A 56,703-nucleotide genomic window follows, 5' to 3' on the forward strand; every position below is an offset into this window, starting at 1 on the left:
CCGGCGTCGGCCTCCTTGAGAATCGAGACGATCTGCGTCTCAGTGAAGCGTGACTTCTTCATGTAAAACCTCCTGGCGTTAAATAATGCCAGAAAGCTCTACTTTTCAAGTGTCTATCTTCTGGGGGAGCTTACGGCAGCATCTTGTGCTCTGCCTCCTAACTTCATCTGGTTACCTCTGTTGGCCCAGTTCCTTCTTAAGACCACTCAGTGACTCTGCAGAATTAGCGTACAGCATGAAAGAGAGGATCGCCGGTGGCTTGCAGTCTATCTCTTTCCGGAATCGTAGCCTGCGGTGTGGTAACGCATTCAGCACTAGGTCTTGGAGAGCAAAGTAGGCCTACGGTCAAAGAATGGCAGTATCGTTGACGATCTATCATGGTTCCTTTTGAGGAGGCTAGCATACGAAAGCTTCACTCACAAGATGAGGCATTTTGCGTATTTCCATAAATTCAGCCCTATGGTGTCACATATGAGGTGAGGTATGAACTTCACAGAAGTTCCCTACGTCAAATACGACGGTGTCAAGGTTAACAATATTTGCTACCGGGGCGTTCTCGATATGGTTATTGACCTCATTAAACAACAAAAATGCGGATATATCTGTCTCACAGATGTTTCAAACCTCATAGTTGCTACTAAAAATCCAGATCTCCGCCTCGCGATCAATGACTCAATGCTTTCGTTGGCCGACGGGATGCCTCTAGTGTGGTATGCAAAGATGGTGGGATGTAAAGAAATTGAGCGAATTTCGGGTGCTGCCCTGATGAAGCGTCTGATCATCGATATGGGGAATTACAGGCATTTTCTGTTGGGCGACACCGAGGATACAATAGAAAAAGTTATTGCCGAAGCAAGAAAACTCACCCCCAATATTTTTATAACAGGCCACAGCCCTCCTTTCAAAGATTTTGATGATGAGGACAATCGCGACATGCTGGAGAAGGTGAGAACCGCCAAACCGGACATTATCTGGGTATGTTTCGGAGGAGTAAAGCAAGAACGATGGATGAACAGGCATATTGCAACCCTAGATAGGGGTGTGATGATCGGTGTCGGAGCGGCATTTCGTTTTTTTATCGGCGAGATTGTGACACCGCCAGAGATATTTCAGAAAATGGGATTGCAATGGCTATTCAGACTGGGTGAAGCGTTTATTAAAAATCCCATTCACTGCATAAAACTTGTGCACCAGCGACACATTATGACAAGTAAAGTTGAGTATCTGGTACGCTTACCTCTCGAGGTGGCTTATGGTAGGCAACGGGTCAGGCAAACAACAGGCAGTAACGAGAAGACAGACCAGCAAAGTTCTGACGTTAGAAGGCAATGAACATGGACAAGTTCTTCTCCCGTAATGCTCCGTGGCGAGTGTCAACTACAAAGCTTAAAGGTGCTGAGTACCTAAAGCGTTTTTCGTTTCACCTTACTCTGATCTGCATCGGGGGGGGCATCGGTACAGTCATTCTTGGAGTATCGCCGGCTACAGCCGTGGTAGCTGCGGTCGCGACGCTGCTCATCTCTTTGCTGGTAAAAAATCTTTTAGTTCCTTTCTATTTCGCTGCATTATGCGTCCTTGCACTGCAGGAAGTTGAAATCACGCCCGGATCGTATCTGTGCATTTTTGAGAATGTTAAGAATCCTGGGATTCCCTCTCTTCTCGAAGCTTCAGTGGTTCTTTTGGCTGCTTGCTTTCTCGTCAAATACATCCTGGATAGAGATGTCGAATGGTTTCCCGTATTCACGGCACCAGTAATCTTATTTGGCCTCTTCTATTGCATATCTCTCTGCGTCGGGGTGAATTCTGGAAATAACGACATACTTATTAAGGAAGACTCTAAGAAGTTTGTTTTCCCACTTATGTTTTTCTTATGCAGCATCAACATTTTGAGTACGAAGAAAAGGATTCGCTGTTTTATTAACTTTGTTCTAGTTGTGGCTTCTGTCAAGACCTATCTCGGTATTATTAGCTACCTGAGGGGGGTTGGGTTCGATTACGGCGATGCTCGGGTCATATTCATCGAGACCGCAGACCTAATCCTCGTAGTCACGGTTTTGGTGAGCATCGCAGCTAGGGTGATCTTTGGCAAGTTTACGGGGAAGGCTCTGCTGGTCGTCTGCGTAGTCGGGGCACCATTGCTGTTCTCTCTGGTTTACTCTAACCGAAGGAATGCGTGGCTCGGAATCTTGTTGGCGTTCTGCCTGCTGTTTTGCCTGGCTCCTACGAGAACGAAACCACGCATGGCTGCGATCTTGCTGGGCGCCGCACTGGTCGGGGGGGGCATGATCAACTCGGCTGTGGTATTGCTGGGACTTCCAACTGGACACGACTTGAAAAGCCGGTTCGCTTCTATATCAGACAAAGAGGACAAGTCAAACGAGGCACATATTAACGAGTGGATTGTCACTATCGAGGCGCTAAAAGAACACCCCGTTCTCGGACTTGGATTCGGTTCAGAACATGCTTCGGTACCGGGGGATGATACCATCAACCGTCATACGGTCCACAACGCCTTTCTGATGTTGTACATGAAGATGGGGATCCACGCTTTATTGCTGTTTCTCTGGTCTTTGTTTCAATATTGTTTTTTTTGTGCACGTCGCAGGGGTATCTCTTCTGAGGAGAACCTCGGTTGGTTGAAGTTGGGTCTTTTCTCGACCTTTGCCTATTGGCTTGTAACCCTTAACGTTGCCCCATCTTGGTGGTACTACAGGGAAATGTGTATGATGGCCCTAGTCATGGCAATTGCGGTCAGGCTGTCGCTTTTGTCTGATTCGGCGGACCAATCGCAGGCGAACCAGCAGGTTGTGGTCGATTATCCCCACCGGCGATGATGGAAAACCTGCTGCTATCAATGCGTTGTTTAAGGCGTTGGTGGCTCATCTATTTTGCTTTGTCGTAAGGTGATGTTGCATATCCTGCTTTTCCAATGATTATGGCCATCCAAGGTGATATCACCCTGTACTTGGGACAAAAGTTTGTGCACCAAAGCACACTCTATGGCCCCACTTGGCAGGTAGAACCACACTCCACAAGTCCTGCTGAACGAGGTGCGAGATGCCCCTTATCGTCCCGGACCTGTCAGTAATCATTGTCAGCTACAACACCGTGGAAATTACACGTCGATGTTTGAATTGTATAGCCGACGCAGCTGCAGGTCTGGACTATGAGGTCTTTGTTGTTGATAACAATTCAATTGACGGAAGCGCGTCGATGGTTCGCATGGAGTTCCCTTCTTTTCACCTAATTGAGAACGGGTCCAACCTCGGGGTTGCTGCTGCCACCAATCTCGGACTTTATTACAGCAGGGGGCGTTACCTTGTTAGTATGAACAGCGATGTGTTAGTGCCTCAAGGAGCATTTAGCAAGTTAGTATGGTTTATGGAACAGCATCCGGATGCCGGAGGCGCAACACCACGCCTGGTATTGCATGCACTGGGAGAACATCCCCCTTTTATCGGCAATTTGCCATCGTTCCTCACTGACGTCCTGTTCGCCCTTTGCCTGATTCATGGCAAGTTTGCCCAATGGAGCAATCAGAAGCTCTTTTCAGGTTGGGAGAATTGCGACGTCAGTTGTGAGGTGCCGTGCGTGCACTGGGGAACCTGCTTTTTGGTAAGACGCGAGGTACTTGATACCGTGGGGATGCTGGATCCCAGATTTTTCGTGTACTGCGAGGACCTCGACTGGTCCATACGGATCAGGAAGGGCGGCTGGAACCTCTATTATCTGGCTGAGGTACGAGTGGTCCACCTGCTGAACCAGAGCACAAAGAAAGGGGGCCACAGGATGTACGCGCAAATGTGGAAAAGCCGTTGCCAGCTAGTCGAAAAGAATAGTGGTGTGGTGGCAGGGGCATTATTTAGATGTCTTGTTGCAGCAGCATGTAGCATAAAGGGTATCCTGTTGGTACTGATCAGCAGTTTCGCTGCAAACCGGCGTTCGGAGCTAAGGCAACGTCTGGGGCTACTATATTTAGTCATTAAATCAGTACTCTCATACTGAACTTGGGGCCAAGTGATGATGCCCTTGAGAATACTTTTTTTGCTGTCCGATATGAAAGACTCAGCCACGTACGTTCGAGCCTTCAATCTCTCCAAGCAGTTGGCCAACCTAGGGCACGACCTCACATTGATGGTCGTCTCTCCGGCGCAGACCTTTGTTAAGGCGTCATACATCAAACAGGGGGTCAGAATCGTGGAAACCCCCAACTTCATGCACAACGGACTAGGGCACTTTACGCGCCGCCTCTTTCTGGATCCTGGGATGGGGATACTGGATATACTTTCCCGACTACTGGAGATGAGAAAAGACGGTTACGATATTGTCCAGCTGTTCGACCACTCACTTAATGTCTTTCTTCCTTGGTATATCTTCAAAGGTCATCTTAAGAGCAAGTTCGTCTCCGACTGGTGCGATATTTTCAATTACGAAGGGGGGCTGCGTTACGCCTACTGCTTCCGGCTCGATGCCATCTATCGGGTGGTTGGGTTTCCTTTCAGGACGCTTTCCCGGTATTTGGAGTTCAACCTGCGCCGCAAGGTTGACGGGGTGACGGTAATCTCGGACGGTTTGCGGGAATTCGCAATCCGGCAAGGCGTTGCCCAAAATAACATATTTGTCGTTGAGGGGGGGGCGGATGTTGATGCAATCAAACCGATTCCTAAAGAAGACGCCAGAAGAAGGCTGGGCCTGCCCCTGGACAGCAGCATTGTGGGATTCTTAGGAACCTTTCAAGGAGATCTGGATATCGTCATCCAGAGTTTCACGAGAGTGAAGCGCGAGGTTCCCGATGCGTTGCTGCTTGTTATCGGCAAACCTTCTTCTTGGATTAGATCCGCCGTGGCTGATGCCGGGATAACGTCAAGCTTCATCCAGGCGGGCCGGTGTTCAGACGAGATGCTGCCCCATTTTCTGGCCTGCGTCGATGTCCTAACCTTGCCTCTCAAAGAAAACCTAGCCAGCCGCACGCGCTGGCCCAATCGGATCGGAGAATATATGGCATGTGGTAGGCCTGTCGTTGTGAGCGACATCGGCGACACTGCCAGAGTGGTCAGAAATCACGACATTGGCCTGGTTGCGGGTACCGATATCGACAGCTTTGCCGATACAATCGTGAGGCTGCTGAAAGACAGCCCGCTGGCGGACAAGATGGGGTGCAAGGCCCGCGAACTCGCCTGCACCAGGTACTCATGGGCGCTACAAGCGGCGAAGCTCGAGGGGATATATTTCCACCTGTTAGCGTCACCGCTTTCGAACTGCAATGACACGTGACACGGGGTGAATCATGGTCGTTTCAGGAACAGGTACCAGGATGTCGGTCGTCATACCGACATGGCAGCGACAGACGCAGCTAAACGCTCTCCTGCGCTCACTTGGGCAACAGCTCAGACTACCTGATGAGGTTGTGGTCGTGTGCCGGGAGAACGACACTGGCTCAATCGAGGCCGTAACAGCATGGGCACAATCAGCGGAGCCCCCCTTGCCCTGCAAGCTACTGACGGTTCAGCGGGAAGGGCACCTCCCGCCTCTGGTCGCGGCGCTGGAACACTGTGACGGTGACATCTTCTGTCTAATCGACGATGACGCCATCCCCAGGAAGGATTGGTTGCTGCGGTTGGAGGAAGACTTCCGTGATCCGAGGGTAGGGGGAATCGGCGGTACGGTGGTGAATCATCTGGAGGATACAACTCCCGCAACCGCATGCGGCCGTCCAGAGTTCGAGGCACCGGGAAGACTCTCCTGGTTCGGACGTTCAGGGGATTGTGGTTCTGTGGTGGGGAACAGAAATCTTGTCGAGGCGGATTGTTTCATCGGGTGCAACATGGCCTTCCGCAGAATCGCACTCTTGGACAGTTTTGATCTGGTGCTCAACTGTGGATCAGCGATCTCCTATGAAACCGATGTGGCGCTCAACGTGAAAAAAAAGGGGTTCAGGTTATTCTATGACCCAAATTCTATTGTGGACCACTATCTTACACCAAGGAAGATCGATTCGAAGCGAGGCTGGAACCAAGGGGAGTGCTTCGTCTACGCGCACAACCTGACCTATATCTGTCTGAAGCACTTGAGCTGGTACGGCAAGCTCGGCTTCGCGTTCTACTTCTTTCTGGGGGGGGCCTGGGGGTGTCCGGGGCCCGGCACTTTTGTGCTGAGCTTCCTTACGGGCCGTCCTGCATCCCTGCGAGAACATTTCATCCCTGCGATGAAAGGGCGTATCTCCGGGGTCATTTCCTATTACCGGAACAAGCGTCGAATCCGCGGGTGACAAGGTCCGGCACGATTGATGGCCACTACGGCTTTATCAGGATAGGCCACCGATAGGTCACAGGCAACAGCTCCTTGGAGGCTCTATGCCGAAGATCAGCATCGTCACGCCCTCTTACAATCAGGCACCGTACCTGAGAAGAACCATCGAGAGTGTCTTAAGCCAAGACGTCGAGGTCGAGTATATCATCGTCGACGGTTGCTCAACGGATGGATCTGCCGAAATAGCGAAAGAGTACGAGGGACGCGCGCGGGTGATCGTCGAGAAGGACAACGGGCAGACCGACGCCATTGTCAAAGGGTTTGCCCTGGCTACCGGCGACATATTGGCTTGGCTCAACTCAGACGACATGTATCTTCCCGGCGCACTGCGCCGGGTAGTGCAGGCTTATGAACAGGGGCACGAGTTTTTCTATGGCCATGTTTTCATCGTGGATGCAGAGGATGCTCTCCTGAGGAAGAGGGTTGCAATTTCCGCCACCCTCGACGATCTCTACTATGGACGCTACATAATTCCGCAAGAGGCGACCTTCTTTTCGCAAAGGCTGTACCGGGCATCCGGAGGGCTCGACCCAGCGTTCCACTATGCCATGGACTACGATCTTTGGCTTAGGCTCGCGTGCTTGCAGCAGCCCAAGTGTCTCGACACCTTCCTCTCCTGTTTCCGTTACCATCGCAACCAAAAAAGCAGCCGCCGGCCCGATCTCTACACCCAAGAGGTGCAAATGGCCCGAGCGAAGTCAGGTGGCGCGCGTCCCGAATCGCTTTTGAAGAGTGCCTCGCACCGGTCCAGATTGCTGCTTCGGAAAATCTACTCAAACATTGCCGTATCCGGAATCACAACCACAATAGCCGACTCGATCAACAAAAAGCGCGGCCTTTTGCCGTAACGATAGCTTCAGGTGCGCCCCCGCGCAATTGCACAAAAAAACAGGCCGCTTCCCAGAAGAAGCGGCCTGTTGTCGTGGTACTGGAGGATCAGTTGAGGCTCAGAACCGGGGGAGACAGCCGCTTGCCCTCGAAAGCACCGATGTCAGGTGCCGAGCCTGAGTAGGCAAGACCAACGTTCACCCCGGCATCTATCAGGTTCGATCCGGTGCTGCTGCGATAGTAGGGATCCGGGCGCGCGCCCGAGCCGGTGAGCTGCGGTGCAACCCCTTTGGTATTGTTGCTCTGGGTGGTGCTGCTGCTCGAGTTGGCAACGTTGTTGCCGTTGCCGGTATTGTAGAACCAGTTGTGGTCCACCAGCGAGCTCGTCAGGGAGGAACCGATGCTGATCGGCGCGGCCGGAGTGTTCATGATCAGGTTGTTTTGGATCTTGGCACCCGAGAGCGAGCCGGAAAAGCTGGAGCCGTCAATGCCGCTGCCGCCCCACGGGTTCGCCGTCATGGTATCGAAGATGTTGTTGTAAATCTCGACGTAGCTGTTGGCTCCCCGCACGAGTTGCAGACCGTCCGCACAGTTGTACACGATGTTGTTGCGGAATCTCCAGTGTGAAACACCCAACCCCGTGGTGTAGTTGGTACTCCAAAGACCGGCGGCGATACCTTTGTTGCCGGTGATGTAGTTGTTGTAGAAGTCGAGCCAGTGGTGGGAGAGTTCTTGGCCCACCGACTGGACCTGCATCGACGATAGGTCGATGGTGTTGTCGTGGATTTTCAGGTTCCAGCTGCTCCCGGAGTCGAGGCTTTTCGGCCCGCCGTTAAGAGAGATCGACTGGTAGAAGGTGGAATTGTAGATCTCGGAGTCTCCGGTGAAGTTGTAGGTCTCGAATACGAATGAGTCGGAGTAATAAACGTTGGTCTTGATGTTGAGGTTGTACCCTTTAAAGCCCTGCAGCCACCCCGGCACCGCTTTCACGCCGGTGCCGCGCGCGGAATAGTTCTCGTTTATGTTCACCTTGTACATCTTGAAGTTGGACAGGGCCTGCAGGTCGATGGCGCCGTAACGGTCATCGGTGGCCTGGGTAGTCTGCGAGGTGCAATCGTCGATGTCAACGTTGTAGACCGCGTCGTTATAGCCCCAGGCTGCAGGGGGGGTATTGGCTGTCGTGTTGTAGTCGGTCCAGTAGGTCCAACCGGCAAGCTTGATGGCGTGGGACTTGATCTTCAGGAACTTCATGTCGTGGATAGTGTTGTAGTCGGTTCCCCTAAGCCAGATGCCGCAGCTCAGGGTCTTGTTGCTGCCGCTTAGGGTGAAACCGCTGATATCGTTGTTTCCGTGCGGGACGGGACTGGTCTGACCGGTCTCACGGAAGATGTAGCCGGTGCCGTAACCGCCGCTGTAGGCACTGGTGATGGTGACGAGGGTCTTCCCCGCCCCCTGGATGTTGACGCCAGGGGCGAGGTTGCAGCGGTTGTTGTCGGTGTAGGTGCCGGCATTGAGGTAAATGGTGTTGCCAGCAGTGGTGACCTTAGAACAGGCCGTGGAAAGGGTTTTCCAGGGAGAGGTCGAACTGCCGTTGCCGGACGTGTCGTTGCCGTTAGGGTCGACGTAATAGGTGGCGGCAAAACCGGTGGAACCGAGCAGCAGGGTGGCCAGCAGGGTTAAAAAAGCGATCTTCCCAACGAAAAAGTGTTTCTTGAAACTCATCTTATCTCCTTTAGTGAAGAACTCCGTCGCTCGCCCCTTTCCGAGGAGTTGGCTGGTCCCGGCAACAAAGAAGCCGGGACCGGGTTTGCCAGCTGCTGCAGTCCGGGACGCTTGGTTATCGCTGCTCCTTATGCAGCCGATCTGCCCGGTAAGACACAAAAAAGCCGGGGCCGATATCAGTGTTGGTGATATTTCGGCAACCCGGCTGTCTCGGTGAGACCCAATAGGCTTTCCGCCACTTCCTCGCGAAAGTTTTAGTATTGTCGTGTATCGGGTAACTGTTCTTTCGTGGTGAGACGGTAGCACGGTTGGGGGAGAAAGGTTGGTGACGTCGGTCACCGCAACACCAGATCGCGCAGAGACGTCCCGCCTGGTGACCCCCTTGACATTTGAGGACTCCAATGTAGCCTTCCATGGGTTCAATTCTCACCAGAGGTGCGCTATGGGTGGAATCAAAAAGGGGATCGTCTTGGCTGGAGGAGCTGGAACCAGGCTTTATCCTTTGACCCTGGTTGCAAGCAAGCAACTGCAACCGGTTTACGACAAGCCAATGATCTACTACCCGCTTTCGGTACTGTTCATGGCGGGGATCAGGGAGGTGCTGATCATCTCCACCCCCCTGGATCTGCCGCGGTTCCAGGCCTTGTTGGGAGACGGTTCCCAGTGGGGGGTGAGCCTGAGCTACTGTGAGCAGCCGCAACCACGCGGGATCGCCCAATCCTTCATTTTAGGGGCGGAGTTCATCGGCCAGGATGCGGTATGTCTCATCTTGGGCGACAACATCTTTTATGGAAAGATAGGCCTGGATAGGATCGTAGCAGAATTTGACGGCGGGGCAGCAGTGTTCGGTTATCCCGTCACCGATCCGCAGCGCTACGGGGTGATCAGCTTTGACGCACAAGGGAGGGTGACCGGTATCGAGGAAAAGCCGAAACACCCCAAGTCGAACTACGCCATCCCGGGGCTCTACCTCTACGATCACGAGGTGGTGCCCATTGCCAAGGGGATCCGCCCCTCCGCGCGCGGCGAACTCGAGATCACCGACGTGAACCTCGAGTACCTGCGTCGGGGACGTCTCCGGGTCCAGACCCTGGGCCGGGGCATCGCCTGGCTCGATACCGGTACCCACGAAAGCCTTCTGGAAGCGAGCAGCTTCATCGGCACTCTCGAGGCACGGCAGGGACTCAAAATTGCCTGCCTGGAAGAAGTCGCCTTCCGGATGGGGTTCATCGATACCACGACCATGGCCCGCGCCATCGCCGGGATGCCGGCCTCGAGCTACCGTGACTATCTCGAGCACGTACTGAACGAGACCTCCTGATCTTCCCGCCAGACTGCAGCCTGCCAGACCTCAGGTTCCTCCCGTGTGCGTCGGCACTCCCTGTACCGAACCGGCCCCAGCACGCAGGCTGCGCCAGAAAAATCCCCTCCGGTCCAATTGCTAACCGAAGAGTCGTTGGTATAGTTGGTGGGTTCTTATTTGCAAACATTAATGTGTTGGTGCGCCTGGGAAGCCTCGTGTAAGGTCCGGAATCGCCACAGCTATCGGTAGGTTACAGCGGACCCCAGGTACTGGGAGGAGAATTACGTGTGCGGGATTGCGGGAATAATGAGCCGGTCGGGGCGGCAGAGGCCAGACCTGGAACAGATAAGTACCATGATGGCGCCACTGCGCCATCGCGGCCCGGACCAGTCCGGGGTCTACCTGGACCCGGACCTGGCCATGGCCAACCTGCGGCTGAGCATCATTGGCCTGGGGGACGGGATCCAGCCGATCGGTAACGAGGACGGTACCTTGTGGATCGTCTACAACGGCGAGGCCTTCAACTACCTCGAGTTAAAGGCCGAACTCATAGAAAAAGGGCACCGGTTTGCCACCTCGACCGATACCGAAGTCCTGCTGCACCTGTATGAGGAGTACGGGAGTACTTGCCTGCAGCGCATCAACGGCCAGTTCGCCCTCGCCATCTGGGACAGCCGAAAAAAGGAGCTGTTTCTGGCCCGGGACCGGGTCGGCATCCGTCCGCTCTTTTACGTCGACACCGCGGAAAGGCTCTGCTTCGCCTCGGAGATCAAGGCGATCCTGGCGCTCGAGGGGACGCGGGAGCTCGACCTCGAGTCCCTGGCGGAGGTCTTCACGCTTTGGACGACCGTGCCGGGCCGCACCGTGTTCCAGGGGGTCCGGGAGCTGCCGCCGGGGCATTTCCTGGTGGTGCAAAAAGGGCGGCCGTCGGTTCCCCAGCCCTACTGGCAGATTCCGTTCTACCCATGCGACCCCGCCCTGCGCGGCGCCGACGAGGCAGCCGAGCAGTTGCGCGAACTGCTTACCGACGCGGTGCGGCTCAGGCTGCGGGCCGACGTGCCGGTGGGAGCCTACCTAAGCGGCGGGCTCGATTCCTCCATCATCGCCACGCTGATCTCCCGGCACGGTACCAGTCACCTGAGAACCTTTTCCCTCGGGTTTCAGGCGGCCCCCTTCGATGAGAGCCGGTACCAGCGGGAGCTCATCGACCATCTGGGGGCGGACAACCGGCAGGTCCTGGTAAGTAACGAGCAGATCCGGGCCGCCTTCCCGGACACGGTTTGGCACTGCGAGAAGCCGATGCTGCGTACCGCTCCGGTGCCGATGTTCCTGCTTTCCCGGCTGGTGCGCGACGAGGGATACAAGGTGGTCCTCTCCGGCGAGGGGGCTGACGAGATCCTTGGAGGATACAACATCTTCAAGGAGGCCAAGATCCGGCAGTTCTGGTCACGGTATCCCGCTTCGCAGCGCCGCCCCCTGCTGTTGGAAAAACTCTACCCCTACATCTTCAGCAACCCAAGCCGCGAGCGCCACTACCTCCAGGAGTTCTTCGCGGTTCGGGAACGCGGCGCGGATTCCCCCTTCTTCTCGCACGAGATCCGCTGGGAGAACAGCCGCAAAAACCTCACCTTCCTCTCCGACGACTGCCGCAGCGCGTTGGCGGTTTACGACCCGTTGGCCCGGCTGGCAGAGACGCTTCCCGAGGGTTTCGCAGAGCGCGACCTGCTGGCACGTGCCCAGCACCTGGAGATGGAGCTCTTCCTTGCCGGTTTCCTCCTCTCCTCCCAGGGGGACCGCGTCGGCATGGCCCACTCCGTGGAGATGCGTCACCCCTTCCTCGATTACCGGGTCATCGACTTCGCCTTCAGACTCCCGGCGCGTTGGAAGCTCAGGGGACTTAAGGAGAAGTACCTGCTCAAGCGGGCCTTTAGGGGGGTGATCCCGGAGAGCATCAATAACCGCGACAAACAGCCTTACCGCGCGCCGATACGGGAGCTCTTCTCCGCGCAGGCCCCCCGCGACTACGTCGACGACCTGCTCTCCGAGACCAGACTCAGGGAAAGTGGCTACTTCAATCCACACAAGGTGGCTCGGCTCTACGCGAAGTTCCTGAACACCCCGGCAGGTCTCTCCAGTGAGTTCCAGAACATGGCGCTCGTCGGTGCACTTTCGACACAGATACTGCACGAGCAGTTCGTCAAAGGTGAACGGTTGCGCGCGCTGGGGCGAGTGACTCCGGACCGTGTGGTGAGGGGAGGGGAAACCCCAGCTCCCCACCGTGGTCGCTAAGGGCAGAGGAGGTTTCGTCATGGGCGAAAGATCAGTACACCACCTGCTCGAGAACAGTGCGCGGCTGCACCCTCAGCGCACCGCGCTCATTCACGACAGCGAGCGGGTAAGCTATGGCAGGCTGAACCAGGAGGCAAACTGCCTGGCAAGTTTCCTGCGGCAGCAGGGGGTGACTGCAGGCGAGCGCGTGGCGCTGCTTTTGGAGAACAGCCTTTGCTACGTGGTGAGCTACTACGGGATACTGAAGGCAGGAGCGGTCGCCGTGCCGCTCAACCCGGAACTCAAGGCCGAGGGGCTGGGAGAACTCCTGCGGGACCTGGAACCGCGGATGGTGATCGTGAGCCGGAAAGCGGAGCACGCCCTCAGGGAGAGTGACCCGGACCGACTGGGGATTTCTCTGGTCCTGGTGCAGGACCCGGCCCTTGCCTGGAGCGGGGGGCACGCCCGGATACTTCCTTGGGAGGATGCCCTGGAGCAGGGTGGGACGGAGGACCCGGGCCAGTGCGGCAGCCCCGACCGGCTGGCGAGCATCATCTACACCTCGGGTTCCACGGGAAAACCCAAAGGGGTGATGCTGTCGCATCGCAACATCGTTGCCAACACCGACTCGATCGTGGCCTACCTCGGATTGACTGAGCAGGACATCCAGATGGTGGTGCTGCCGTTTTTCTACGTGATGGGGAAGTCGCTTTTGAACACGCACGTCGCGGTGGGGGGAACGGTGGTCCTGAACAACAACTTCGCCTACCCCGCCTCGGTGATCGCCCAGATGGCCTCCGAGAGAGTAACCGGCTTTTCCGGGGTCCCCGCGACCTATGCCTACCTGTTGCACCGCTCGCCTCTGGCGGCCTTCCGGGACCGGCTCTCCGAATTGCGCTACTGCACCCAGGCCGGAGGTCACATGTCGCGGCAGATCAAGGAGCAGCTCATCGAGGCGCTGCCGCCGCACACCCGGCTTTTCGTCATGTACGGGGCGACCGAGGCCGCGGCGCGGCTGAGCTATGTGGAGCCGGAGCGGCTCAGGGAAAAAATGGAATCGATCGGCCGGCCGATTCCCGGGGTCACCATCCGGGTGGTTGACGACCAGGGGCGCGAGGTTGCCAGGGGGGAGTCGGGGGAACTTGTCGCGTCCGGCGCCAACATCATGCAGGGGTACTGGCGCGACCGCGAGGCGACCGCGCGGGCCCTGGACCACAACGGCTACCACACCGGCGACCTGGGATACCAGGACGCAGACGGCTACCTCTACGTCACCGGCCGTAAGGACGACCTGCTCAAGGTCGGCGGGCACCGGATCGACCCGCAGGAGATCGAGGACGCCCTGATGGCGAGCGGACTGCTCCTCGAGGTTGCGGTGCTCGGGGTGCAGGACGAACTACTGGGCAAACGACTGGTGGCCCTGGCGGTACCGCTTGACCCGGCTACCACGGCGGGGACCCTCCTGGCCGGCTGCCTGGACCGGCTGCCGCGCCACAAGCTCCCCGGCGAGGTCCGGTTCGTCCAGGCGCTCCCCAAATACCCCAGCAGCAAGGTGGACCGCCCCGGCTGCCTGGCCCTCTTTCACTCCCCGGGCGCCGACGCCGGCAGCGAGCGGCCCGCACCCCCGCAACCCGGAACCTCAGGCGAGGAGGTACGTCCATGAACGGCAGCACCCCTTTCTCCCGTCACCTTTTGCACCTCAACCCCGAGCTCGAGGCAGACCGCATCTGCCGGCGCATCCGTGAACTGATGCTGTCGCAGGTCAAGCGGCGCGGCCTGGTGGTTGGCCTCTCGGGCGGGATCGACTCCAGCGTCACCGCGGCCCTGGCCGCCCGCGCACTCGGGCCGGAGCGGGTACTCGGCCTGGAGATGCCGGAGCGCCACTCTGCCGAGGAGAGCCTAAGGCTCAGCAGCAGCGTGGCCCGCACCCTGGGGATCCCGACGGTCCGCGAGGAGATCTCGGCCACCCTTGAATCGGTCGGCTTCTACCGCAAGTACGAGGATGCCGTGCGCCAGGTGGTTCCCGAGTACGCTTCGGGGTGGAAATCGAAGATCGTCACGAGCGGCATCACGGCCAGCGCCAGCATCACCGCCTTCTCCATCGTGGTGCAGGCCCCGGACGGCGCGCAGCTGAAGATGCGGCTCCCCTTCAAGCCCTACCTGGAGATCGTGGCGGCGACCAACTTCAAGCAGCGCATCAGGAAGATGCTGGAGTACTACCATGCAGACCGGCTGCACTACGCGGTAGCCGGGACGCCGAACCGCCTGGAGTACGACCAGGGGTTCTTCGTGAAGCTGGGGGACGGGGCCGCGGATCTCAAACCGATCGCGCACCTCTACAAGACCCAGGTGTACCAGGTGGCGGAGTACCTCGGCATCCCCGAGGAGGTCCGGAGCCGCCGACCCACGACCGACACCTACTCGCTCGCCCAGGGGCAGGACGAGTTCTACTTTGCACTCCCCTTCGACCAGATGGACCTCTGCCTTTTCGGCAAGAACCACGAGGTGGCGGCCCGCGAGGTGGCAGCGGCGCTGGGGCTTACCGAACAGCAGGTCGAGCTGGTTTACCGGGACATCGACGTCAAGCGCGCCACCACACGCTACCTGCACCTGCCGCCGCTTCTGGTGGATCGGGTGGAGTGGCAGGAGGAGTGAGTTGGCCGCGAACCAAGGGAGGAAACAGACATGAGCCTTCAGGAGGAAATCAGGCAGTTCATCGTCGATACCTTTCTCTTCGGAGAAGATGGCGGGCTAAGGGACGACAGCTCGTTTCTCCAGGAGGGGATCGTGGACTCCACCGGAATCCTGCAGCTGGTATCGTTTTTACAGGAGAGGTACCTGATCAGCATCGAGGACGCCGAGTTGATTCCGGACAACCTCGACTCCATCGGGAAGGTAGCAACGTTCGTGCGTAGCAAACAGGCGGCACCCGGCACGGGACAGGCGACGGCGCAGGCGCTGGTGCCGGAACCGGCCTGACCGCGTCAGGCGCCAGTGGGGGAAAGGGGCAGGAGATATGAGCTCGGCAGGGATCAACAACTGGCACATCCTCAGGGAGTTGGGTCCATCCAACTCGCTGAAACTATTGGGTTCCCGGGTGTTCTCCCTGGATCACTATTTCGTGCTGAGGAAAAACCTGATGGAGCCCGAGCCCGAAACCCCGGCCGTCGGGGCCAAACTTGCCCTGGAGCCGATCGCCCCGTCCGACATCGAAAAGATCCTGGAGAGCCTGGCAAGCCTCACCCCGGCGGAGAAGCGGGACGTCCTCGGCTACCTGCACTTTTACGAAAGCGGCTTTAAGAACTGTTACGTGATGCGGCGCGACGGCCAGGTCGCCTACATGCAGACCCTCATCTACCCGGAGCAAAACGACCTGATCGAGAGGAAGTACCGCAGCAAGTTCTACCCCCTCAAGGAGAGCCAGGTCATGGTGGAGAACGTCTTCACCTTCGTCCCGTTCCGTGGGCTGGGGTGCCTGCAGCAGGGGACCCGAAAGCTCCTGGGCCTAGCGCGCAGTCAGGGGTACCGCTCGGCGGTCTGCTACATCAGGAAGGACCGGATCGTCTCGCTGAACGAGTTCATCAAGATGGGGTTCAAGATCACCCGGATGATGCCGGAGTACAAGGTGCTGGGGAGGGTCTGGCGGGATCTGTAGAGGCGGGACGGTTGGCACTGGCAAACACGAGCGGCTTTACCTTCTGGGAAGATAAAGCCGCTCTTTTGTATCCGGGACTTAAAAAAACGCCTTACTTCTCGTCGTAGGTCTTCTTCAAGAGGTGGAACAGGACCGCGAGTAAAAGTGCCCCGGCGACCACGATCCCCCCCGCCATCTTGCGCTTGGCTCGGGTATCCTCGATGACCTTCAGGTCGCGGTTGAGCTTGCCGAGCTCGGCGTTGATCTGGGCCGATTCCCCCTGCACCTTGGCTACGTTCACCTCGTGGAACAGCGAGTGGAATCTGTTGCGCACCGCGAAGAGGCTCTTGCCCAGCCGCTCGGTGTCGACCCCCTGGGACTGGTAGGTCTTGATCCTGCGGTCGATGCTGACGATGGACCCCTCGGTCTGCTGCATGGCGTCACGGATCACCCGGGCCCGCTCGAAGCTGTGGCAGCGGCTGCAGCTCTTCTCGTTTATGAGGGTGAGCGAGGCCCGCTGCACGGCGTGGTTGGTGTGGCAGGTCACGCAGGTGGGGCCCCCCTTGCCCAGGGCGCGGCCGTGGGCGCTCGCCAGGTAGTCCTTGAGGACCCCCGGGTGGCAGCGCCCGCAGAAGGCAGGTATCTCGGCCTCCTTGGGGGCTCCCAGAAAGCCGCGCGAGCGGTTCATCGCGTCGGCGGCGTCCTTGGGGTCACCGCCGTGGCAGGCGTTGCAGGAGATGCCGTTTTCGGCGTGCACGCTGGTGCGCCAGAGCTTCACGGGGGCGCCGAGACGGTCGGGGAGGGAGCCGTGGCACTGGATGCAGACCGTTTCGGGCTGTTCGGCGCGGGCCGGGCCGCAGCTCGCGCCCATGCCCAGCAGGAGTGCGGCGGTGACGAAGAGGGTGCGTGGGAACGTGATTCGCATCATCATGAGTAGTGCCCCCATACGGAAAGTCCGACCCAGAGTAGGAACCCGCCAAAGAAGCAGACCAGGAACAACGGCCGCTTGAAGGGGTTGCGTTCGGGAGAGCGGTCGATAAACGGCAGCAGTGCCAAGAAGGTCATCGCGGCGGCCTGCACTGAGAGGCCGAGCAGTTCGCTGGGGAAGATCTTGAGCGTCTGGTAGTTGGCCAGGAAGTACCACTCCGGCTTGATGTGGGCCGGGGTCTGGAAGGCGTTGGCCGGTATGAAGGCGTCCGGGGTGAACAGCAGGTTGGGGGCGAAGAAGACCACCGCCAAAAACACCGCGAAGTAGACGCCGATCGAGGTAAGGTCCTGCAGGGCGTAGTTGGGGAAGAACGGGATCCCGCCGGGATGGCTCTCGTAGCGGTAGTGCTCCGGGTTCCAATGGGAGCCGGTCTCGACCTGGTCGCCGAAGGGAGGGGTCGAGATTCCGGTCCGCTTCAGGCAGAACAGGTGGGCGCCGATGAGCCCCGCGATCACCGCGGGGATCACCCCGACGTGCAGGGCGAAGAAGCGTCCCAGGGTGGCGGGGCCGACCAGCTTGCTGCCGCGCAGGAACTCCACCAAGTAGGGGCCGACCACGGGGATCGCTGCTGCCGAGTTGGTGGCCACGGTGGTGGCCCAGAAGGAGAGCTGGCTCCAGGGGAGCAGGTAGCCGGTGAGCGAGATCCCCTGCACCAGGGTGAAGAGCAAAAACCCGGTGAGCCAGTTCAATTCCCGTGGGCTCTTGTAGCTTTTCATGAACAAGGTGGAGAGCATGTGCATGATGAGCACCGCGACCATCATGTTCGAGCCGACTGCGTGGCAGAGCCGGATCAGCCAGCCGTAGGGGAGCTCGTTCATGATGTAGGTCACGCTCTTGAAGGCCTTCTCGGCATCGGGGACGTAGTACACCAAGAGGAGCAGGCCGGTCACCACCTGCAGGGTGAAGATCACCAGGAGCACACTCCCCAGCGAGTACCACTCGTTGATGTTTCTCGGCAGCAGGTAGCCGGTGAGCTCCTGCTCGACGATCTCTTTGGCACCGATGCGCAGGTCGAGCCAGTTGTACAGCCTTTTTATCAGGGCCATGGAACCTCCGTTGGCAGGTCAGGAGTTACCCGACAGTGATCTTTCCGTTGGCGACGGAGACGGGAATCTTGGCGAGGGGTCTGGGGGGCGGGCCGGAGACCACAGTGCCGTCGGGGGTGTAGCGGCCGGCATGGCAGGGGCAGAGGAAGTCCTGTTTGTCCTTTTCCCACTGCACGATGCACCCAAGGTGGGTGCAGACCGCGGAGAGGGCCACTACGGCGCCGGCCGAGGTCTTCACGAGTACCGCGGAGGAGCCGGCGTACTCGAAGAACTTGGCCTCGCCGGCGGGGAGGTCGCTTTCGGCGAACTCGACCTTGTTGGAACCCTGCTGGTCCGAGCGCGGGGCCAGGTAGCGGAACACCGGGTACACCGCGGCGGCTGCAGCGGCGGCCGAGGCTCCTGCCAGGCACACTCCGAGAAATTTTCTCCTGCCATTATTTTCCATGCGTCCTCCCGGATTGGCTTGTGCAAATTGGGCTCAAGTATAGTTGCTGTTCTCGGTATTTCAAGTCGAAATGTGAATCCCCTTTTTGAGAATCTACGTGAATGAGCACAGTCACAAATCCGAGACTGCTGAGTATCTTCTTTTGGCACACGGCAAAATTAAGAGGGGTAGACCCAGAGTCAGCCTGAAACCATCGATTCGGTTGTCTTCTTTGCTGACACGACATTCAGCCTAAATCCTTTCAGGCTCATCGTAATCCAACAGTAAGGCTGCCGGCCGCCATGCCGGCAGGGGTGAGGAGAGGGCTTTACGGAGCCGGGCAAATCCGTTATCCTGCCACACCACCCGGCCGCCCGAGTCCCTCGGCCGGTTCTGGAACCCGATCATCTCGAGGAGTGACCTATGCAGAGCTATTACGATCCCAGTGACCTGGGGAAATTCGCCGAGATCGGCAAGGATGTCCCGGAGCTTGCCGGGAAGTTTTTCGACTACTACGGCGCGGTCTTCGCGGAAGGGGAGCTGAGCGAGCGGGAGAAGGCGCTCATCGCCCTGGCGGTGGCGCATACCGTGCAGTGCCCCTACTGCATCGACGCCTACACCCGGGCCTGCCTCGAGAAGGGGTCCAACCTAGGCGAGATGACCGAGGCCCTGCACGTGGCGACCGCCATCAGGGGCGGGGCGTCGCTGGTGCACGGGGTCCAGATGCGCAAGATCGCCGAGAAACTGTCGCTGTAGCGGCAAGGGAGTCCGATGAGCGAGGAGCGGAGGAACAAGGTGGGGTGCGAGCCGTTTGCCGAGAGGCTGGCGCGGCTGGGGCTTGAGTTGCGCCGGGAGCGCACCGTCTCGCTGCAGGTGAACGTGGGGCTGCGCTGCGACCTAAGCTGCGGGCACTGCCACCTGGAGGCGGGGCCCAGGCGCAGCGAGGTGATGGAGCGCCCGGTCATGGACGCAGTGATCGCACTGGCCCGGAGCGCGAGATTTGCGAGCATCGACATCACCGGAGGCGCGCCGGAACTGGTGCCGGATCTAGATTACCTGATCCGGCCCCTGGCGCCGCTTACCGGGCGGCTGGTGCTGCGCACTAACCTGGTGGCCTTAGCCGGGGAGCGGGGCGAGGAGCTGGCGAGGCTCTACCGCGAGCTCAAGGTGGTGCTGGTCGCCTCACTGCCGGCGAGCAACCTGAAGCAGACCGAGGCACAGCGCGGCACCGGTGTCTGGGAGGTGAGCCTTGCCGTGCTGAGACGCCTGAACGAGCTGGGGTATGGGCGGGAGGGGAGCGCTCTGGAACTGGACCTGGTGTCGAACCCGGCGGGGGCCTTTCTGCCGGCCGGGCAACGGGGGATGGAGAGGAAATTCAGGGACGACCTCTGGCGCCGCTACGGCATCAGCTTCAACGCCCTGTACAGCTTCGCGAACGTCCCCTTGGGGCGCTTCAGAAGCTTCCTGGAGCGCTCCGGGAACCTGGAAGGGTATCTTGCGACCCTGGAGGGGGCCTTCAACCCGGCGAGCCTTACCGGGCTCATGTGCCGCAGTCAGCTCTCGGTGGACTGGCAGGGGCGCCTTTACGACTGCGACTTCAACCTGGCGGCGGGGCTGCCGCTTCTGGACGGGCCCCGGCTGGTCGCCGAGCTCGAGGTGCTCCCCGCACCGGGAAGCCGGGTTGCCGTGGGGGAGCACTGCTACGCCTGTACCGCCGGAGCCGGCTTCACCTGAGGGGGGAGCATCGTGGTCTAGGTTAGACCATCATTTTCCTTCCTGGTCCGGGCTGAACAGCCTCCCTGAGTAGCTGTCGCGATTTTTGAAGTAGCTCTCGAACTCGGCGTTGCGCTGGGCGCGTATCATGGAGAGCGGCTGCTTGCGCAGTTCCGCGGGGAGCTCGGCGTACCCCACCCTGGTCCAGGGGCCCCGGTAGCTGGACGAGCGGTGCCAGATACCGTTGGACCAGTAGTAGTAGGTCTTGTCGAGGTAGACGAGGTCGTAGGGGACCCCGACTGCCACCCCGAACCCGAGCTTCGCGGGGAAGAGGAATTCCGGCGCCCCCTTGATGGGGGGGGGCTGGCCGGGTAGCTGGAGGGGGCGGGGAGGCGGCTGCGGGCGCTTTGCCTCGGGTGGTGCGGGTGGGGGAGCCGCCGCTGGCGGCGCCGGCGCCGGCGGCTCGTTTAGCGGCGCGTTGTAGTACTTCTCGATAGTCTGGTAGGGGAAGTAGGGCGCCGGGGCGCCCGCTGCCGTGAGCACAACCACCAGCTGCGCCGTGGCTGCAAGGGACAGGGCTGCGGCTTTTTTCATGTCGTTTCCTCCCGGGTGTCACCCCTTGGCTAACTTGGTGAGCCTGAGGCTCACCTCCCACAGACGTTTGGCGGCGGCCCCCTCGCGGGAGGCCTCGGACGACTGGTGCTCCGCAGCGTCGACGAAGTATCTGCCGCTGACCCGCGCCGCTTCCGGGGCGCTCGCCAGGTAGATCGGGCCCTGCGCCGCGCGCCCCGGCAGCCGCAACTCCCCCGCCGCGAGCGACCCCGCCAGGTGCCGCAGCCAGCTGAGCCACCCGTTGTTTCTGGAAAAACCGCTCAAGACGTTGCCGGGGTGCACCGCGTTCACCGCGACGCCGGTGCCGTCGAGCTGCCGGGCCAGTTCGTAGCTGAACAGCAGGTTGGCGAGCTTGGACTGGGCGTAGGCGGCCTTCCCCTGGTACTCCCTCTCCCCCTGCAGGTCCTCGAAGTCGATCCCTCCGCAGAGCCGGTGCGCCTCCGAGGCGACGTTCACCACGCGCCCGGGCGCCCCCGTCAGGAGCTCCTTGAGCAGCAGGTTGGTCAGGATGAAGTAGCCTAAGTGGTTCAGGGCGAAGGTCATCTCGATGCCGTCCGCGGAAAGGCGCCGCTCCAGGAACCGGGCTCCCGCGTTGTTGACCAGCACGTCCAGGCGTCCGTAGCGCTCGCGGAACTCCCGGGCCAGCCGGTGGATCTCCCCTTGCACCGAGAGGTCGGCCAAAAGCGCCTCGATCGAGGTGTTGCCGCTTTGGCGCCGGAGGGCCGCCACGGTGGCCCGGGCCTTCGCCGGGTTGCGCGCCCCTATGACCAGCGTGGCTCCCCGGCGGGCCAGGGCAAGCGCGGTGGCCCGCCCCACCCCGGAGGTGGCCCCGGTGACCAGGCAGATCCGGCCGGCCAGTTGGCTGTCGGGAGCGGGGCGGAACATGGTGCGCCTCCTTGGGAGTCCTGTGGAAGGGTTGTGGGCGAACGACGATCCCTTTGGTGCGTGCGCCGTGAGGGGCGGGGGAACCCGGCTACTCCGGCAGGGCCCGCGGCACCAGGGGGCGCTGCTCGCGGTGCAGGAACCAGCGATCCAGCACCAGGTGGCGGGTAAGCCAGGGGGTGCCCAGCAAAAGCCGGGTCCCCAGGCGCTGCACCGGGGCCGGCAGGGCCATGCGGCCAGCCGCGCTTCCGGCCCCGCCAAAGCGCTCCGCCACCGCAGCGGCGTAGGGCTCGAGCCAGCGCGGCCGGTAATCCGCCGAGGCGCAGAGGATGGTCTGGGCGGCCAGGATGGCGGACTCCACCGCCGGGAGGATCCCTTCGCCGCTTTCGGGGTAGGCAAGCCCCGCAGCGTCGCCGATCACCAGCGCGCGGTCGCCGACGATCCTGCGTCCGGCGACTCCCCGGAAGGGGAGATAGGCGTGCCCCTTGAAGGGGAGGGGGCCGGTGCCGGGGAGGGCGCCGGTTCTCCTAAGGTGCTCCAGGTAGGCATCGAGCCGTCCGCGCACCTGCGTCCCCCCCAGGACTCCGAGCCCCACGTTGAGGTGCGCTCCCTTGCGCACCAGCCAGCCGTACCCCCTCACGTCGTCCAGGAAGGAGAGCGAGGTATGTCCGGGGGGGAGGGGGAAGGCCGCCTGCTCGCCCGGGTCCAGCTCGAACTCGGCCACCACGGCGGCGATCGGCTGCTCCCGGGCGGGCTGCGCCCCGAGAATCCGGGCAACCGGGCAGTGGTGGCCGCCTGCTCCCACCACCAGCCGGGCCCGGATCCTGTCGTTGACCAGCCAGCCGTCCGGGGTCCGCTCCAGGCTGCGCACCTCTTCCCCCAGGATGTTGCGGCTTTTGCTGTGCAGGAGGAGGTAGTGGTCGAACTCCCGGCGCCTGATGGCGTAGCTTACCGGGGTGCCGAAGTCGTAGCGGTTTTGCCTGCCGAACATGACGCCGGTGTGGAACTCCCGGATCTCCTGGAGTTCCCTCCCCTTGCGGTACTGGGCGGGGTCGATGCGCAGGGTTTCCAGGACGCTCGGGGTGATCCAGCCGGCGCAGGGCTTGTCGCGGGGGAACTCGTCGCGGTCCATGAGCAGGACCGAGATCCCCCAGTGGGCCAGCACCCGCGCGCAGGTGGCGCCGGCGGGGCCGCCCCCCACGATGAGGACTTCACACTGTTCCATGGCGGCTTCCCGGGTCCATGAGGTGCTGGCGGGTCCAGGGAACCTCGTTGTTCCCCTGGCGCGAGAAGAGTACCTGGTAAAGCTGCAGGGTCCCGGTCTCGAAACTGGCGATGGAGCCGCACAGGTACAAACGCCAGGCCCTCGCGAAGTTGGCGTCGAACTTCTTTTCCACCTCTGCCTGGTGCGCCTCGAACCGCCTAAGCCAGTGCCTGAGGGTGCTCGCGTAGTGCAGGCGCAGGTTCTCCAGGTCGAGGACGCTCAACCCCCACGGCTCGAAGATCTCCATCATCTCCCGCGGGGTGGGGGTGTAGCTGCCGGGGAAGATCCGCTTCTCAAGCCAGTCGCTCATCGGCTGGGCCACGTCCTGCCCGATACTGTGGATGAGCCCCACGCCGCTTCGGGAGAGCACCCGGTCGATCACCCCCCCCAGCCTGCGGTAGTTGCTGGGGCCCACGTGTTCCAGCATCCCCACCGAGACGAAGGCGTCGCACTCGCCCGAGATGTTGCGGTAGTCGTCCTCCAGGTACTCGACCCCGGTGATCCCCTCCCGGCGTGCGCGCTCCCGGGCGTAGGCGACCTGTTCGCCGGAGATGTTGAAGGCCCGCACCCGTGCCCCGTAGTTTTTGGCCATGTAGCGTGCCATCCCCCCCCAGCCGCAGCCGGCCTCCACCACGCGCTCGCCCCCCTTGAGGCGCAGCTTGCGGCAGATCAGTTCCATCTTGGCGCTCTGGGCCTGCTCCAGGGTCACCGAGGGGGCCGGGAAGTAGGCGCAGGTGTAGAGCATCTCGTCGTCCAGCCAGAGCCGGTAGAAGTCGTTGCCCAGGTCGTAGTGGTGCTGGACGTTCTCGCGCGAACCCGAAAGGGTGTTGCCCCACCAGGACCTGCTCAGGCGCGACAGGCGCCCGTAGCGGCGCCGCAGCTCCCCAGGCTTAGCCAGCGCGCGGTAGACCTCCTCGAGAAACCCCACCAGGTCCCCCTCCACCTCCAGGGTTCCCGCACTGAAGTCGTCGCCGAAGCAAAGAAGCGGGTTGACCACGAGCCTCCAAAGCGAGCGCCTGCTCCTGATCACGAGCTGGTTCGCCGCCTCCGGCCCCCCCGACGCCCAGTCGCCGTCCCACAGCCTCACCCCGATGAGGGGGGAGCCCATGCCCTTTAAAAAGCTGCGCAGCAACCAGCGGTCCACCTCGAACACCGGACCTGATCCGGCGACCGTTTCGGTATAGGGGGTGTCCGGGCAGACACCGCACGCCTTGGCACTCTTCATGGCAGCTCCTTCTAATTGGAGTGGTGTGAGGGGTAGTTAATGATTTTCTGGGATTTTCTTAAAAAGTCAAGGGGTGGGCGCGCAAGGCCGGCAGTGAAGGATCTGCGGGTGTCGGTCCTTCGGGTGCCGTTTAGCGCGAGCTAAGTTTCGTCAATGAAAACGGGTCGGGGGGAGAAGGCCGAGGCCGGCGGGGCGCCGGGGAGCGGGGACTGGGGAGCGGGGGGGGGAAGCGGGAACCGTTCAGAGCGAGGCGCTTGCCTGGGGGGCCGCGGCGTCGCGGGTGAGGCTTGCCGCGATGAGCGGGTTCACCAGCTCCGGGTGGCTCACCGGCCCCATGTGCCCGGTCTCCACGAACTGCAGCCGGCAGGTCGGTAGCCGGCTGGCCAGTTCCCGGGCCACGCGCTGCGCGGGGAGCGGGCTCTGGGTTCCGGCGAGCACGGTGACCGGCATGGTGAGGCGACTGTAGTCCTCCAGGGTGAGCGGAGTCCGGGTGAGCGCCTGGAAGTCGAGGGCGAGCTTGTCGGTTCTGCGGGCGAAATCCTGCTGCACCCGGGGGGGGAAGTTGGCGAACGATCCCGGCGCGCTCCAGTAGTCGAGGAAGGTCGCCGCCGCGCCGGCGCGCTCCCCTTCCCGAAGCAGCCTGGCCAGCTCGGTCATCATCTCCTGGACCGGGGTCGCACCCGGGTCGCCGGGCTCGAGCAGGTGGAAGGCGACCGGCTCGAAGACCGTGAGGGTGCGCACCCGGGCGGGGAACTGGTAGGCGAAACGGAGGGCAACGGCGCCGCCGTAGGAGTGCCCGACCAGGTGAAAGCGTTCCTCGGGAGCCAGCAGGCGCCCAAGCAGCCGGTCCACCAGCTCGGCCTCGGTCAAAAGGGTGTAGTCCTCGGTCTGCTCGGGCATCTCCGTCTCACCGTAGCCGTACAGGTCGACCGCGATCACCCGGTACTGTTTTTCGAGCATTCCGGTCAGCGCGCGCCACTGGTTCTTGGAGCTGAGGGTGCAGTGCAGCAGAACCACCGCGGTACCGGAGCCGACACTGTAGTAGGCGGGAAAGGATCCTTGCATTTAAGACTCCTCTGTTGCTGCCGCGCGCTCGTGGTGCTTCCAGGTTTTCGCCCTCTGAACCTGGCCCTCACGCCGACAGCGTGACGCAAAGGGGGACCTGAATGAAAAGGGCATAAGGTGCAGACGGGTTTGCCACTAGCAACAAAACAGCCAGGAACAAAGGTGCTTTATGAGTAGCGGGACTGTCCGATGAGCAGAAAAAAACAGTCCTTTTTAGTTGACGGCAGAACATTTGCCTATATGCTGAAGTCTTCAGAATGACTGAGCACCGCGGCAGGTTCGAGCTGCGGCGCCAGCGTGGCCGCCAGTGAACCGGCACCACCATAGCGCAGGGAGTCACGGCGGTCAAGTGGTGGCGGCAGGGCGGAGAAAGGGGGACCCAGGTCATGGCACGAAAACCATGGGTTAACAAGGACGAATGCATAAGCTGCGGCATCTGCAAGACCAATTGCCCGCAGGTGTTCCGCTTCGACTCGCACCGCAAGGCGGAGTGCTACGATCCGGCCGGGGCCAGCGAGGCGGAGATCCAGAGCCAGGCCATCGATCTCTGTCCGGTCTCCTGCATAAGCTGGCTCGAGGAGTAGCCCCAACGAGCCAGGACCATTCCCGAAACGGCGGGCCTGGGCCGGCCCAGAACGAACTGATACGGAACGACCACCACCACGAGGTAACCCATGACGCAAACCAACCTGAACAGCTTTGACACCGAACGCAGTCTGCTGGTCGGTGGAGTGGTGCACCGCTACTACTCCCTGACCGCTTTCGCCAAGAATTCCGGCAGGGACCTCTCCCGGCTCCCCTTCTCCCTGAAGATCCTGCTGGAAAACCTCTTGCGCCGCGAGGACGGGGTGACCGTGAAGCGGGAGGACATCGAGGCGCTGGCGGACTGGGACCCCAAGGCTGCGCCGGATCGGGAGATCCAGTTCATGCCGGCGCGGGTGCTGTTGCAGGATTTCACCGGTGTCCCTGCGGTGGCGGACCTCGCCGCCATGCGCGGCGCGCTGAAGCGCCTGGGTGGCGACCCCGCACGCATCAACCCGCTGCAGCCCGCCGACCTGGTCATCGACCACTCGGTGCAGGTGGATCGCTTCGGGACCACGCTCGCCCTGGCGGAGAACGCCCAGCTCGACTACCACCGAAACCACGAGCGCTACCAGTTCCTGCGCTGGGGGCAGGGGGCCTTCCGTAACTTCCGCGTGGTGCCGCCGGCGACCGGCATCTGCCACCAGGTGAACCTCGAGTACCTCTCGCAGGTCGCCATGGTGCTCGAGGCGCGCGGCAGCGATCCACTCATCTACCCGGACACCGTGATCGGCACCGACTCGCACACCACCATGATCAACGGCCTCGGGGTCGTCGGGTGGGGGGTCGGGGGGATCGAGGCCGAGGCGGCGCTTTTGGGGCAGCCCTGCTCCATGCTGATCCCGCAGGTAGTCGGCTTCCGGCTCTCCGGGCGGCTCAAGCCCGGGGTGACGGCGACCGACCTGGTGCTCACGGTGACCCAGATGCTCAGGAAGCACGGGGTGGTGGGGAGCTTCGTCGAGTTCTTCGGCCCGGGGTTCGCCGAGCTCCCGGTGGCCGATCGCGCCACCATCGGCAACATGTCCCCGGAGTACGGCGCCACCATCGGGGTCTTCCCGGTGGACCAGCAGACCATAGAGTACCTGAAGCTCACCGGCCGGGAGAAGCTGACCAGCCTGGTCGAGGCGTACTACCGCGACCAGGGGCTCTGGCACGAGCCGGGTCAGCCCGAGGCGAGCTACTCCTCGGTGCTGGAGCTCGACCTGGGAGACGTGGAGCCGAGCCTGGCCGGGCCGTCGCGCCCGCAGGACCGGGTCCCCTTGAGCCAAGTGGCGAGCGCCTTCGAGAAGGAGCTCACCCGGCTGGCCGGCGCCGGCGCCGCCATCTCCCGCGGCGCGGATCCGCTCTCCCCCGAACTCGCCTCCCTGGAGCCGGGGGCGGGACGGGTGTCGGTGACCCAGCCCGACGGCGCGCGCTACCAGCTGACCCACGGCTCGGTGGTCATCGCCGCCATCACGAGTTGCACCAACACCTCGAACCCCTCGGTGCTCTTCGCGGCAGGCCTTCTGGCGCGAAACGCGGTGCGCCGCGGTCTGCAGGTGAAGCCCTGGGTGAAGACGAGCCTCGCCCCCGGCTCGAAGGTGGTCACGGACTACCTGGAGGACTCCGGGCTCATGTCCTACCTGGAGGCCTTGCGCTTCCACCTGGTGGGCTACGGCTGCACCACCTGCATCGGCAACTCGGGGCCCCTCCCCGAGCACATCGCCGAGGCGGTGAGCGCGGGGGACCTCTGCGTCGCCTCGGTGCTCTCCGGCAACCGCAACTTCGAGGGGCGCATCAACAGCCAGGTGAAGGCGAACTACCTGGCCTCACCGCCGCTCGTGGTGGCCTACGCGCTGGCCGGCAACATCGCCATGGATCTGGGCAAGGAGCCCCTGGGGGTCGACCCCGGCGGCCAGCCGGTCTTTTTGAAGGACATCCTCCCCGACGACCGCGAGGTTGCCGAACTGGTGGCGCGCTACGTGACCCCGGCCCAGTTCCAGAAGAACTACGGTGAAGTCTTTGCCGGCGACCCGCTTTGGAGCGCCCTGGAGACCCCCATAGGGGAGATCTACCAGTGGCAGGCGGACTCAACCTACCTGAAGGAACCGCCGTTTCTGGCCGAGGTCGGCGCGGAGGCGGAACCGCTTGTCGACCTTGCCGGCGCGCGCGCCCTGGCCCTTTTGGGCGACTCGGTCACCACCGACCACATCTCGCCGGCCGGCTCCATCGGGAAGAACACCCCCGCGGGGAAATACCTGATCTCGCTGGGCGTCCCGCTGGAAGAGTTCAACTCCTACGGGGCGCGGCGCGGCAACCACGAGGTGATGGTGCGCGGCACCTTCGCCAACATCCGCATCCGCAACAAGCTGGTGCCGGGCGTCGAAGGTGGCGTGACCATCCATTTTGGCGCGGGTGCGGCGACCGGGGACCAGCTCCCGATCTACGATGCGGCGATGCGCTACGCCCAGGAAGGGGTTCCGCTGGTGGTCATCGCCGGCAAGGAGTACGGCACCGGTTCCTCGCGCGACTGGGCCGCCAAGGGGACCCGGCTTCTGGGGGTCAAGGCGGTCGTCGCTGAAAGTTTCGAGCGGATCCACCGCTCCAACCTGGTGGGGATGGGGATCCTCCCCCTGCAGTTCCTCCCCGGCGAATCCGCGGCCTCCCTGGGGATCTCCGGGACCGAGACCTTCGACATCGCCGGCATCACCCGGCTTGGCGTGGGGGGGGGCCTCGAGGTGCAGGCGCGTTCGGCCGACGGCGGGAGCCGCTCCTTCACCGTCCGGGTTCGGATCGACACCCCGAACGAACTCGAGTACTTCCAAAACGGCGGGATCCTCCCCTACATGTTGCGCCAGGCGCTTAAGGGTTAGCCGCCCGCGGTACCAGCGGGAACGCTTCAGGTGAAAAACCACGGGGAAGTGCCGGGAGAATCGGTATTTCCCCGTTTTTTTGGTTCAGAGTGCGGTTTAACCGGTACCTGGCCAAGGGGCGTTGTCATCGGGGGAGCGGGGTTGCCTGGGCTGCGGGCAGGGGATGAGCGGCCATTGGAGTGAGGGGGCTGCTGCATTGGCTGCGACGATCGGGTTCTCCCCTCCCAGGGGATTCGAAAAAACGCAGGTGGGGTATCCCTTACCCGCTGTCGGAGCGAACCTGTCGGGCGTTAAAATACTGGAAACCACTGGCGATTTGCCGAAGAGCTGGTATATAACCAGAGAACCCAAGATTAAAAAGACAACACCCGGAGTCACATGAAGAAGTCGAACCTCCTGAAGATCGTCACCCTGGTCGCCTGCGTGGTCGGGATCAGCCTCTTGCACTACACGACGCCGCTTCGGCTCGCCATGCTGCACGACATCTTCCAGCGCCTCTACTACATCCCGATCATCCTCTCCGCCTTCTGGTTCGGCTTTCGCGGCGGGGTCGGCTGCGCCCTTTTGGTGACGGTCTGTTACGCTCCCCACATCCTGTTCCAGTGGGGCGGGCACATCGCGATGGAGATGGAGAAGTACCTCGAGGTGGTGCTCTACAACGTGGTAGGTGGGATCACCGGGTTTTTAAGCCAGCAGGAGGCCGCCCGCCGAGCCCAGCTCGAGGAGACCGCAAAGGGGCTCGAGGAGTCCTACCGGACACTGCAGAGCCAGTCCGAACTCATCATAAGGATCGAGGAGCAGCTGCGTCGGGCGGAGCGGCTCTCGGCTCTCGGCGAACTCTCAGCCATGCTGGCCCACGAGATCCGCAACCCGCTCGCCTCCATCAGGGGGACTGCCGAGATCCTCATGGACGAACAGGTCCCTGCGGCGAGCCGCACCGAGTTCCTCGAGATCCTGATCAAGGAGTCGGACCGCTTAAACCACGTGGTGGAAGACTTCCTCAAGATGGCCCGGCCCGAGCCGAAGAGCAAAAAAGCCTGTGATATCAATGAAGAACTGGCGAACATGGTGACGCTGTTGTCGGCCCAGGCACGCCAGAGCAAGATCACCCTGGAATTGCACCCGGCCCCGCTCCCCCCCTTTATCGGGGACGCCGAGAAGCTGCGCCAGGCGTTTTTGAACATCATGCTGAACGCGATCCAGGCCTCTCCGACAGGCGGTACGGTGCGCCTGACGACCCGGGCAGTCCCGGAGCAGGGGAGTCTGGAGATCTCCTTCTCGGACAGCGGCCCCGGCATTGCAGCGGACGCCGTGGCGCGGATCTTCGAGCCGTTCTTCACGACCAAGGGTAACGGCACCGGTCTCGGGCTCTCCATTACCAAAAAGATCATCGAGGGACATGGCGGAACCATCGAGGTGATGGGCGGGGCGGGAGAGGGAGCGACTTTCCTGGTCCGGCTCCCGGTGCCCACGGAGGCCGAGGGATAGGGGAAACCCGCGGACCCAGCACAGCTCACCTCTGTGGAATATCCAACAGCCTTCGGTAGGATATTCTGCTTAATGTGAGCGGATCAGTCGCAACAGTACGCGATTACGGTAGGATAGCTTCTGGCACGACCATTGCTATTTTGTGATCTAATTAAAAGCGCACGCCCCTGGAGTCACCATGCACGCCCGGTTTGTTACAACTGCCCTTCTGATCGCTCTCCTCGCCGTGCGGCCCGTACAGGCCGCCGAGCACCACTCTACCCAAACCGAAAACCTGAACCTGCTGATCGAAACCGCGCTGACCGGGAACCCGGAGCTGAAGGCGTCGGCGTCGCGCTGGGAGATGTTCAAGAGCCGGGTGAAGCAGGCGGGAAGCTGGGAAGATCCCATGCTCATGCTGAAGATTCAAAACGGCATCGTGACCGACCCGCTCAACTTCACCCGCGACTCCATGACCCAGAAGGTGATCGGCATCGCGCAGCAGATCCCCTATTTCGGGAAGACCGCACTGCGCGAGGAGGTGGCCCTGCACGAGGCCGAGGCGCAGCATTTCGCCCACGGCGAGCGCCGGCTGGAGATCACCCGGATGGTGAAGGAGGCCTACTACCAGATCGGCTCGATCGACCACGAACTGTACCTGTTGCAGAAGAACATCGACATCATGGACACCTTCATTACGCTGGCCGAAACCAAGTACTCGGTGGGGCAGGGGGCCCAGCAGGACATCTTCAAGGCGCAGCTGGAGCGCTCCAAGATGCTCGACATGAAGATCACCCTCGAGCAGCAGAGAAAAAGCCAGGCCATCGCGCTGAACGCGCTGTTGTACCGCCCGGCCGATACCCCGGTGGGCGAGATTCCGGAGTTCGGGATCGACCCGGCACTCCCCCGGTCCCAGGACCTGGTTACCCTCGCCGAGGAGAACCGCCCGGCGCTCAAGGGGCTGGCGGCGCAGGTCTTGAAAGGGCGCGGCTCCGAGGCCCTGGCCCGCAAGGAATCCTACCCCGACTTCAACGTCTCCTTCGAGTACATGCAACGCCAGCCCGCCATGGGGAGCGACGGCTCCGACATGTACTCCTTGGGGGTGACCTTCAACCTGCCGGTCAGAAAGGAGCGGCGCCAGGCGATGGTGGCCGAGGCGAACTCCGAGGTGGCCATGGCGACCGAGGAGATGAACGCGACCCGCAACACGATCTCGTCCGGAATCGCCGACCTCTTGTCTCAGATGGAGCGCCGCCGCCAGTTGGTGGACCTCTACAAAAACGGTATCATCCCGCAGGCCGAGCAGGCGCTGGAGTCGGCGACCATCGGCTACCGGGTCAACAAGGTGGACTTCCTCACCCTGTTGGACAGCCGGGTGAACCTCTACAACTTCGAACACCAGTACTACGATTCGATCGCCGACTTCCAGATGAAGAAGGCGCAATTGGAGGCGCTGGTTGGGGGAAGCCTGAGCGGCGCAGACCACGGAGCACGGCCGACGGGGGAGCAAATGAAAACCTCGAGCCATGGGGAACATCTGCGGCAAGACGGAGCAAAGCCGCAACCGTAGCCACGGAGAACTTCGGAGAAAACATCGGAGAAAACTGCCCCCTGAGCCACTTCACCTTTGCTTAGGGCCAGACCTCTCCCAAATCCAGACAACGACCCGAGGACCAATGGCCCTCGTTCCAGGAGCGAGCAGATGAGCGTGAACAACAAGGTGGCAATCCCCGTAGTGGTGATCCTGCTGGCCGCGGCGGCCGGCGGCGGGTACTGGTTCTGGCACCAGAAAAACGGCGCCGACCAGAAGACCAAGGCAGCGGCGACGCAGAACCAGGAGCTCTATACCTGCGCCATGCACCCCTTCATCATCAAGGACAAGCCAGGAACCTGCCCCATCTGTGGGATGCAGCTCATCAAGAAGGTGGCTCCGGCGGAAGGGACGGCGAGCGCCAAGGAACAGGAGATGCTCTCCCACGTTTCGCTCTCACCGACCCAGCGCGTGATGGCCAACGTGGCTACCGTGGAGGTAGGCAAGGTGCCGCTTTCCAAGGAGATCGCCGCTACCGGTATCGTGCAGTACGACCAGGCGCGCCAGGCCAAGGTGACCGCCTGGGTGGCGGGGCGCATCGATCACCTCCGGGTGAACACGGTCGGCTCCTATGTCTCGAAAGGGAAACCGGTGGCGGACGTCTACTCGCCGGACCTGGTGGCCGCGCAGCAGGAGTACCTCTTGGCGCTTAGAAGCCGCGAACAGCTGAAGAACTCCCCGATCCCGTCCATCTCGCAGGGTGGCAACGGACTGGTGAGTTCGGCACGTCAGCGCCTGAAGCTTTTAGGGGTGAAGGACGAGCAGATCGCCAGCCTGGAGAAAAGCGGCGAGCCGAACATCAGGATCCCGGTGTACACCCCTCTTTCCGGCATAGTGATCGAGAAGATCGTCCAGGAAGGGCAGTACGTGAACATGGGCGATCCGCTCTTTGCCATCGCCGACCTTTCCACCGTCTGGGTCGAGGTCGAGGTGTACGAGAACGAGTTCTCCTTCGTGAAGCTGGGGCAGTCGGTGGCGATCCAGTCCCAGTCCTATCCCGGCAAGACCTTTACCGGCCGGGTGAGCTTCATCTACCCTTTCCTGGATCCCAAGACCCGGACCGTCAAGGTGCGCGTCGAGCTTGCCAACCCGGGGCTGAAACTCAAGCCCGACATGTTTGTGAACGCCATCATCAAGTCGCCGCTGGGTTCCGGGCTCGCGATCCCCGCCTCGGCGGTGATGGATACCGGGACGCGGCAGGTGGTCTGGGTCGAGAAGGAAGCCGGGATGTTCGAGCCGCGCGACGTGAAGGTCGGGGCGCGGGTCGGGGATAACGTGCAGATCCTCTCCGGCTTGAGCCAGGGCGAGAAGGTGGCGGCGACCGGCGGCTACCTGATCGATTCCGAGAGCCAACTGAAGGGCGGCAGCGGGCATGAAGGGCATACGCCCTCGGCGCCGGCAGCGCAGCCTACCCCGGGTGCCCCGGCTGCCCCGGCCGCTCCGAAAAAGGGCGGCGGGCTCAGCATGGATGATATGAAGATGTAATGAAACGGTTTGATTTCAGGATTTAAGGGTTCCCCATGATCGAGAAAATCATCGAATATTCGGCCAGAAACCGCGTCATCATCCTGATGCTCTTCGGCCTCATCATCGCCTGGGGCATCTGGTCGGTCTATCATACGCCGGTCGATGCCATCCCCGACCTCTCGGACAACCAGGTCATCGTCTTCACCGACTACCCCGGCCGCTCGCCGCAGGTGGTCGAAGACCAGGTCACCTACCCGCTGGCCGTCAACCTGCAGGGGCTCCCCCAGGTCCGCGCCGTGCGCGCCTCCTCGGCCTTCGGCTTCTCCATGATCTACGTGATCTTTGAGGACAAGGCGGACATCTACTGGGCCCGCACCCGCGTCCTGGAACGCCTGAACTACGCGGCATCGCTCCTGCCGCCGGGGGTGGTGCCGACACTTGGTCCGGACGGCACGGGGGTGGGACACGTCTTCTGGTACACCATCGAAGGGAAGGGGTACGACCTTGAACAGCTGCGCACGCTGCAGGACTGGTTCGTGCGCTACCAGCTGAACACGGTGCCGGGCGTCGCGGAAGTCGCGTCCATCGGCGGCTTCGTGCGCGAGTACCAGATCGACTTGGACCCCAACCGCCTGTTCGCCTACAAGGTGACCGCGGGACAGGTGATGGAGGCGATCAAGCGCTCCAACAGCGACGTGGGGGGGCGCCTCCTCGAACAGGCCGACGCTGAGTACCTGATCCGCGGCAAGGGGTATGTGAAGTCGCCCAAGGACCTGGAGGACATCGTGGTGGGCGCCGACATGCGCGGCACCCCGATCTACGTGAAGAACCTCGGCACCGTGCAGATGGGGGGCGCCATCCGGCGCGGCATGCTCGATAAAAACGGCGACGGCGAGGCAGTCGGCGGCATCGTGGTCATGCGCTACGGCGAAAACGCCAAGGACGTCATCGACCGGGTGAAGGAGAAGATCGTCTCGCTGCAGAAGGGGCTCCCCCCGGGGGTGGAGATCAAGGTTTCCTACGACCGCAGCGACCTGATCCAGCGCGCCATCGAGACGCTGAAGCACGCGCTGACCGAGGAGTCCATCGTGGTCTCCCTGGTGATCCTGGTGTTCCTGATGCACTTCCAGAGCGCCCTGGTCATCGTGCTCACGCTTCCCATCGCCGTCTTGTTCTCGTTCATCACCATGAAGCTCATGGGGGTCTCCTCGAACATCATGAGCCTGGGCGGCATCGCCATTGCCATCGGCGTGCTGGTGGACGCCGGGGTCATCATGGTGGAGAACTGCTACCGCCATCTCTCCGAGATGCCTGAGGAGGAGCGCAAGGAAAAGCGCCTCGAGGTGATCATCGACAGCGCTAAGCAGGTGGGACGCGCCATCTTTTTCTCACTTGCCATCATCATCCTCTCCTTCGTGCCGGTCTTCCTCCTGGAAGGGCAGGAGGGGAAAATGTTCCATCCGCTCGCCTTCACCAAGACCTTCTCCATGATGGGGAGCGCCTTTATCGCCATCACGCTGGTGCCGGTGCTCATGTACTACTTCATGAGGGGCAAGATGCCACCGGAGAGTTCCAACCCGGTGTCGACCTTCTTTATCAAGCTCTACTCACCGGTGATCCGCTGGGTACTCAAGTGGAAGAAGACCACCATCTTCCTGAACCTGGTGGCGCTCGCCATCGCCATCCCGATGTTCCTGAGCATCGGCAGCGAGTTCATGCCGCCGCTGGACGAGGGGAGCCTCCTCTACATGCCGGTGACGCTCCCCAACGTCTCGATCAACGAGGCCAAGAGGCTCATCCAGGTGCAGGACAAGATCATCATGAGCGTCCCCGAGGTGGAGCACGTGCTCGGCAAGGTGGGGCGCGCCGAGACCTCCACGGACCCCGCGCCGGTCTCCATGTTCGAGAGCATCATCATCCTGAAGGACAAGAAAAGCTGGCGCCCGGGGATCACCAAGGCGGACATCGTCGCCGAGCTGGATGGCAAGCTGCAGCAGATCGGCGTGCGTAACGGTTGGACCCAGCCGATCATCAACCGGATCAACATGCTCTCAACCGGCGTGCGTACCGACCTGGGCGTGAAGATCTTCGGCAACGACCTGAACGTCCTGAAGGACCTCGCGGTGCAGGCCGAGGGGATCCTGAAGACGGTGCCGGGTGCCGCGGACGTGGTGGCCGAGCGGGTCACCGGCGGCTACTACCTGGACATCGACATCGACCGCGAGGCCGCGGCGCGCTACGGCGTCAAGGTGGGTGACATACAGGACGTGATCAGCACCGCGCTCGGGGGCGAAATGCTCTCCACCACCGTGGACGGCCGCAACCGCTTCCCGATCCGGCTGCGCTACCTGCGTGACTACCGCGACAACATCGACGCCATCCGGCGCATGCTGATCTCCGGGATGGGGGTGGACGGGGCGCCGGTGCAGGTGCCGCTCTCCCTGGTGACCAAGCTGAAGATGTCGACCGGCGCGCCCGAGATCAACTCGGAGGGTGGGCTCTTGCGCTCCATCGTGTTCCTCAACGTGCGCGGCCGCGACATGGGCGGTTTCGTGGGCGAGGCGAAGACGGTCCTGGAGAAGCAGCTGAAACTGCCGCCGGGGTACTACGTCGCCTGGTCTGGGCAGTGGGAAAACCAGGTGCGCGCCAAGGCGAGGCTGCAGCTCCTGGTGCCGGCGGGGCTCCTCATCATCTTCATCCTGCTCTATTTCACCTTCCACTCGGCCCTGGAGGCGAGCATGGTCATGCTCTCGGTCCCCTTCGCGCTGGTGGGCGGGGTCTACCTGGTTAAGGCCCTGGGCTACAACATGTCGGTTGCGGTCTGGGTCGGCTTCATCGCCCTCTACGGCATCGCGGTGGAGACCGGCGTGGTCATGGTCATCTACCTGCACGAGGCGCTCGACAAGCGGCTTTTGAAGGGGCCGGTCACCGAAAAGGACATCTACGAAGCCACCTTCGAGGGGGCGGTATTGCGGCTGCGTCCCAAGCTTATGACCGTCGCCGTCGCGCTCATCGGCCTGGTCCCCATCATGTGGTCCTCGGGGACCGGTGCGGACGTCATGAAGCCGATCGCCGCGCCGATGATCGGCGGGATGATCTCCTCCGCGGTGCACGTGCTCATCATGACGCCGGTCATCTTCGTCCTGATGAAGATCCACGACCTGAAGAAAGGGAAACTGAAGTATTCGGGAATGAAACACTAGAAAGGCAATTGACAATGGATAATTTACAATTGACAATGAAAAGCATCGGGGCCGGCACTTCTTCCGGGAGTGGCGGCCCTTTGCATTGACAACTTCATTTGCTTTGGCACAATTCTCTGGCTGTGGTTGAATCAACTCGCACTATCACAGTCTAAACTTCTGCTCAGATCATTCGGCATCGCAGACACTGACAGATATCACATCCAACCAAAGGAGAATGACATGAAGAAACTGGCTCTCGTTCTGGCGGCATCCTGCCTGGCGCTTTCCGCTCCCGCACTGGCGGCTATGGACCACGGCGGCATGGACATGGATCACTCAAGCCACGGCTCGGGGATGGCCCACGAAGAGGTCGTGGAAGGGGTCAAGGTCGGCTTCAAGATCCAGAGCGCCAAGGAAGCCATGAAGGCGATGAAGATGGAGATGCCGATGCAGAAGGGGGAAACGCACTACATCGCCACGATCTTCAAGGATGCCAAGACCGGCAAGGCCTTAACCGAAGGCGAGGTGAAGGTGAAGGTGATGGCTCCGGACAAGAGCGAGCAGACCAAGGACCTGATGGCGATGCACGGCGAATTCGGCGCCTTCTTCGATCTCTCCAAGAAAGGGAAGTACGGCATCATGACCAAGTTCCAGCTCAAAGACGGCAAGACCCGCTCCGCCAAATTCTGGTACACCGTGAAGTAGTTTTCCGGGCTCCTCAAAGAGGCTTTCCCATCCCGCAGAGAATAAAAGATCCCATGTCGCCGTCGCCGGCCGCATGGGATTTTTTTGAGCTGCACCTGGCCCGCCGCCGCATGGGAAGGGGAGACCTGCCTCGCGGTTTTTCCTGAGTTTCTGGGTGGAGCGGCACGAGGGCGGGTGTGGAAAATCCTACGATTTGCTGCTGGATATTCTCCAGTTCCTACAGGCAAAACTGCTGGCTTTTTTCGGCAGAAAAACAATATCATGCGGTTACGCCTCTCATGAGGCAGTGGCATGTTCCTTGTACATGGCAGAGCGTGCGCCGGCTTGCGGCGCCGGTCCGAAGCGACGAGCGCGCTTCTAGGGGGAACCGTGAACAACAAAATCCTCAATAGCTGTCTGCTGCTAGTGGTGCTGGTCATCCTGGGGGTCTGTGCCTTCTTCGTGCGCATCGGGGCGACAGCCGATTCGGTGGTGGTTCTCAAAACCTCCGGCATGACCTGCGGCGCCTGCATCTCCAAGGTGTCGAAGGCGCTGCAGACCGAGCGCGGCGTGGCGGCCACCGAGGTGGACCTGGCCGGAGGCTGGGTGATCGCCGGATACGACTCGAAGCAGGTGGCCCCGGAGCGCTTGGCCCAGAAGGTCGCGGCGACCGGGTACGCCAGTACCGTCCAGACGGTCCTTACCCCGGAGCAGTTCAGGAAGTTGGTGGGAAGGGACGTCGGCAAGCAGAGTGCGGCGACAGGAGGCTGCTGCGGCGGCGAGGGGTGCAAAGGGAAGTAACGGCAGGGCTCAGGGATTAGGGATTGGGGCACGGAAAGGGGGAATTCGCCCCGCGGTGCCGGTCTCCCTTCGCAATACACCATCCGATGGAATAACGGCTAACAACTACCACGACAAGGAGTAGGGCATGGAAAACAAGAAGAACGGCGTGAAGTTCGGCCTGGCGATTGGGGCCGCGGTGCTGGCACTGGTGACGGCTGCCTTCGGGTTCAGCATCCCGGGCATGGGGAAATTCGAGAAGGTGAAACCGGTCAACGGCGTGGTGACCATCCCGGTTGCCAAGGTAAGCGACGGCAACGCCCATTTCTACCGGATCTCCGACGGCGGCAAGGATCTCGGCTTCTTCATCGTCAAGGGGAGTGACGGCCAGTTGCACACCGCCTTTGACGCCTGCGACGTCTGCTTCAAGGAGAAGAAGGGGTACGAGCAGGCCGGCGACCAGATGAAGTGCAAGAACTGCAATCAGAAGTTCGCCATCAACCGTATCGGCGCGGCCTCCGGCGGCGGCTGCAACCCCTCCCACCTTCCCGCCCGGGTCGATGCCAAGAACGTGACCATCAACGTGGCCGATCTGAAGGCGGGCGGCAGGTTCTTCTAGCGTTCGGCACATTTCCCGGGACCACTACTAATTGGGAGCAGGTAGCTCATGAAACTGCACAACATCTCCTTCAACAACCTGAGGCGGCGCAAGGCGAAGATGGCATTTCTCACCATCGGGCTTACCGTGGGGATCGCCACCATCGTCACCCTGGTCACGCTCACCAAGTCCATGTCCGGCGACATCGAGCGCAAGATGGACGAGTTCGGCGCCAACATCCTGATCACCCCGCAGCAAAACGGGCTCTCCATGAACTACGGCGGCATCAACCTGGGCGGGGTGAGCTTCGACCAGAAGGAGATCCTCGAGTCGGACCTGGCCAAGATCTCCACCATCAAAAACGGCAAGAACATCTCGGCGGTGGCCCCCAAGGTGCTGGGCGGGGTGCAGATTGCCGGACACCCGGTGCTCTTGGTCGGGGTCCAGTTCGACAAGGAACTCAAGCTCAAGCAGTGGTGGAAGCTCTTCGGCGAGGCGCCCAAGGGCGAACACGAACTCCTCCTGGGGACCGACGCGGCCAAGGTCCTCAACGTGATGACCGGAGACTCAGTGCAGATCAAGGGTGAGAGCTTCAAGGTGACCGGCGTCCTGGACCAGACCGGCAGCCAGGACGACTCCCTGGTCTTCGCCCAGCTCCCCGTTGCCCAGCGGCTTTTAGGGAAGGTGGGGCGCCTGAACCTGGTCGAGGTGGCGGCGCTTTGCTCGGGTTGCCCGATCGGCGACATGGTGCTGCAGATCGCCGAGAAACTCCCCGAGGCCAAGGTGAGCGCGATCCAGCAGGTGGTGGAGGGGAGGCTCAAGGCGCTGGACCAGTTCCGCCGCTTCTCCTACGCCATGGCCGGCGTGGTGGTTTTCATCGGCTCGCTCATCGTCTTCGTAACCATGATGGGGAGCGTGAACGAGCGCACCACCGAGATCGGCGTGTTCCGCGCCATCGGGTTCAGAAAGAGCCACATCATGCGCATCATCCTTTTAGAGGCGACGGTGGTCGGGCTGCTGGCCGGACTGCTCGGCTTCGGGGCGGGTCTGGGCGGGGCACGCCTCGCGCTCCCCTTCATGGTGGAGGGGAAGCAGGTGGCACTGGTCTGGGATAGCGTGGTGGCCTTCGGGTCGCTGGGGCTTTCGCTCACCCTGGCGCTTCTGGCGAGCCTCTACCCGGCGCTGCACGCCAGCAAGATGGACCCCACCGAGGCACTGAGGGCACTGTAACGAGCAGGCGGACTCCCGACTGATCGGACCCATTTTTGAAGAGGACTTAGACATGGCTTTAATCGAAGTGTGCAACCTAGCCAAGAGCTACCAAAGCGGCGACGAGACCGTGAAGGCGCTCAAGGGCGTCGACATCAGCATCGAGGCCGGTGAGTTCATCACCATCATGGGGCAGTCCGGCTCCGGCAAGAGCACGCTCCTCTCGGTGCTGGGGGGCTTGAACCACCCGTCCGAGGGTTCGGTGCAGATGGCGGGCGTGGATCTCTACGCGCTTTCCAGCGAGAAACGGGCCGACTTCCGCAGCCAGAAGCTCGGCTTCGTGTTCCAGTCCTTCAACCTGATCCCCTACCTGACCGCCCTCGAGAACGTCATGCTGCCGCTCGCGATTGCGCCCCTGAAAAAGGGGGAGAAAGTGGCAGCGGCCAAGGAGGCGCTGGAACGCGTGGGGCTGGGCGCCAAGGGGGACCGGCTCCCCAACGCCCTGTCGGGAGGGGAGCAGGAGCGGGTCGCCATTGCGCGCGCCGTGGTGAACCGGCCGGAGATCCTCTTCGCGGACGAACCCACCGGCAACCTCGACTCGCAAACGAGCCTCGAGATGATGAACCTGTTCAGGGCGCTCAACGATGGCGGCCAGACCATCGTCATGGTGACCCACAACCCGGAAAACTGCGACTACGCGGACCGGACCATCCACATCAGGGACGGCCGGGTGGTCGCCGCTGCCTGAGGGATTGCTTGACACCCGTCTTCTCCGGGGTGTATTACATCTAGAGATGTCGAGCCACCCCGGAGGAACGCAGGTTAGATGAAAAAAGACAAGGACGAGCGCAAAATGTCGCACCTGAAACTGGTTGTTAACAATGCCGAGGTCAGGAGCGCACGCCCGGCGGGTGGCGAACAGGAGTTCATCCCGCTTGAGGAGCTGATCCAGAGGCGCGATGTGTTCCGCCCCGCTTTCTACCGCGGGATGGGCAGGCAGCAGGCCCGCGGCTACCAGGCGCTGGAGCGCTTTCTGGAGAAGCGGAACTCCCCCTACGGCATCGACCCGGTGCACGGCAAGGTGCTGGTGCTCCCCGCGGGTGACCTCTCCGCCGAGGCCCGGGAGTACGGCTCGCCTCAGGACGAGGTGCTCCTGAGCATCTCCGAGGATGCCGGCGGCACCGGCCTTTGCTTCTCGCTCGAGATGATCCTTCCCTACTTCAGCGAGGACGACGCCGTCATGGAGGAGGCGCTGCTCTTTGCGCCCGTGCTGCAGTACGGCGCGCTCTTTCTCGAGGAAAACCCACACGACGGCCTGTTGGATCTGATCTACCGGCTGGCCGTACCGCTCTTCCCACCCCTGCTTACCGCCCGCCTCGCCGAGAGGATGTTTGCCATCTTCGCGTTCGAGCTCAAAGAAACCTTCCTGGCGCTCTCCGATTATCCGGAGGCGTAAAAGAGGATGCCGCACACGGTTCGGGCACGTGCCGTGTCAAGGCGCCCCTGGCGATCCTGCGCATTCCTGGATCAATTGCTCTACGTTTCTTGAAAGGGAGGTGGTTGTAATGCGCAGTGTCTTGGCAGTTATTGCCCTCGCATTGTTCTCTGCGGTCGCTCACGCTGAGGAGTGGACCCAGGTCGGGCCGACGGACACCCGACTGTCCGCTGAGTACAGTAAGGCGAGCCTCCAGTCGATTTCCCCCACGGTCAAACGGGTAAAAACACGGATCGTCTCCAAGGTCGACGATGTGCACGTATTTACCGTGGTTACCGAAACGGAATTTTACTGCCCCCAGCCCCTGGAAAAACTGCTCTCCGCAAAACTGATCTCTGCTGCCGGAGAGGTGACCTCCGAAGAAAAGGTCGACTCGCCGGTTTTTTACGAGATGCCGCGCGGCACCAATAGCTTCCGGTTGTGGGAAGCAATCTGCTCCGCTGCCGGTACTACTGCTAAGTGAACGGGAAAAGGTTTTCGCCGGGCGCCGGTTGGTTTCGCCGGCAGGCGAACCGGTAGGTATTTTCGAACGGTCGATGGAGTTGCGCTCGGCGGGGATGGTAGCTCTGGTATCTACCGCAAGATCGTACGCGACGAGGAGCGCTTCTTTTCAGATCGGGCCGGAGGTCAATGTCCCGGAGAGCGGAGCGCCTGCCTAAATTCGGGAAGGGAGCGGACGGCGGCAAGATCCGGATCCTGCTCTATTTCCGCCGTGTTGGTAAACCCCAGCTGAACCGCAGTCTTAAGATGCTTCAGCGCCTCATCAGGCCTCTGGCTCAATGACTCGACACAGGCAAGATTGTATTCGACAGTCGCGTCTGCCCCCCCAAGTGACACCACTCCCTCAAAATATTCCCGCGCAGCATCCAGCCTTTTGGTGCGCAGACAGAGGGTCCCCAACTGCGTCAGCGCTTCGACAGATTTCGGCTCCAGTGCTAACGCCTGCCGGAACGCCTGCTCCGCTGCCTCGAATTCCCCGGTCAGGTAGTAGCTCGTCCCGAGGTCGAGAAATCCCCGGGCAAATTTCGGGTAATAGCGGGTGACTTCGAGCAGGTAGGCGCGCCCCCGGACCGGGTCGTTCTTGGAGCGAAACAGGGCGCCCAGGTGGATCAGCGTATCAGCGTGCCTCGGGTTGAGGCTCAAAACGCGCAGATACAGGGGCAACGCGGCATCGAGGTTTCCCGCGTTCTGGAGCGCCTGTGCCTTGCCGTAGAGGGCCACCGGATGATTCGGGGCTTTTGCTGCGGCATCGCTCCAAAGCGTCAGGTCGTTCTCCCATACAGCCCCCCTCGCGTAACTGAGACCGAAACAGGCAGCCACCATCACTGCACCAGCTACGCTCGCAGCGGCAAGCTTGCCTTTGTTGATGACAACGACTCGGAACAGCAGAGCCCCGAGAAACGGCGCTGCACCGAGCATCGGAAAGTAGAGGTAGCGGTCGTTCATCAGGGTCGCTATGGGAACGATTTGGGAAACCGGCAATAGGCCGATGAAGAATACGGCGTACCAGAAGGCAAGCTCGCGTTTTCCGCGGAGGTACAGGGTGATCCCGGCGGCGATCAGCAGCACGAAAAGGACTGCCCCAGCAACGACGGCGAGGTCGATCCCCGTTTTGACGGGTGGGTCGTACATGGCACTGAGCCCGTTGGGCCAGAACAGCAGTGCCAGATAGCGCGGCAGGACGGTCAGCATGGTCAGGGCGGTGTTCAGAGGACTCCCGCCATGGTAGCCGATCCTCCCCCCGCCGACCCCCGGCGTGTCGCCGTGTGATTGATACACGATGGTTATCCAGGCCATCAGCAGTGCCGCGCAGAAAAAGGGGATGATCCCTACCAGCTGCTTGTTGCGCTCGGACTTTTCCAGGAAGCAGACATCGAACAGAAAAAATAGGCACGGTACGACAACGGCAATCGACTTGGCCATTAGTGCCAGGACCAGGAAGCAGAAGCTGAGGAGGTAGGCACCCTTGACCTCATGCCAGCGCTTATTCTGGCAACGCAGGTAGGCTAAAAAGGACAGGAGTGAGAAAAACATCGCCAGCAGGTTCTTGCGCTCGGAAATCCAGGCGACAGATTCTACCTGCACGGGGTGGAGGCAAAAGATGAGCGCGGAGAAGGTAGCGGCGAGCTTCGGCCACCCTAGTCTGCTGAGGAGCGAGTAGAGGAGCACCCCGTTAGCGGCATGCAGCAGGATGTTGGTGAGGATAAAGCCCCGGGCGTTCAGTCCCCAGAAGGTGTAGTCGAGCATGTAGGAGATGATGTGCAGGGGAGCGAAGTTTCCGGCGTAGTTGCTGGTAAAGGCACTGCGCAGGTGGGGTAGGGAGAAACCGCGAACTGCCTCGTTGGCGGTGACGTACATGTTGTCGTCCCAGAAAACCTGGAAGTGGTTCCCCCAAATGTGCAGATAGGCGCCAAGGGTAAGGGCGAAAATAACGAGCACCGATACGGCATGCGGGTAGACCTGCTCGTCGAGAAATCTCTTCATGGCTTGTCGTTCTCCTGGGGCTGCTGCACTTAATCTGCACACCTGTCGTTTGAACCAAATACCCGAAAATACGGTGAACTAGCCGCCAGCCGCTTTTCAGGATGTTCACGAGCTGATGCGGACTTTCAACCAGCCATTCGTTGTTTGCCTTGTAAAATCAGCTACCTGCGTCACAGGCAGCTTGGCACCGCGATTGCAAAATCCAGGTTGTGCGACAAACAACATACTGGGGGTGACTGATGAAAAACATCTGGCCGACACTCTTTTTAGGGATTTCCTGCATCTTCGTCTCAGTTTCTGCGGCACAAGCCGGTTTCGACTCCGCTCTCAGTGCGTTCCGCGACAAGCGCTACACCGAGGCCGCGGTCGAGTTCAAGAAATGCAACACAGCCAAGGCGAAATTCTACCTGAGCCTGATGTACAGCATGGGGTGGGGGGTACCGCAAAATAAGGAAGAATCGGTGGCACTGATGCGCAGTGCCAAACAGCAGGAACTTGCGGAAACGCAGTCGGTACAGGTTGCCGGGAGACAGTGATCTGATCCTACCGCCATGTACAGCGCAGGCCGCGGATGAACCGCCCCGAAGAGGCGCACCGCGGCCTGTTGTGTTACCGCCTAACTGGCTGTTGCCGTGATAACCCTCATCGGCAAGGCATTCCGGAAGTGCTTTCTCCCACCTAACTGCGCCACCTGCCCAACTCGACCTGCCCCTTGGTTAGCGAACTTTTCCCGGGGCCGCCTGCTCGATCACCGTTGCCGAAACCCCTTGTTTCTCCAACTCCTGCCCCCTGGCCAGCGCGGCTGCACGTGAAGGGAAGTTGCCGATCGTCAGCAGGAAGGTCTGCACGCCCACCAGCGCCGGTTTCAGAGTCGGTTTCACTCCCAACCCCACCAGGCGCAGGCGCTCCCGCTCGGCACCTTTCTCGTCAGAGAAGGATCCGGCGTAGACCTGGAATTTTCCATCCGTCACCAGGAAAAAACCGCTTATTTTGAGGGTATGCAGCTTTTTGAGTTCCTTCCTGGTCGCTTCCTGGGTGGAGAATTCACCGACGAACAGGCGTATCCTCGGCTCCTGCTTTTTCGGCCCCGGCACCAGCACCGGCTCGAGTCCGGCGCTCGCCAGCTTCTTACCCACCTCGGCTAGCGCCGACTTCACGACGGACTCGCCGACCAGCAGGGTGTAGCTCACCTGCGCTTCTGCGGCGGGGGGGGAGAGCTCGCTTGCCTCCTGGGTCCCGGCGGGCGCGCTCGCGGGAGCCGGCATCGGCGGTTGCGGGGCAGCCGTCGGGGCAGGCAGGCCCGTCACCGGGGTTGCCGTGGGGACAGCGGCAGGGAGCTGCTTTGCCGGCGCAGGGGTTTCCCCAGCCGGTTTTTTTATCGCTATGGTCACTGCCCGGCGGTTTTTCCCACGGCCGATCTTCGTGTTGTTGCGGGCGGCCGGGCGGCTCGGCCCGAAGTGCACTATGGAGAGGTTCTCAGCCGGCACACCTCTCGCGATGAGCAGTTGCCTGATGTGCTCTGCCCTGAGGCGCGACAGGTTGAAGTTGTGGGCGAGGGAACCCGAACTGTCGGTGTGTCCTTCGATGACCGCCTTGCTGCCCGAAGCAGACGTAAGCCACGCGGCGACCGCGTTGAGTTTTTCGCGGTCTTTAGCCGGAATAACCGAGCTGTCGCTTGCAAAGTAGACTTCCACGCTGGCCGGGACTGGCGCTTCGGCGGGAATGGCCGGTGCGGGGACCGGTGCCGGAGCCGGGGCTGCAGCCTCAGCAGTTTGCGGGGGCACCGGTTCGGCGGCCACGGCGGCAACGGGAGGGGCTGCTACCGGCTCCGCTTTCGGCGCTTCCGGGGTGGCCGTAGCAGGAGCTGCCGCAGGCGGAGCAGTCAGAAGCGAAATCATCGAGGGCGGCGTTGCCGCAGGCGGTGTGCTGGGCAGCCGTACCACTGAATTCGGCGGGGCGGTCGGCGCCGCTGCGGGTTCAGGTTTGTAGTTGAAGGTCACCGGTACCGCGTAGCTGACGAACGCCGGGGAATCGTAGAACAAACCGGAGACGCCGACCAAAGGCGGTGCCGCAGGTGCTGCAGGCGCTGCAAGTGCGACAGGAGCCGCAGGTGCAGGTGCGGCAGCAGGAGCAGGCGCAACTGCAGGAGCAGGCGCAGCAGGGACCGCCGCAACCACAGGTGCTTGGGCTGCCGGTTCTTTCTTGACTGCGGGCGCGGAAGTCGGGACCGGCTCCGGCGCGGCCGGCAGTTCTGCAACGGCCGGCGGGGGCGTCGGCGGGGTCGGTACCGCAGGCCGTGCTACCACCCGAGGTACGGCACGGGGGAATTGCAAAAGCGCGCGGTACTTGCTGAGGGATACCGGCTCGCTGGGCGCATTGAAATCGAAGAAGTAGGAGATCCCGGCGCTGAGCAGGATGTTGTTGCCGATGTTGGCGACCTCGATGACATCGCGCAGGTCGCTACGCAGCGCCAGTCGGTCAGACAGGAAGTACATGGCTCCCAGGCCGAAATCGGCGTTTGCGCCACTTTTAACCACGCCACTGCCGAAAGTCCCCCCCAGACCGACGGCTCCGTAAAAACGCCACTGTTCCTTTTTCAGGAACTGATATAAGAACTCGACCTGTAGTTGGGAAAAATTCGAGGACTGCCCCGTGGTAGAGGACGCGGGAATGAAACTGAGGCCGGATTCTATGGTGATGAGATCGGTGATTGACGTGCCGATTTTGAGGCCAAGCTGTGGCGCGGGGTCGATGTGCTCCGCCCCGCCGGGGAAGAATCCTCCCACCTCGCCGGTGAGAATGAGATTTTTGGGTGAAGACTCCGCTAACCCGGAACTTGACGCCACAAACACCATGGCAAGCGCAGAGATTACTTTTGATAGAAGCGAGTTCATGGCGCCTTCTCTCATCACATTAAATGTTAAGGCCATCCAGGTGAGTGTAACGCCAAAAGCCCCCTGTCAGGGCAGGAGGCTTTTGGCATCGATATGCGACTACTGGATTTTGTTACTTTACGGTAGCGCCTTCCACGATGACGGCGTAGAAATAGCCGCTCCCGAAGTCCTTGTTCTTAGCCACCGTGCCGGTGATGGTTACCGTCTGCCCGACCGTCGGGAGATCTTTGCTGGTGGTGACGGTGAGATCGTTGTCCTTGCTGGCGGCTTTGCCGCTGCCGTCCTGGATGTGGATCCAGTTGCGATTCATGATGCCGGAGGCAACCTTGACAACCTTGCCTTTCACGGTCACCTGTTTCTTATCTAAAGAGTCCTTGTTCTTGTAGATGTCGCTGATCTTGGTGGCCTTGCCGGGTGCTGCCTTTTCGCTGCCGGCGTTGGTGTCGGCGCCGAAGCAAACAGTGGGGAGTGCCAGGGCGACGACGATCAGCAGCGCTTTGGAAAAACTCTTCATCTAACTATCTCCTTTTGGGTTGGGTCTTGAGATGCGGTTACTCCTGAATTAAGCGGGGAATTTATCCTCTTTATGCCAAAAGTTCAAGCAGATTATCTCTGGCCGTGCCCGTGTTACCGGCACCGAGCTCGGAAAAGCCTCGGGACACTACTTTTCTCAGGAGCAATCCAACCCTTTTGTGTGCTATAAGGATCTCTGCCGCCCGAAATTCCTACGGAGCGGGAGCGGCGCCGCAGCCCTGGAGACGGTTGCTCATTTTCCGATTGGCAGGAGGATTTCCACATGAACGTTGCAGGCAAACTGGTTGTTGTCCTTTGTTGTGGCGGGTTTATGCTCTTTCCCATGACCTGCCTCGCCGCGGGAAACAAGGCAAACACGATCCCTCTGGTTGAGATGCTGCAACAGAACAAGGCGAAAGTTTCTACCGACCAGAAAAGCATCATCGATCTCAAGGGTGAAGTGCTCGCCAACCAGACCCCGACCCCCGTACTAAAGAAACGCGACCCCATGAACTCGGTGCTGGATGCTGCGAAAGACAAAGATGCCAAGACTACCCTGATCGTGAATTGCAACAAGAAATGCGCCATGGTGACGCGGCATTGCTACCTTGACGATATAGGGAACACCATCTGCCTGAACGTATGTGACAAAGAAAGCCTGGTCTGCGAAGAAATGGCAAACTGACCCGCCCCAAAAAACAGACGAGCCCCGGAGATCACCTCCGGGGCTCGTCTGCACTCACCTGCTCTGTCCGCTGTCCACTCAATCCTTGGCGTGGCATTTGTTACACAAGCTTCTCTGGTAAAGCGCGTACCGGCTTGCCGGACGGTCATAGAAGGTCTTCCTGGTTTCCGCCTCGGTGCGCCCCTGCGCATCGTCTACCGAGGCACCGTTGTCGATACCCGGGTACCTGCCGTTAGCTACCAGCATGGTCGACTTGGTGTTCCACCTGGTCATGCTGTCCCACCCCGAGGCATGGGCCCTGTGGCAGGAGAGGCACATGACGTTGGCGCTTCCATCCGGGCCGCTCGCGTTGGAGCCGTTGCTGTTGGCCACCTGTTTCAGCACGGTGTAGTCGTCGGTTCCCATCTCGAACGGCACCATCGAGGTGTAGGCCGTGTCCTGCTTGCCGCTTAGGTTCCCCGATGCGACGTAGAAGTTGTAGTTGTAGGTGGTGTCTGCCGAGAGCCTCGCGTTGTTGCCCGCAGGGTGCTGGCTGGCGCGCATCCCGTCGCTTTTGTGGATGCTGCTATGGCAGTTCTGGCACCACTCCGACATGCCGCTGCCGTAGGCTACGCGGGTATCGGTGGACGCCTCGGAGCGGTTGTAGGTTACCGGTGCCACTGCCGCGGGCGGGTCGGCCATGAAGGCGGCGCCACTGGACCATTTCTGCTGGTAGCCTTTGCCGGCCAACATGCGGTAGGTACTAACCGAGGAGAAGCTGTCCGGATCCGCGCTGCTGGTGTAGGACCCGGAACCCCCGACCGCGGGGCCCGTAGTGGAAATCGTTCCGTTTACGTCCCGGCGGTACCTGCCGTGCGGATCGTGGCAGCTGGTGCAGGAGAGATTCGCCGATTGAAAGGTCCCCCCCGGGGCGGTACGGAGCGTGCCGTCCGCGGCGTAGCTGTAATCGGCCGCGACGATGTTGTGTCCGTGCCGGTCGCCCGAGCTCCGCTCGTTGCCACCGTCTTTGGCCTGCCACTGGAAGTTTTTCCTCAGCCACCCGAAATCGCCGCCCGGCGTAAGCTGGGTAGGGGCCAGGCCCGCTCCGAGGTTGGAAGAGGACACGAAATGCCCCTGGGGCTGCATGGCGCCTTGCGGCGCTTCGTGGCACCTAAGGCAGGTCGAACTGGGGTCCGAGCCACGCAACATGACCTTGCCGTTTCTCGATCCAACCGCACCGCGGGCAGCCGCGCCGTTAGCTGCTGCCGCATCGCCCGTCTCGTCATTCCTGGCTGAAAGGTGGCACTCTTCGCATTTGCCCGCGCTTCCCGAGTGGAACGATTCCGCAGCGTTTGCGGATTGCGCCGGAAGCCCCGTGATGACCAAGCTAAGAATAAAAACTACCGCGCCCAGGTATGCCATGACTGATCTCCTTATTTCTAGAGCTGTCCTGGGGTTTACACTAGCTGTGCCAGATCCCGCGCGGCGTCGTTCCGTTGTGTAACATCTCGATGTTTTGCTTGTTTTTCGCTGCGAGCCTTTTTAAGTGAAAGGCGGTTTCAATTTTAGCTGCACCTGATGTTGAACATCGGTACAGCTGATTCCAGATTTTGTACTGGAGTTAATCAGGGGGAGTTGGAATGGCTGGGCCTTCACAAAGATCGCTGAAAAGTTATAAAGAGCGGATCAAGATAGAGGCGGTCAGCCCGGAGGACGCCGGGGTCGCATGACGAGGAAAACAGCATTGCGGGGAGTTGCCGGGATACCTTCCGACAGTGCTAATCGCTTGGATTGACAGGATGTAATGCCTGCTAACTCTCTGCCGTGTAAGAGAAAACCGGTTGTGGCGCTTAACTGTAATTAATATGTTGTCAATAAATGTTTTTTGACAGTTAGTAGAGTTTATGATAAACGAAGAGTAAATTAGAAAACCTTTCTGTTGCCTTGTCGCTTGCTGGCCAAACGGTCACTGCACTCATAAAAGCGTCTTCTGATTCGGCGTCATCCCATATCATAGCGAACCCTTATGTCAGGGCCATATAGCTGCAGTCCGCACGTTGCGGTAGCTGCCGACTCCGTACTGCAAAGGAGTATTTTTATGTCAGTCAGATGCTTTTATCCGGCACGTGTGAGGTCTGTTCTGGTCGCGGCGGCATTGCCGCTGATGCTCGTTTCAGGGTGCGGCCAAGAATCCACTTCTTTGCCTGGTGCTGCAGCCAGCAAGCCCGCGACGTCCAAACCGACCACCGTGGCTACCAAGGCCGAGGTCGGCCAACTCCCGGCACGCGGAAAACAGCGGCTCAGCGCTCCTCCCGCCGTTGCCGTGGTCGGGATGATCTACATCGATGCCACCACCGGCAAAGAGAAGATCTTCGACGGTGCTTCCTGGGTTCCCCACGACAATACGGTCGACAGTTACTACGCCACCCACAAACCCGCGGCCAAAACCCCGGCCAAGACCGCCGCTTCGATGGTGCAGACCGACGTCTGTACCGACGGCGACCCCGCCTGCACCCCGTCGGGTGCTCATGGCGGCCCCGGCTCGACCCCTCCCGGCCACTACGCCTTTGCCTGCTCGGTATGCCACAAGGTGGGCGGACGGGTCTCCTTTGCCAAGAACGGCCCCGCCTTCGGATCCGGACTGCCTGCTCCGACCTTCGATGCTACCGCCAAAACCTGCTCCAACGTGGCCTGCCACGCGGTCAGCGGTACCTTCAGCTACTACGTGTATGACTATGGCCTCGATGCCAACGTGCTCACGACGGTAAGCTACGGGGGCGCGGCTCCCCGTCCGACCTCGTCCTGGTTCTCGACGGGGGCCGCCGGCTGCACCGCCTGCCATGACGACCCTCCCCGCAACGGCTCGACCGGCTCCAACGTCTGGCATAGCGGCAATCATGGCGGTCAGGGTCCCACTGGTGCCCGTAACCAGTGCCAGTTCTGCCATCCCGACGCGTCGAGCCCCGGTAACGGCATAGGCGATACCATCACCAATCCGGCACTCCATGCAAACGGCGTCGCAGACGTGGTGGTCACCTTTACCTCGGCCTGCTTTACCTGCCACTGATCGTCGGCAGGTTCGGGCGGTAACGGTACTCCGGTCGATGCCACATCGGCCATTCTCGAAAGTTGAAATCAATCTCCGTGCAAGGGCAAATCCATCGGAAGATGGGGACGCAAAGCATCAGGTCCCAAGTTCGTGAGAACCGGACGGCTGAGCTACCGGAAGTCTTGCTGAAAAGGAGGAACTATGTCAGTCAGGAATTTGTTTCCGGAACGCACCCTGTTTACCCGGCTCGCCGTAGCTTTGGCTTTTGTGGCCTGTGCCGGCTGCGGAGACGAATCGACCGCGCCGCAAACGGCCGCGGAAACCGGCACGACGGAAGCCAAAGTGGCTTCCGCCGCCACGCCGGTGGACGTCAGCAAGCTTCCGCAGAAGGCGCGGCAGAGACTTGCGGCGCCTCCCGCCGAGGCCGTGTTCGGCATGATCTATTTCGATACCACCAAGGGGAAGGAGTACATCTTCGACGGTGCCTCCTGGGTCCCCCATGACAGCACGGTCGACGCGTACTATGCCGCCAACAAGGCCTCGGGCGCTGCCAAGAGTGCAGCCCTGATGGTGCAGGCCGACGTCTGCACCGACGGCGATCCTTCCTGCACCCCGACGGGCGCCCACGGCGCCGCTGGTACGACACCCGCCGGCCATTATGCCTTTGCCTGTTCGGTGTGCCACAAGGTAGGGGGGCGCCTGGTGTTCGACAAGAACGGTCCGGCCTACGCGGCGGGCAAACCCGCTCCGACCTACGACGCCACGGCGAAGACCTGCTCGAATGTGGCATGTCATGCAGCCTCCGGCACCTTCACCTACTACACCACCGACTGGAGCGACGGTTCTGTCGTCCTGACCACGATCAGCTACGGCAGCGGCTCCCGCTCGACCCCTTCCTGGTACTCCACGGGTGCCGCCGGTTGCTCCGCCTGCCATGACGATCCGCCCCGCAACGGTTCCACCGGGAGCAACGTCTGGCACAGCGGTTACCACGGCGGCCAAGGCCCCACCGGTGAGCGCAACCAGTGCCAGTTCTGCCACCCCGATGCGACGAGCCCCGGAAACGGCATCGGCGACACCATCACCAATCCGTCGCTGCATGCCAACGGGTCGGTGCAGGTGCAGGCGACCTTTACCACGGCATGCTTCGGCTGCCACTGACGTCCAGGCGCGTCGGCGGGGCCGCCCGCTAGTACTGGCAGGGTGCGGCAAAGAAAATCTGGGATAAAAGAAAAGGGCAGCTGAATCAGCTGCCCTTTTTGCGTATCGCCTGCTTCCACAGAAACCGTCACACCTTGCCGGGTATCGCTGCCGCCTCAACCCGCCTCCCCACTCCGTTCACCCTTTTGTTTCTGCCGCCCTGCAAACGGATGGCTTGGCTGGCCGTGCGCGTTAGGCTGCCGGTCCGTCCCGGTTCCTCAGCTTTTGCTGTGCCCCCCGTGAAGCCTCAGTGGCATCCGAAGCAGGAACTGGTAAAGGTCGCCCGAACGTTCGCCACCCCGTTTGCGTGGAGAGAGGGATCGATAATCGTGTCGCCTATGCCGTTTCCCGGGCTCGTCGCATCGGGGTGGCAGAACTGGCATTGGTTGCGGACGCCGGTAGGGCCTTGCCCGCCGTGGTAGCCGCTGTGCCATACGTTGCTGCCGCTCGAGCCGTTGCGGGGCGGGTCATCGTGGCACGCGCTGCAGCCGCTGACGTTACCGGTGCCGTTCCAGGGAGGCGAGCTGCCGGTTCCGGTCGTGCCTCCGTAGCTGACCGTTATCAGGGTGATGTCGCCGTTGCCGTCCGGGAGGGAGTAGAAACTGTAGGTCCCTTTGGAAACGCCGTGACAGGAGACGTTGGAGCAGGTCTTGGCGACCGCGTCGAACGTGGGCGCGGGGAGATTGGCAGAGTATGCCGTAGGGGTAGAGGTCTTGGAGAAGGAAAGGCGCCCGCCCACCTTGTGGCACACCTTGCAGTCGAAGCCGGCATGCCCTCCGTGTGCCCCGGTCGGCGTGCAACTGGGGTCCCCGTCCACGCAGACCTCGGTCGCATCGAGCGCCAGCGCTTTGGCGCTCAACTTCGCTTTTTGCTCTTTTGCCTTGTAGAAATCGTCAACGGTGTTGTCGTGGGGAACCCAGTCGGCGCCGTCGAAGATGTAGCTGCGATTTTCAGTCGTGTTGAACCAGCGCATCCCGAAGGCGGCTGCCTGCGGCGCTGTCGTGCCGCTGACCTTGCCTTTGACGGGGAGTGCGCCTAGCTCGGCATTCTTTGCCAGGGAAGGGGCGGCCGCGCTTTCTTGCGGAGGGGCCGGCTCACTGCCGCACGAAGTCATAGCGAACATGGAGATGGCTCCGGCCAACATAAGAGCCGTCCGGAGCGTGGGATTCAGGCGGAAATCGGTCATGATTTTCGTCCTCCTTGGTTTTTCTCCGGTAGCCCAGCTGTCCGGTTCGGTGAACGTGGGACCTGTGGCTTTGTGCCCCCATTTTCCAATGGGTTTACTATGATCAGAGTGTGTGGTTAAGAGATAATCCGGCTGTTAACCTGCAGACCCTCTACCTGCAGCAATGAGTCTCTGTTCTGGTCCCGCTCGTGACAGGTCCCCTGTCAAACGCCAGCGGCCCCGCTTCTGTTTGCTCCCCAAGGTCCGGCACATTTCCTCACCTCCTCTCTTCGAGTGTCTGGGAAATCCTGATCCAAGTGATGCGGGACGGTCGAACCGAGAGGTTCCCCCGGAGGTAAGGTAGCGAGGTCCCCGGTCCGCCACCCTTGAAGGTTAGCCGTTGGTGATTGCCAAGGATTAATCGACACGAAGAAAGGGAACTTTAGTCATCTACGTCAGCTATTTTCCTGCCTCGACAATTAGAAAACCGGTGCCTGAGAGAGCACTACTGAGTGAACCGTGCCAACGTGGCGTGGCAAAATGTCAGCTGTGGCGGACCACCGGCGCCTGAAAGGCTCCCTCATATGCGACACCGTAACTGTTGACAGTAGCGCGTTACATGCGGTAGCCTCACCTGGCCGTTATGTCTTGATTTTTTGTCGATAGTGGAAGGATCAGCCTGATGGCTGCGATCCTCCTGTCTGGGCAGGGGGCAGGGGGGGCTGGTCTGTACCGGTCGAACCGAGGATGGAGGGGGCTTACCGTCAGGTGGTGCGCCTGTGTATCGCTGAACGGGGACGGGGCAAGACGAGGCCGATGGTCACGCAGATTGGATCAAGCGGGAGGTCAAGCTGTTGTCTCTGCCTTTTTTGAACTGTGAGGTGTTTTTTGCTGACCGGGTTTGATAAGAACTTTAAAAAGTGGCCTATTAAGGTCAGGCTCTCGCTGTTTATCGTCCTGCTGTCCACTTTTTTCCTGTTCACCATGTACCACTTTATCCACTCATCCCTGCACAGCAGCCTGTCGCAGGTACAGCGGGACTTCGTTTATGACCGGCTGCACATGCTGCACGCCATCATCGAAGAGAACCCGAACTACCTCCAGGTAATCCAGGCGGACGTGGAGTGGGAAGTGGAAAACGTCATGTTTCCACACTACTACCTGCGCTTCATCGACGAGTCGGGCCGGGTCGTTTTCGAAACCCGGGGGATGAACAAGATACTGCCGCAGCAATGGTTCCCCGCTCCGCCCAAAAAATTCGACTCCTATCGCAAAGACACCGTCCGGCTAGCGAACAACGGCCGATATTTTCTCCTTCAGTCCGATTCCATGATCCCTTCCCGGGACAAGCGAAAGCTGACCATACAGATTGCCCTTGACGTGAACACGGCGGTGAAAATTGACGAAAAGAACAATTTCAAAATCATACTGATTGCGATTTCGCAGATTTTATTGCTGCCAGTCATAATATTCCTGGTAATTAGAAAGGTGATCAAGCCGCTTGACGAGCTGGTTCAGGTGGCTGAGCACATCAGCTGCAACAGGCTCACCGAAAGGGCCGATCCGAAAGAATGGCCGATCGAGATCGAGCGTCTCGCGGTAACCTTCAATGCCATGCTCGATCGCCTGGAAGACTCGCTGGCCCGGTTGTCCCATTTCGCGGCCAACCTGGCCCATGAAATCCGTACTCCCATCAACATCCTGATGGGGGAGGCCGAGGTCGCCCTGATGCATGACATGGAGCCCGAGGACTACAAGAAGGTGCTGGAGTCGAGTGTCGACGAGTGCGCCCGGCTATCCCGCCTGGTCAACAACCTCCTGTTCCTGGCCAGGGCCGAGAATCCCGCCAGCCACATCGAACGCACCGTTTTCGATCCTGTCGAAGAGATCGAGGATCTCTATACGCTGTACGCGCCGATGGCGGAAGAGAAGGGTGCGAAATTCTCATGTCACGGCCGCGCCCTTTTGAGCGGAGACCCGCTGCTGTTTCGCCGGGCTATCAGCAATCTGTTGCTCAACGCCTTGAACTACTCGCCGCCAGGCGTGGAGGTGAACATAGTGGTCCGGGAGGCAGGCGATCAATCCCTGGAAATCGTGGTGAGCGACACCGGCTTCGGCATCCCCCAGGAAAAGCTTCCCTGGATTTTTAACCGTCTGTACCGCGGAGACAGTTCCCATTTACTCAATGCCTCAGGTGCCGGACTCGGACTTTCCCTGGTGAAGGCGGTCATGGACCTGCACGGTGGCTCGGTATCTGTCGTGAGCGAGCTTGAGGTGGGGACGACGTTCACGCTGCACTTCCCGAACCAGCCGGCCGGCAAAGTAGCCGCGGCAGGCTGATTCGTTGAACTTTCAAAGGATAAGGGGAACATCATGCGCATCTTGATTATCGAGGACGATGAAAAAACCGGCGCTTTTCTTAAGAAGGGGTTTTCGGAATACAGCATTGCAGCTGACGTCGCGGAAGACGGGCAAAAGGGGCTTTCCCTGGCCGTCAAGGAAGAGTATGACTTCATTATCCTGGATCTGACGTTGCCGAAGATGGACGGTTTGACTGTCATTACCGAGCTGCGCCGCACAAAGATGACTCCGGTGATCATATTGACCGCGCGGGACTCGGTACCCGAACGCATAAAGGGGCTGCAACTGGGAGCGGACGATTACCTGGTGAAGCCGTTTTCCTTTTCCGAGCTGACCGCACGGATAAGCGCCGTTCTCCGCCGTGGCCCGGTTCTCAAAGAGGAGCTTTACCGGGTGGCGGACCTGGAGATCGACCTGGTGCGGCAGAGGGTGAAACGTGGTGGCAAGCGGCTTGACCTGACCCCCAAGGAGTTCGCCTTGCTTTACCTGCTGGTCAGCAATTCGGGTGAAGTGATCTCCAAGATGAGGATCGCCGAGCACATCTGGAATACCGATTTCGACAGCTTCGACAAGATCTCGAGCATCATCGACGTCCACATGACGCGGCTGCGGGCCAAGGTCGATGAACCTTTCGAGGAAAAACTGATCCACACCGTCAGGGGGAGGGGCTACGTTCTCGAGGAACGTTGATGAGTCGCCTGCGCCACCTGGTGCCAGGTAGCGCGGAACCGGAGTTCAGAATGGTGGGACCTAGGTCCCACTTTTCTTTTTGGAGGAGCCTGCCTCTCTTGTATCCTTCGTGTCCCGGAGGTCGCCCGCCCCCTGCAGAGAGCCCAAAAACCAACCTTTCCAAATCTTAAGAAATCGGTATGTCTTTGTTAAGCCTTCTTCGGACCGTTCCCGCTAAAACCGAAAGTCCCCCGCGTTCCCGCCTGTACCAGGTCCCCTCCTTTCTGAGAAATTCCTTTTGTAGGACCCGCGCTTGAATTTATTACCCCAATAGTTACGGCGTATTGTCGTGAGTGCGGCTTGCGCTGCGGCGGTTTGGCACGCGGCGTGTAATAGGAGATACAGGTTTGCAGCACATGTCATGAAGTCAACACCACAAAAGGAGACAGTACATGAAAGCAACGAAGATCTTTGCCGCAGCAGCAATCTTCACCCTCGCTACCGCTGGTAG

General features: G+C 60.9%; 47 protein-coding genes and 3 riboswitches. Of the genes, 33 read left to right on the plus strand and 14 right to left on the minus strand.

The features are described 5' to 3' along the window. The first annotated feature begins 483 nt into the window (after positions 1–483). The 6 genes from GMST_RS19945 to GMST_RS19970 all read left to right on the plus strand — a co-directional run bounded on the left by GMST_RS19945 (position 484) and on the right by GMST_RS19970 (position 7,157). Positions 484–1,332 carry a WecB/TagA/CpsF family glycosyltransferase gene (locus tag GMST_RS19945; protein ID WP_183356470.1) on the plus strand — a complete coding sequence of 283 codons (849 nt, stop codon included), beginning with the start codon at positions 484–486 and terminating at the stop codon, positions 1,330–1,332. 2 nt (positions 1,333–1,334) lie between these two features. Further along, the gene (locus GMST_RS19950; protein WP_183356471.1) at positions 1,335–2,834 is read left to right on the plus strand and encodes an O-antigen ligase family protein; all 1,500 of its coding nucleotides are present in this window, start codon (positions 1,335–1,337) and stop codon (positions 2,832–2,834) included. A gap of 223 nt (positions 2,835–3,057) precedes the next feature. After that, the gene (locus GMST_RS19955; protein ID WP_183356472.1) at positions 3,058–4,005 is read left to right on the plus strand and encodes a glycosyltransferase family 2 protein; all 948 of its coding nucleotides are present in this window, start codon (positions 3,058–3,060) and stop codon (positions 4,003–4,005) included. Between the two features lie 15 nt (positions 4,006–4,020). After that, entirely contained in the window at positions 4,021–5,274 is a 1,254-nt protein-coding gene (locus tag GMST_RS19960; RefSeq protein WP_183356473.1) for a glycosyltransferase family 4 protein, read from the plus strand. Positions 5,275–5,287: 13 nt separating this feature from the next. Beyond that, complete coding sequence (locus tag GMST_RS19965) at positions 5,288–6,268, plus strand: glycosyltransferase family 2 protein (protein WP_183356474.1); 981 nt, start codon at positions 5,288–5,290, stop codon at positions 6,266–6,268. Between the two features lie 85 nt (positions 6,269–6,353). Further along, a complete protein-coding gene (locus GMST_RS19970) occupies positions 6,354–7,157 on the plus strand; it encodes a glycosyltransferase family 2 protein (protein WP_183356475.1) in 804 nt (267 codons plus the stop codon). A gap of 88 nt (positions 7,158–7,245) precedes the next feature. Here GMST_RS19970 and GMST_RS19975 read toward each other — a convergent pair whose 3' ends face one another. Further along, complete coding sequence (locus tag GMST_RS19975) at positions 7,246–8,859, minus strand: hypothetical protein (protein WP_183356476.1); 1,614 nt, start codon at positions 8,857–8,859, stop codon at positions 7,246–7,248. A gap of 192 nt (positions 8,860–9,051) precedes the next feature. Beyond that, a riboswitch (cyclic di-GMP riboswitch) is annotated at positions 9,052–9,128 on the minus strand. A 173-nt stretch (positions 9,129–9,301) separates the two neighbouring features. Here GMST_RS19975 and rfbA point away from each other — a divergent pair. The 6 genes from rfbA to GMST_RS20005 all read left to right on the plus strand — a co-directional run bounded on the left by rfbA (position 9,302) and on the right by GMST_RS20005 (position 16,085). After that, entirely contained in the window at positions 9,302–10,180 is an 879-nt protein-coding gene (rfbA, locus tag GMST_RS19980; protein WP_183356477.1) for a glucose-1-phosphate thymidylyltransferase RfbA, read from the plus strand. 267 nt (positions 10,181–10,447) lie between these two features. After that, positions 10,448–12,451 (plus strand): asparagine synthase (glutamine-hydrolyzing), encoded by a 2,004-nt coding sequence (gene asnB / locus GMST_RS19985; RefSeq protein WP_183356478.1) that lies wholly within the window; start codon positions 10,448–10,450, stop codon positions 12,449–12,451. A gap of 19 nt (positions 12,452–12,470) precedes the next feature. Next, positions 12,471–14,093: a class I adenylate-forming enzyme family protein gene (locus tag GMST_RS19990; RefSeq protein ID WP_183356479.1), complete on the plus strand. Its 1,623-nt coding sequence runs from the start codon at positions 12,471–12,473 to the stop codon at positions 14,091–14,093. After that, on the plus strand, positions 14,090–15,085 hold the full coding sequence (nadE, locus tag GMST_RS19995) for an NAD(+) synthase (RefSeq protein ID WP_183356480.1): 996 nt from the start codon (positions 14,090–14,092) through the stop codon (positions 15,083–15,085). Before GMST_RS19990 ends, nadE begins: the two co-directional genes overlap by 4 nt. Positions 15,086–15,115: 30 nt before the next feature. Then, positions 15,116–15,409: an acyl carrier protein gene (locus tag GMST_RS20000; RefSeq protein ID WP_183356481.1), complete on the plus strand. Its 294-nt coding sequence runs from the start codon at positions 15,116–15,118 to the stop codon at positions 15,407–15,409. A gap of 37 nt (positions 15,410–15,446) precedes the next feature. Continuing rightward, the gene (locus GMST_RS20005; RefSeq protein WP_183356482.1) at positions 15,447–16,085 is read left to right on the plus strand and encodes a GNAT family N-acetyltransferase; all 639 of its coding nucleotides are present in this window, start codon (positions 15,447–15,449) and stop codon (positions 16,083–16,085) included. A gap of 91 nt (positions 16,086–16,176) precedes the next feature. Here the strand turns inward: GMST_RS20005 and GMST_RS20010 are convergent, their stop codons facing one another. Genes GMST_RS20010 through GMST_RS20020 form a run of 3 tightly spaced genes read right to left on the minus strand, consistent with a single transcriptional unit; the run spans position 16,177 to position 18,543 of the window. Then, a complete protein-coding gene (locus tag GMST_RS20010) occupies positions 16,177–16,995 on the minus strand; it encodes a multiheme c-type cytochrome (RefSeq protein ID WP_183356483.1) in 819 nt (272 codons plus the stop codon). Next, a complete protein-coding gene (locus GMST_RS20015) occupies positions 16,992–18,098 on the minus strand; it encodes a cytochrome b (protein ID WP_183356484.1) in 1,107 nt (368 codons plus the stop codon). The genes GMST_RS20010 and GMST_RS20015 overlap by 4 nt, the downstream gene beginning before the upstream one ends. A gap of 25 nt (positions 18,099–18,123) precedes the next feature. After that, on the minus strand, positions 18,124–18,543 hold the full coding sequence (locus tag GMST_RS20020; protein WP_183356485.1) for a QcrA and Rieske domain-containing protein: 420 nt from the start codon (positions 18,541–18,543) through the stop codon (positions 18,124–18,126). A 402-nt stretch (positions 18,544–18,945) separates the two neighbouring features. Here GMST_RS20020 and GMST_RS20025 point away from each other — a divergent pair, with 402 nt between their 5' ends. Together GMST_RS20025 and arsS are read left to right on the plus strand one after the other, a co-directional pair. Then, the gene (locus GMST_RS20025; RefSeq protein WP_183356486.1) at positions 18,946–19,278 is read left to right on the plus strand and encodes an arsenosugar biosynthesis-associated peroxidase-like protein; all 333 of its coding nucleotides are present in this window, start codon (positions 18,946–18,948) and stop codon (positions 19,276–19,278) included. A gap of 15 nt (positions 19,279–19,293) precedes the next feature. After that, positions 19,294–20,256: an arsenosugar biosynthesis radical SAM (seleno)protein ArsS gene (gene arsS / locus GMST_RS20030; RefSeq protein ID WP_183356487.1), complete on the plus strand. Its 963-nt coding sequence runs from the start codon at positions 19,294–19,296 to the stop codon at positions 20,254–20,256. A 30-nt stretch (positions 20,257–20,286) separates the two neighbouring features. On the opposite strand, the gene GMST_RS20035 is transcribed toward arsS, so the two are convergent. The 5 genes from GMST_RS20035 to GMST_RS20055 all read right to left on the minus strand — a co-directional run bounded on the left by GMST_RS20035 (position 20,287) and on the right by GMST_RS20055 (position 25,283). Beyond that, the gene (locus tag GMST_RS20035; RefSeq protein WP_183356488.1) at positions 20,287–20,829 is read right to left on the minus strand and encodes a hypothetical protein; all 543 of its coding nucleotides are present in this window, start codon (positions 20,827–20,829) and stop codon (positions 20,287–20,289) included. An 18-nt stretch (positions 20,830–20,847) separates the two neighbouring features. Next, entirely contained in the window at positions 20,848–21,732 is an 885-nt protein-coding gene (locus GMST_RS20040) for an SDR family oxidoreductase (protein ID WP_183356489.1), read from the minus strand. An 88-nt stretch (positions 21,733–21,820) separates the two neighbouring features. Continuing rightward, positions 21,821–22,954: an NAD(P)/FAD-dependent oxidoreductase gene (locus tag GMST_RS20045; RefSeq protein WP_183356490.1), complete on the minus strand. Its 1,134-nt coding sequence runs from the start codon at positions 22,952–22,954 to the stop codon at positions 21,821–21,823. Further along, on the minus strand, positions 22,941–24,218 hold the full coding sequence (locus GMST_RS20050; RefSeq protein ID WP_183356491.1) for an SAM-dependent methyltransferase: 1,278 nt from the start codon (positions 24,216–24,218) through the stop codon (positions 22,941–22,943). The genes GMST_RS20045 and GMST_RS20050 overlap by 14 nt, the downstream gene beginning before the upstream one ends. A 240-nt stretch (positions 24,219–24,458) precedes the next feature. Then, entirely contained in the window at positions 24,459–25,283 is an 825-nt protein-coding gene (locus tag GMST_RS20055) for an alpha/beta fold hydrolase (RefSeq protein WP_183356492.1), read from the minus strand. Between the two features lie 386 nt (positions 25,284–25,669). On the opposite strand from GMST_RS20055, the gene GMST_RS20060 reads away from it, so the two are divergent. The 13 genes from GMST_RS20060 to GMST_RS20120 all read left to right on the plus strand — a co-directional run bounded on the left by GMST_RS20060 (position 25,670) and on the right by GMST_RS20120 (position 41,656). Then, positions 25,670–25,867 (plus strand): ferredoxin, encoded by a 198-nt coding sequence (locus tag GMST_RS20060; RefSeq protein WP_183356493.1) that lies wholly within the window; start codon positions 25,670–25,672, stop codon positions 25,865–25,867. Positions 25,868–25,957: 90 nt separating this feature from the next. Then, positions 25,958–28,717: an aconitate hydratase AcnA gene (gene acnA / locus GMST_RS20065; RefSeq protein ID WP_183356494.1), complete on the plus strand. Its 2,760-nt coding sequence runs from the start codon at positions 25,958–25,960 to the stop codon at positions 28,715–28,717. Between the two features lie 378 nt (positions 28,718–29,095). Beyond that, a complete protein-coding gene (locus GMST_RS20070; protein WP_183356495.1) occupies positions 29,096–30,205 on the plus strand; it encodes a two-component system sensor histidine kinase NtrB in 1,110 nt (369 codons plus the stop codon). A gap of 178 nt (positions 30,206–30,383) precedes the next feature. Next, on the plus strand, positions 30,384–31,754 hold the full coding sequence (locus GMST_RS20075) for a TolC family protein (RefSeq protein WP_183356496.1): 1,371 nt from the start codon (positions 30,384–30,386) through the stop codon (positions 31,752–31,754). 132 nt (positions 31,755–31,886) lie between these two features. Beyond that, on the plus strand, positions 31,887–33,260 hold the full coding sequence (locus GMST_RS20080; RefSeq protein WP_183356497.1) for an efflux RND transporter periplasmic adaptor subunit: 1,374 nt from the start codon (positions 31,887–31,889) through the stop codon (positions 33,258–33,260). A 35-nt stretch (positions 33,261–33,295) separates the two neighbouring features. Further along, positions 33,296–36,445 (plus strand): efflux RND transporter permease subunit, encoded by a 3,150-nt coding sequence (locus GMST_RS20085; protein ID WP_183356498.1) that lies wholly within the window; start codon positions 33,296–33,298, stop codon positions 36,443–36,445. 222 nt (positions 36,446–36,667) lie between these two features. Then, on the plus strand, positions 36,668–37,132 hold the full coding sequence (locus tag GMST_RS20090) for a hypothetical protein (RefSeq protein ID WP_183356499.1): 465 nt from the start codon (positions 36,668–36,670) through the stop codon (positions 37,130–37,132). Positions 37,133–37,501: 369 nt separating this feature from the next. Then, positions 37,502–37,912, plus strand: coding sequence for a heavy-metal-associated domain-containing protein (locus GMST_RS20095; RefSeq protein WP_246399936.1), 411 nt, complete (start codon positions 37,502–37,504; stop codon positions 37,910–37,912). 127 nt (positions 37,913–38,039) lie between these two features. Continuing rightward, complete coding sequence (locus GMST_RS20100; protein ID WP_183356501.1) at positions 38,040–38,510, plus strand: DUF2318 domain-containing protein; 471 nt, start codon at positions 38,040–38,042, stop codon at positions 38,508–38,510. A 48-nt stretch (positions 38,511–38,558) separates the two neighbouring features. Continuing rightward, positions 38,559–39,719 carry an ABC transporter permease gene (locus GMST_RS20105; protein ID WP_183356502.1) on the plus strand — a complete coding sequence of 387 codons (1,161 nt, stop codon included), beginning with the start codon at positions 38,559–38,561 and terminating at the stop codon, positions 39,717–39,719. A gap of 52 nt (positions 39,720–39,771) precedes the next feature. Continuing rightward, a complete protein-coding gene (locus tag GMST_RS20110; RefSeq protein WP_183356503.1) occupies positions 39,772–40,446 on the plus strand; it encodes an ABC transporter ATP-binding protein in 675 nt (224 codons plus the stop codon). A gap of 78 nt (positions 40,447–40,524) precedes the next feature. After that, positions 40,525–41,154 (plus strand): hypothetical protein, encoded by a 630-nt coding sequence (locus GMST_RS20115; protein ID WP_183356504.1) that lies wholly within the window; start codon positions 40,525–40,527, stop codon positions 41,152–41,154. Between the two features lie 109 nt (positions 41,155–41,263). Further along, complete coding sequence (locus GMST_RS20120; RefSeq protein WP_183356505.1) at positions 41,264–41,656, plus strand: hypothetical protein; 393 nt, start codon at positions 41,264–41,266, stop codon at positions 41,654–41,656. A 164-nt stretch (positions 41,657–41,820) separates the two neighbouring features. Here GMST_RS20120 and GMST_RS20125 read toward each other — a convergent pair whose 3' ends face one another. Then, positions 41,821–43,677, minus strand: a complete 1,857-nt coding sequence (locus tag GMST_RS20125; protein WP_183356506.1) for a tetratricopeptide repeat protein — start codon at positions 43,675–43,677, stop codon at positions 41,821–41,823. 239 nt (positions 43,678–43,916) lie between these two features. Between GMST_RS20125 and GMST_RS20130 the strand changes: the two genes are divergently transcribed. Next, positions 43,917–44,213, plus strand: coding sequence for an SEL1-like repeat protein (locus GMST_RS20130; RefSeq protein WP_183356507.1), 297 nt, complete (start codon positions 43,917–43,919; stop codon positions 44,211–44,213). A 180-nt stretch (positions 44,214–44,393) separates the two neighbouring features. Here the strand turns inward: GMST_RS20130 and GMST_RS20135 are convergent, their stop codons facing one another. Both GMST_RS20135 and GMST_RS20140 read right to left on the minus strand, forming a co-directional pair. After that, the gene (locus GMST_RS20135; RefSeq protein WP_183356508.1) at positions 44,394–46,571 is read right to left on the minus strand and encodes an OmpA family protein; all 2,178 of its coding nucleotides are present in this window, start codon (positions 46,569–46,571) and stop codon (positions 44,394–44,396) included. A gap of 112 nt (positions 46,572–46,683) precedes the next feature. Next, entirely contained in the window at positions 46,684–47,085 is a 402-nt protein-coding gene (locus tag GMST_RS20140) for a hypothetical protein (protein ID WP_183356509.1), read from the minus strand. Between the two features lie 282 nt (positions 47,086–47,367). On the opposite strand from GMST_RS20140, the gene GMST_RS20145 reads away from it, so the two are divergent. After that, the gene (locus tag GMST_RS20145) at positions 47,368–47,769 is read left to right on the plus strand and encodes a hypothetical protein (RefSeq protein ID WP_183356510.1); all 402 of its coding nucleotides are present in this window, start codon (positions 47,368–47,370) and stop codon (positions 47,767–47,769) included. 78 nt (positions 47,770–47,847) lie between these two features. Here GMST_RS20145 and GMST_RS20150 read toward each other — a convergent pair whose 3' ends face one another. Beyond that, on the minus strand, positions 47,848–49,170 hold the full coding sequence (locus tag GMST_RS20150) for a cytochrome C (protein ID WP_246399938.1): 1,323 nt from the start codon (positions 49,168–49,170) through the stop codon (positions 47,848–47,850). Positions 49,171–49,948: 778 nt separating this feature from the next. Here GMST_RS20150 and GMST_RS20155 point away from each other — a divergent pair. Continuing rightward, entirely contained in the window at positions 49,949–50,815 is an 867-nt protein-coding gene (locus tag GMST_RS20155; RefSeq protein ID WP_246399940.1) for a CxxxxCH/CxxCH domain c-type cytochrome, read from the plus strand. 74 nt (positions 50,816–50,889) lie between these two features. Next, positions 50,890–50,975, plus strand: a riboswitch (cyclic di-GMP riboswitch). A gap of 23 nt (positions 50,976–50,998) precedes the next feature. Further along, the gene (locus GMST_RS20160; RefSeq protein ID WP_183356512.1) at positions 50,999–51,958 is read left to right on the plus strand and encodes a cytochrome C; all 960 of its coding nucleotides are present in this window, start codon (positions 50,999–51,001) and stop codon (positions 51,956–51,958) included. Positions 51,959–52,244: 286 nt separating this feature from the next. Here GMST_RS20160 and GMST_RS20165 read toward each other — a convergent pair whose 3' ends face one another. Further along, positions 52,245–53,120 carry a cytochrome C gene (locus tag GMST_RS20165; protein ID WP_246399942.1) on the minus strand — a complete coding sequence of 292 codons (876 nt, stop codon included), beginning with the start codon at positions 53,118–53,120 and terminating at the stop codon, positions 52,245–52,247. Between the two features lie 87 nt (positions 53,121–53,207). Beyond that, a riboswitch (cyclic di-GMP riboswitch) is annotated at positions 53,208–53,292 on the minus strand. 758 nt (positions 53,293–54,050) lie between these two features. Here GMST_RS20165 and GMST_RS20170 point away from each other — a divergent pair. Both GMST_RS20170 and GMST_RS20175 read left to right on the plus strand, forming a co-directional pair. After that, positions 54,051–55,502, plus strand: coding sequence for a heavy metal sensor histidine kinase (locus tag GMST_RS20170; RefSeq protein WP_183356514.1), 1,452 nt, complete (start codon positions 54,051–54,053; stop codon positions 55,500–55,502). Positions 55,503–55,535: 33 nt separating this feature from the next. Next, entirely contained in the window at positions 55,536–56,213 is a 678-nt protein-coding gene (locus GMST_RS20175; protein WP_183356515.1) for a response regulator, read from the plus strand. The last annotated feature ends 490 nt before the right edge of the window (positions 56,214–56,703 follow it).

Origin of the sequence: Geomonas silvestris (assembly GCF_014193515.1) — a bacterium.
GTDB lineage: Bacteria > Desulfobacterota > Desulfuromonadia > Geobacterales > Geobacteraceae > Geomonas > Geomonas silvestris.

Coding starts and splice junctions, on each gene's coding strand:
- GMST_RS19945 (WP_183356470.1), top strand. CDS start 484: ATGAACTTCACAGAAGTTCCCTACGTCAAATACGACGGTGTCAAGGTT.
- GMST_RS19950 (WP_183356471.1), top strand. CDS start 1,335: ATGGACAAGTTCTTCTCCCGTAATGCTCCGTGGCGAGTGTCAACTACA.
- GMST_RS19955 (WP_183356472.1), top strand. CDS start 3,058: ATGCCCCTTATCGTCCCGGACCTGTCAGTAATCATTGTCAGCTACAAC.
- GMST_RS19960 (WP_183356473.1), top strand. CDS start 4,021: ATGATGCCCTTGAGAATACTTTTTTTGCTGTCCGATATGAAAGACTCA.
- GMST_RS19965 (WP_183356474.1), top strand. CDS start 5,288: ATGGTCGTTTCAGGAACAGGTACCAGGATGTCGGTCGTCATACCGACA.
- GMST_RS19970 (WP_183356475.1), top strand. CDS start 6,354: ATGCCGAAGATCAGCATCGTCACGCCCTCTTACAATCAGGCACCGTAC.
- GMST_RS19975 (WP_183356476.1), bottom strand. CDS start 8,859: ATGAGTTTCAAGAAACACTTTTTCGTTGGGAAGATCGCTTTTTTAACC.
- rfbA (WP_183356477.1), top strand. CDS start 9,302: ATGGGTGGAATCAAAAAGGGGATCGTCTTGGCTGGAGGAGCTGGAACC.
- GMST_RS19990 (WP_183356479.1), top strand. CDS start 12,471: ATGGGCGAAAGATCAGTACACCACCTGCTCGAGAACAGTGCGCGGCTG.
- nadE (WP_183356480.1), top strand. CDS start 14,090: ATGAACGGCAGCACCCCTTTCTCCCGTCACCTTTTGCACCTCAACCCC.
- GMST_RS20000 (WP_183356481.1), top strand. CDS start 15,116: ATGAGCCTTCAGGAGGAAATCAGGCAGTTCATCGTCGATACCTTTCTC.
- GMST_RS20005 (WP_183356482.1), top strand. CDS start 15,447: ATGAGCTCGGCAGGGATCAACAACTGGCACATCCTCAGGGAGTTGGGT.
- GMST_RS20010 (WP_183356483.1), bottom strand. CDS start 16,995: ATGATGATGCGAATCACGTTCCCACGCACCCTCTTCGTCACCGCCGCA.
- GMST_RS20015 (WP_183356484.1), bottom strand. CDS start 18,098: ATGGCCCTGATAAAAAGGCTGTACAACTGGCTCGACCTGCGCATCGGT.
- GMST_RS20020 (WP_183356485.1), bottom strand. CDS start 18,543: ATGGAAAATAATGGCAGGAGAAAATTTCTCGGAGTGTGCCTGGCAGGA.
- GMST_RS20025 (WP_183356486.1), top strand. CDS start 18,946: ATGCAGAGCTATTACGATCCCAGTGACCTGGGGAAATTCGCCGAGATC.
- arsS (WP_183356487.1), top strand. CDS start 19,294: ATGAGCGAGGAGCGGAGGAACAAGGTGGGGTGCGAGCCGTTTGCCGAG.
- GMST_RS20035 (WP_183356488.1), bottom strand. CDS start 20,829: ATGAAAAAAGCCGCAGCCCTGTCCCTTGCAGCCACGGCGCAGCTGGTG.
- GMST_RS20040 (WP_183356489.1), bottom strand. CDS start 21,732: ATGTTCCGCCCCGCTCCCGACAGCCAACTGGCCGGCCGGATCTGCCTG.
- GMST_RS20045 (WP_183356490.1), bottom strand. CDS start 22,954: ATGGAACAGTGTGAAGTCCTCATCGTGGGGGGCGGCCCCGCCGGCGCC.
- GMST_RS20050 (WP_183356491.1), bottom strand. CDS start 24,218: ATGAAGAGTGCCAAGGCGTGCGGTGTCTGCCCGGACACCCCCTATACC.
- GMST_RS20055 (WP_183356492.1), bottom strand. CDS start 25,283: ATGCAAGGATCCTTTCCCGCCTACTACAGTGTCGGCTCCGGTACCGCG.
- GMST_RS20060 (WP_183356493.1), top strand. CDS start 25,670: ATGGCACGAAAACCATGGGTTAACAAGGACGAATGCATAAGCTGCGGC.
- acnA (WP_183356494.1), top strand. CDS start 25,958: ATGACGCAAACCAACCTGAACAGCTTTGACACCGAACGCAGTCTGCTG.
- GMST_RS20070 (WP_183356495.1), top strand. CDS start 29,096: ATGAAGAAGTCGAACCTCCTGAAGATCGTCACCCTGGTCGCCTGCGTG.
- GMST_RS20075 (WP_183356496.1), top strand. CDS start 30,384: ATGCACGCCCGGTTTGTTACAACTGCCCTTCTGATCGCTCTCCTCGCC.
- GMST_RS20080 (WP_183356497.1), top strand. CDS start 31,887: ATGAGCGTGAACAACAAGGTGGCAATCCCCGTAGTGGTGATCCTGCTG.
- GMST_RS20085 (WP_183356498.1), top strand. CDS start 33,296: ATGATCGAGAAAATCATCGAATATTCGGCCAGAAACCGCGTCATCATC.
- GMST_RS20090 (WP_183356499.1), top strand. CDS start 36,668: ATGAAGAAACTGGCTCTCGTTCTGGCGGCATCCTGCCTGGCGCTTTCC.
- GMST_RS20100 (WP_183356501.1), top strand. CDS start 38,040: ATGGAAAACAAGAAGAACGGCGTGAAGTTCGGCCTGGCGATTGGGGCC.
- GMST_RS20105 (WP_183356502.1), top strand. CDS start 38,559: ATGAAACTGCACAACATCTCCTTCAACAACCTGAGGCGGCGCAAGGCG.
- GMST_RS20110 (WP_183356503.1), top strand. CDS start 39,772: ATGGCTTTAATCGAAGTGTGCAACCTAGCCAAGAGCTACCAAAGCGGC.
- GMST_RS20115 (WP_183356504.1), top strand. CDS start 40,525: ATGAAAAAAGACAAGGACGAGCGCAAAATGTCGCACCTGAAACTGGTT.
- GMST_RS20120 (WP_183356505.1), top strand. CDS start 41,264: ATGCGCAGTGTCTTGGCAGTTATTGCCCTCGCATTGTTCTCTGCGGTC.
- GMST_RS20125 (WP_183356506.1), bottom strand. CDS start 43,677: ATGAAGAGATTTCTCGACGAGCAGGTCTACCCGCATGCCGTATCGGTG.
- GMST_RS20130 (WP_183356507.1), top strand. CDS start 43,917: ATGAAAAACATCTGGCCGACACTCTTTTTAGGGATTTCCTGCATCTTC.
- GMST_RS20135 (WP_183356508.1), bottom strand. CDS start 46,571: ATGAACTCGCTTCTATCAAAAGTAATCTCTGCGCTTGCCATGGTGTTT.
- GMST_RS20140 (WP_183356509.1), bottom strand. CDS start 47,085: ATGAAGAGTTTTTCCAAAGCGCTGCTGATCGTCGTCGCCCTGGCACTC.
- GMST_RS20145 (WP_183356510.1), top strand. CDS start 47,368: ATGAACGTTGCAGGCAAACTGGTTGTTGTCCTTTGTTGTGGCGGGTTT.
- GMST_RS20150 (WP_246399938.1), bottom strand. CDS start 49,170: ATGGCATACCTGGGCGCGGTAGTTTTTATTCTTAGCTTGGTCATCACG.
- GMST_RS20160 (WP_183356512.1), top strand. CDS start 50,999: ATGTCAGTCAGGAATTTGTTTCCGGAACGCACCCTGTTTACCCGGCTC.
- GMST_RS20165 (WP_246399942.1), bottom strand. CDS start 53,120: ATGTTCGCTATGACTTCGTGCGGCAGTGAGCCGGCCCCTCCGCAAGAA.
- GMST_RS20175 (WP_183356515.1), top strand. CDS start 55,536: ATGCGCATCTTGATTATCGAGGACGATGAAAAAACCGGCGCTTTTCTT.